Source organism: Sphingomonas carotinifaciens, from assembly GCF_009789535.1.
GTDB lineage: Bacteria > Pseudomonadota > Alphaproteobacteria > Sphingomonadales > Sphingomonadaceae > Sphingomonas > Sphingomonas carotinifaciens.
The window spans coordinates 115,344-173,014 of sequence record NZ_WSUT01000007.1 but is presented as its reverse complement, the minus strand read 5'-3'; the positions used below and the strand labels follow the sequence as shown (position 1 = coordinate 173,014).

General features: G+C 63.2%; 53 protein-coding genes (2 of these 53 cut by a window edge). 23 read left to right on the top strand and 30 right to left on the bottom strand.

Annotation, left to right across the window (positions count from 1 at the left end; genetic code table 11):
* From GQR91_RS18950 to GQR91_RS18925, 6 genes are all read right to left on the bottom strand, one after another.
* Nucleotides 1–3,257 carry the 5' portion of a hypothetical protein gene (locus GQR91_RS18950; RefSeq protein WP_149683027.1) on the bottom strand. 142 nt of this gene lie to the left of the window's left edge, so 3,257 of the gene's 3,399 nt are visible here — the first part of the coding sequence; the start codon lies at nucleotides 3,255–3,257; its stop codon lies beyond the left edge, outside the window.
* Nucleotides 3,254–4,159 carry a DUF4007 family protein gene (locus GQR91_RS18945; protein WP_149683026.1) on the bottom strand — a complete coding sequence of 302 codons (906 nt, stop codon included), beginning with the start codon at nucleotides 4,157–4,159 and terminating at the stop codon, nucleotides 3,254–3,256. The genes GQR91_RS18950 and GQR91_RS18945 overlap by 4 nt, the downstream gene beginning before the upstream one ends.
* Entirely contained in the window at nucleotides 4,156–5,286 is a 1,131-nt protein-coding gene (locus GQR91_RS18940; RefSeq protein WP_149683025.1) for a cysteine desulfurase family protein, read from the bottom strand. Before GQR91_RS18940 ends, GQR91_RS18945 begins: the two co-directional genes overlap by 4 nt.
* Before the next feature lie 182 nt (nucleotides 5,287–5,468).
* Nucleotides 5,469–6,332, bottom strand: a complete 864-nt coding sequence (locus GQR91_RS18935; protein ID WP_149683024.1) for a hypothetical protein — start codon at nucleotides 6,330–6,332, stop codon at nucleotides 5,469–5,471.
* 316 nt (nucleotides 6,333–6,648) lie between these two features.
* Nucleotides 6,649–7,326, bottom strand: coding sequence for a hypothetical protein (locus tag GQR91_RS18930; RefSeq protein WP_160146823.1), 678 nt, complete (start codon nucleotides 7,324–7,326; stop codon nucleotides 6,649–6,651).
* Nucleotides 7,323–8,138, bottom strand: a complete 816-nt coding sequence (locus GQR91_RS18925) for a hypothetical protein (protein ID WP_160146822.1) — start codon at nucleotides 8,136–8,138, stop codon at nucleotides 7,323–7,325. Before GQR91_RS18925 ends, GQR91_RS18930 begins: the two co-directional genes overlap by 4 nt.
* Before the next feature lie 61 nt (nucleotides 8,139–8,199).
* Here GQR91_RS18925 and GQR91_RS18920 point away from each other — a divergent pair, with 61 nt between their 5' ends.
* From GQR91_RS18920 to yghU, 5 genes are all read left to right on the top strand, one after another.
* Nucleotides 8,200–8,562 (top strand): hypothetical protein, encoded by a 363-nt coding sequence (locus tag GQR91_RS18920; RefSeq protein ID WP_149683021.1) that lies wholly within the window; start codon nucleotides 8,200–8,202, stop codon nucleotides 8,560–8,562.
* 50 nt (nucleotides 8,563–8,612) lie between these two features.
* Nucleotides 8,613–8,738, top strand: coding sequence for a hypothetical protein (locus GQR91_RS19845; RefSeq protein WP_260173207.1), 126 nt, complete (start codon nucleotides 8,613–8,615; stop codon nucleotides 8,736–8,738).
* Between the two features lie 197 nt (nucleotides 8,739–8,935).
* A complete protein-coding gene (locus tag GQR91_RS18915; protein ID WP_149683020.1) occupies nucleotides 8,936–9,589 on the top strand; it encodes a hypothetical protein in 654 nt (217 codons plus the stop codon).
* 281 nt (nucleotides 9,590–9,870) lie between these two features.
* Nucleotides 9,871–10,887, top strand: a complete 1,017-nt coding sequence (locus GQR91_RS18910; protein WP_149683171.1) for a histone deacetylase family protein — start codon at nucleotides 9,871–9,873, stop codon at nucleotides 10,885–10,887.
* 46 nt (nucleotides 10,888–10,933) lie between these two features.
* On the top strand, nucleotides 10,934–11,827 hold the full coding sequence (gene yghU / locus GQR91_RS18905) for a glutathione-dependent disulfide-bond oxidoreductase (protein WP_149683019.1): 894 nt from the start codon (nucleotides 10,934–10,936) through the stop codon (nucleotides 11,825–11,827).
* A 25-nt stretch (nucleotides 11,828–11,852) separates the two neighbouring features.
* On the opposite strand, the gene GQR91_RS18900 is transcribed toward yghU, so the two are convergent.
* Together GQR91_RS18900 and GQR91_RS18895 are read right to left on the bottom strand one after the other, a co-directional pair.
* The gene (locus tag GQR91_RS18900; RefSeq protein WP_260173210.1) at nucleotides 11,853–12,074 is read right to left on the bottom strand and encodes a penicillin acylase family protein; all 222 of its coding nucleotides are present in this window, start codon (nucleotides 12,072–12,074) and stop codon (nucleotides 11,853–11,855) included.
* 323 nt (nucleotides 12,075–12,397) lie between these two features.
* A complete protein-coding gene (locus tag GQR91_RS18895) occupies nucleotides 12,398–12,973 on the bottom strand; it encodes a TetR/AcrR family transcriptional regulator (RefSeq protein ID WP_160146820.1) in 576 nt (191 codons plus the stop codon).
* Between the two features lie 202 nt (nucleotides 12,974–13,175).
* On the opposite strand from GQR91_RS18895, the gene GQR91_RS18890 reads away from it, so the two are divergent.
* The 4 genes from GQR91_RS18890 to GQR91_RS18875 all read left to right on the top strand — a co-directional run bounded on the left by GQR91_RS18890 (nucleotide 13,176) and on the right by GQR91_RS18875 (nucleotide 19,433).
* Nucleotides 13,176–15,305, top strand: coding sequence for a TonB-dependent receptor (locus tag GQR91_RS18890; protein WP_235904107.1), 2,130 nt, complete (start codon nucleotides 13,176–13,178; stop codon nucleotides 15,303–15,305).
* Nucleotides 15,305–17,308, top strand: coding sequence for a S9 family peptidase (locus GQR91_RS18885; RefSeq protein ID WP_149683016.1), 2,004 nt, complete (start codon nucleotides 15,305–15,307; stop codon nucleotides 17,306–17,308). Before GQR91_RS18890 ends, GQR91_RS18885 begins: the two co-directional genes overlap by 1 nt.
* Nucleotides 17,309–17,421: 113 nt before the next feature.
* Entirely contained in the window at nucleotides 17,422–18,789 is a 1,368-nt protein-coding gene (locus GQR91_RS18880) for an MFS transporter (RefSeq protein WP_160146819.1), read from the top strand.
* The gene (locus GQR91_RS18875; RefSeq protein WP_235904106.1) at nucleotides 18,786–19,433 is read left to right on the top strand and encodes a YitT family protein; all 648 of its coding nucleotides are present in this window, start codon (nucleotides 18,786–18,788) and stop codon (nucleotides 19,431–19,433) included. Before GQR91_RS18880 ends, GQR91_RS18875 begins: the two co-directional genes overlap by 4 nt.
* Nucleotides 19,434–19,451: 18 nt before the next feature.
* Here GQR91_RS18875 and GQR91_RS18870 read toward each other — a convergent pair whose 3' ends face one another.
* Nucleotides 19,452–19,943 carry an Lrp/AsnC family transcriptional regulator gene (locus GQR91_RS18870; RefSeq protein ID WP_149683014.1) on the bottom strand — a complete coding sequence of 164 codons (492 nt, stop codon included), beginning with the start codon at nucleotides 19,941–19,943 and terminating at the stop codon, nucleotides 19,452–19,454.
* Nucleotides 19,944–20,070: 127 nt separating this feature from the next.
* On the opposite strand from GQR91_RS18870, the gene GQR91_RS18865 reads away from it, so the two are divergent.
* Together GQR91_RS18865 and GQR91_RS18860 are read left to right on the top strand one after the other, a co-directional pair.
* Nucleotides 20,071–21,186 (top strand): branched-chain amino acid aminotransferase, encoded by a 1,116-nt coding sequence (locus GQR91_RS18865; protein WP_149683168.1) that lies wholly within the window; start codon nucleotides 20,071–20,073, stop codon nucleotides 21,184–21,186.
* A gap of 58 nt (nucleotides 21,187–21,244) precedes the next feature.
* The gene (locus GQR91_RS18860) at nucleotides 21,245–21,997 is read left to right on the top strand and encodes a helix-turn-helix domain-containing protein (RefSeq protein WP_164727773.1); all 753 of its coding nucleotides are present in this window, start codon (nucleotides 21,245–21,247) and stop codon (nucleotides 21,995–21,997) included.
* Between the two features lie 89 nt (nucleotides 21,998–22,086).
* Here the strand turns inward: GQR91_RS18860 and GQR91_RS18855 are convergent, their stop codons facing one another.
* From GQR91_RS18855 to GQR91_RS18790, 14 genes are all read right to left on the bottom strand, one after another.
* Nucleotides 22,087–24,009, bottom strand: a complete 1,923-nt coding sequence (locus GQR91_RS18855) for a type IV secretory system conjugative DNA transfer family protein (RefSeq protein ID WP_149683166.1) — start codon at nucleotides 24,007–24,009, stop codon at nucleotides 22,087–22,089.
* Nucleotides 24,010–24,018: 9 nt separating this feature from the next.
* Complete coding sequence (gene virB11, locus GQR91_RS18850; protein ID WP_149683165.1) at nucleotides 24,019–25,041, bottom strand: P-type DNA transfer ATPase VirB11; 1,023 nt, start codon at nucleotides 25,039–25,041, stop codon at nucleotides 24,019–24,021.
* Between the two features lies 1 nt (nucleotide 25,042).
* Entirely contained in the window at nucleotides 25,043–26,359 is a 1,317-nt protein-coding gene (virB10, locus tag GQR91_RS18845) for a type IV secretion system protein VirB10 (protein ID WP_149683164.1), read from the bottom strand.
* Nucleotide 26,360: 1 nt separating this feature from the next.
* A complete protein-coding gene (locus GQR91_RS18840; protein ID WP_149683163.1) occupies nucleotides 26,361–27,368 on the bottom strand; it encodes a TrbG/VirB9 family P-type conjugative transfer protein in 1,008 nt (335 codons plus the stop codon).
* Nucleotide 27,369: 1 nt separating this feature from the next.
* Nucleotides 27,370–28,047: a VirB8 family type IV secretion system protein gene (locus GQR91_RS18835; protein ID WP_149683162.1), complete on the bottom strand. Its 678-nt coding sequence runs from the start codon at nucleotides 28,045–28,047 to the stop codon at nucleotides 27,370–27,372.
* 402 nt (nucleotides 28,048–28,449) lie between these two features.
* Nucleotides 28,450–29,502: a TrbL/VirB6 family protein gene (locus GQR91_RS18830; RefSeq protein ID WP_249042679.1), complete on the bottom strand. Its 1,053-nt coding sequence runs from the start codon at nucleotides 29,500–29,502 to the stop codon at nucleotides 28,450–28,452.
* A gap of 45 nt (nucleotides 29,503–29,547) precedes the next feature.
* Nucleotides 29,548–29,817, bottom strand: a complete 270-nt coding sequence (locus tag GQR91_RS18825) for a hypothetical protein (RefSeq protein WP_149683161.1) — start codon at nucleotides 29,815–29,817, stop codon at nucleotides 29,548–29,550.
* A gap of 1 nt (nucleotide 29,818) precedes the next feature.
* Nucleotides 29,819–30,544 carry a TrbJ/VirB5 family protein gene (locus GQR91_RS18820; protein ID WP_149683160.1) on the bottom strand — a complete coding sequence of 242 codons (726 nt, stop codon included), beginning with the start codon at nucleotides 30,542–30,544 and terminating at the stop codon, nucleotides 29,819–29,821.
* 1 nt (nucleotide 30,545) lies between these two features.
* Nucleotides 30,546–32,912 (bottom strand): VirB4 family type IV secretion/conjugal transfer ATPase, encoded by a 2,367-nt coding sequence (locus GQR91_RS18815; protein ID WP_149683159.1) that lies wholly within the window; start codon nucleotides 32,910–32,912, stop codon nucleotides 30,546–30,548.
* On the bottom strand, nucleotides 32,905–33,246 hold the full coding sequence (locus GQR91_RS18810; protein ID WP_149683158.1) for a VirB3 family type IV secretion system protein: 342 nt from the start codon (nucleotides 33,244–33,246) through the stop codon (nucleotides 32,905–32,907). Before GQR91_RS18810 ends, GQR91_RS18815 begins: the two co-directional genes overlap by 8 nt.
* Nucleotides 33,239–33,577: a TrbC/VirB2 family protein gene (locus GQR91_RS18805; RefSeq protein ID WP_235904129.1), complete on the bottom strand. Its 339-nt coding sequence runs from the start codon at nucleotides 33,575–33,577 to the stop codon at nucleotides 33,239–33,241. Before GQR91_RS18805 ends, GQR91_RS18810 begins: the two co-directional genes overlap by 8 nt.
* Nucleotides 33,578–33,585: 8 nt before the next feature.
* Nucleotides 33,586–34,887, bottom strand: coding sequence for an LPD7 domain-containing protein (locus tag GQR91_RS18800; RefSeq protein ID WP_149683157.1), 1,302 nt, complete (start codon nucleotides 34,885–34,887; stop codon nucleotides 33,586–33,588).
* On the bottom strand, nucleotides 34,884–35,489 hold the full coding sequence (locus GQR91_RS18795) for a lytic transglycosylase domain-containing protein (RefSeq protein ID WP_149683156.1): 606 nt from the start codon (nucleotides 35,487–35,489) through the stop codon (nucleotides 34,884–34,886). Before GQR91_RS18795 ends, GQR91_RS18800 begins: the two co-directional genes overlap by 4 nt.
* A 349-nt stretch (nucleotides 35,490–35,838) precedes the next feature.
* The gene (locus GQR91_RS18790; protein WP_211368846.1) at nucleotides 35,839–36,636 is read right to left on the bottom strand and encodes a muramidase; all 798 of its coding nucleotides are present in this window, start codon (nucleotides 36,634–36,636) and stop codon (nucleotides 35,839–35,841) included.
* A gap of 227 nt (nucleotides 36,637–36,863) precedes the next feature.
* Here GQR91_RS18790 and GQR91_RS18785 point away from each other — a divergent pair, with 227 nt between their 5' ends.
* Entirely contained in the window at nucleotides 36,864–37,454 is a 591-nt protein-coding gene (locus GQR91_RS18785; protein WP_149683154.1) for a helix-turn-helix domain-containing protein, read from the top strand.
* On the opposite strand, the gene GQR91_RS19975 is transcribed toward GQR91_RS18785, so the two are convergent.
* The 6 genes from GQR91_RS19975 to GQR91_RS18755 form a co-directional block, all read right to left on the bottom strand.
* Nucleotides 37,372–37,602, bottom strand: a complete 231-nt coding sequence (locus tag GQR91_RS19975) for a helix-turn-helix domain-containing protein (protein WP_375781611.1) — start codon at nucleotides 37,600–37,602, stop codon at nucleotides 37,372–37,374. The genes GQR91_RS18785 and GQR91_RS19975 overlap by 83 nt on opposite strands.
* Nucleotides 37,603–37,749: 147 nt before the next feature.
* Entirely contained in the window at nucleotides 37,750–37,998 is a 249-nt protein-coding gene (locus GQR91_RS18775) for a helix-turn-helix domain-containing protein (protein WP_149683152.1), read from the bottom strand.
* Nucleotides 37,999–38,271: 273 nt separating this feature from the next.
* The gene (locus GQR91_RS18770) at nucleotides 38,272–39,810 is read right to left on the bottom strand and encodes a S10 family serine carboxypeptidase-like protein (RefSeq protein ID WP_160146839.1); all 1,539 of its coding nucleotides are present in this window, start codon (nucleotides 39,808–39,810) and stop codon (nucleotides 38,272–38,274) included.
* A complete protein-coding gene (locus tag GQR91_RS18765; RefSeq protein WP_149683150.1) occupies nucleotides 39,807–41,411 on the bottom strand; it encodes a S10 family peptidase in 1,605 nt (534 codons plus the stop codon). Before GQR91_RS18765 ends, GQR91_RS18770 begins: the two co-directional genes overlap by 4 nt.
* A 171-nt stretch (nucleotides 41,412–41,582) precedes the next feature.
* Nucleotides 41,583–42,290, bottom strand: a complete 708-nt coding sequence (gene hutC / locus GQR91_RS18760) for a histidine utilization transcriptional repressor HutC (protein WP_149683149.1) — start codon at nucleotides 42,288–42,290, stop codon at nucleotides 41,583–41,585.
* The gene (locus GQR91_RS18755; RefSeq protein ID WP_235904128.1) at nucleotides 42,280–43,644 is read right to left on the bottom strand and encodes a formimidoylglutamate deiminase; all 1,365 of its coding nucleotides are present in this window, start codon (nucleotides 43,642–43,644) and stop codon (nucleotides 42,280–42,282) included. The genes hutC and GQR91_RS18755 overlap by 11 nt, the downstream gene beginning before the upstream one ends.
* A gap of 77 nt (nucleotides 43,645–43,721) precedes the next feature.
* Here GQR91_RS18755 and hutI point away from each other — a divergent pair, with 77 nt between their 5' ends.
* The 7 genes from hutI to GQR91_RS18720 are packed head-to-tail and all read left to right on the top strand — an operon-like array spanning nucleotide 43,722 to nucleotide 52,293.
* Nucleotides 43,722–44,924, top strand: a complete 1,203-nt coding sequence (hutI, locus tag GQR91_RS18750; protein WP_174236660.1) for an imidazolonepropionase — start codon at nucleotides 43,722–43,724, stop codon at nucleotides 44,922–44,924.
* Nucleotides 44,921–46,450 carry a histidine ammonia-lyase gene (gene hutH / locus GQR91_RS18745; RefSeq protein WP_149683148.1) on the top strand — a complete coding sequence of 510 codons (1,530 nt, stop codon included), beginning with the start codon at nucleotides 44,921–44,923 and terminating at the stop codon, nucleotides 46,448–46,450. Before hutI ends, hutH begins: the two co-directional genes overlap by 4 nt.
* Nucleotides 46,447–47,256: an N-formylglutamate deformylase gene (hutG, locus tag GQR91_RS18740; RefSeq protein WP_149683147.1), complete on the top strand. Its 810-nt coding sequence runs from the start codon at nucleotides 46,447–46,449 to the stop codon at nucleotides 47,254–47,256. The genes hutH and hutG overlap by 4 nt, the downstream gene beginning before the upstream one ends.
* Nucleotides 47,253–48,911 carry a urocanate hydratase gene (gene hutU, locus GQR91_RS18735; protein ID WP_149683146.1) on the top strand — a complete coding sequence of 553 codons (1,659 nt, stop codon included), beginning with the start codon at nucleotides 47,253–47,255 and terminating at the stop codon, nucleotides 48,909–48,911. The genes hutG and hutU overlap by 4 nt, the downstream gene beginning before the upstream one ends.
* A complete protein-coding gene (locus GQR91_RS18730; RefSeq protein WP_149683145.1) occupies nucleotides 48,908–49,498 on the top strand; it encodes a HutD/Ves family protein in 591 nt (196 codons plus the stop codon). The genes hutU and GQR91_RS18730 overlap by 4 nt, the downstream gene beginning before the upstream one ends.
* 48 nt (nucleotides 49,499–49,546) lie before the next feature.
* The gene (locus GQR91_RS18725) at nucleotides 49,547–50,542 is read left to right on the top strand and encodes an ornithine cyclodeaminase family protein (RefSeq protein ID WP_149683144.1); all 996 of its coding nucleotides are present in this window, start codon (nucleotides 49,547–49,549) and stop codon (nucleotides 50,540–50,542) included.
* Complete coding sequence (locus GQR91_RS18720; RefSeq protein WP_149683143.1) at nucleotides 50,539–52,293, top strand: M61 metallopeptidase family protein; 1,755 nt, start codon at nucleotides 50,539–50,541, stop codon at nucleotides 52,291–52,293. The genes GQR91_RS18725 and GQR91_RS18720 overlap by 4 nt, the downstream gene beginning before the upstream one ends.
* 41 nt (nucleotides 52,294–52,334) lie before the next feature.
* On the opposite strand, the gene GQR91_RS18715 is transcribed toward GQR91_RS18720, so the two are convergent.
* Nucleotides 52,335–53,528 carry an aminotransferase class V-fold PLP-dependent enzyme gene (locus GQR91_RS18715; RefSeq protein ID WP_249042678.1) on the bottom strand — a complete coding sequence of 398 codons (1,194 nt, stop codon included), beginning with the start codon at nucleotides 53,526–53,528 and terminating at the stop codon, nucleotides 52,335–52,337.
* 237 nt (nucleotides 53,529–53,765) lie between these two features.
* Here GQR91_RS18715 and GQR91_RS18710 point away from each other — a divergent pair, with 237 nt between their 5' ends.
* From GQR91_RS18710 to GQR91_RS18695, 4 genes are all read left to right on the top strand, one after another.
* On the top strand, nucleotides 53,766–55,226 hold the full coding sequence (locus GQR91_RS18710; RefSeq protein WP_160146837.1) for a S10 family serine carboxypeptidase-like protein: 1,461 nt from the start codon (nucleotides 53,766–53,768) through the stop codon (nucleotides 55,224–55,226).
* Between the two features lie 63 nt (nucleotides 55,227–55,289).
* Nucleotides 55,290–55,772, top strand: coding sequence for an Lrp/AsnC family transcriptional regulator (locus GQR91_RS18705; protein ID WP_149683140.1), 483 nt, complete (start codon nucleotides 55,290–55,292; stop codon nucleotides 55,770–55,772).
* A 97-nt stretch (nucleotides 55,773–55,869) separates the two neighbouring features.
* A complete protein-coding gene (locus GQR91_RS18700; protein WP_149683139.1) occupies nucleotides 55,870–57,363 on the top strand; it encodes a S10 family peptidase in 1,494 nt (497 codons plus the stop codon).
* A protein-coding gene (locus GQR91_RS18695; RefSeq protein ID WP_218570839.1) for an amidohydrolase family protein crosses the window boundary here: on the top strand, nucleotides 57,360–57,671 show its 5' end (the start). It continues 1,773 nt past the right edge of the window; 312 of the gene's 2,085 nt are visible here — the first part of the coding sequence; it begins with the start codon at nucleotides 57,360–57,362; its stop codon lies off the right edge, out of view. The genes GQR91_RS18700 and GQR91_RS18695 overlap by 4 nt, the downstream gene beginning before the upstream one ends.

Genomic DNA, 57,671 nt, shown 5'->3' with positions numbered 1-57,671 from the left:
TCTTCGGGCGACTGCTCGTTGACCCCCACGATGCTGACGTGCTCCCTTCCATCGACGTGGGTCAGTGCCAGACGGACGACACCCTTCTGCTCGGGTTCGGAGCCAAACGCTGCGGCCTCCAGCCTCAGGAAGGTGGCCGATATGTCCTCGAGCCTGCCTTGCCACGTCGCCACGTCTGGTGACAGCCAGCGAGACGGCGGCTTGCCGACGAGTGCCCCGCCCATTGCCTCGATCCAGGCGTCGTCGGACAGCACTCGGTCGGCGAGCCGCTGGACGAAGGTCCTCAGCGCCTGCGCCTTCACCCGGAACACCAGCGGGCCTGCGCGGTCGGCGACGTTCGTCCGGAGGTCGCCATCGGCACCGAGCGCCCGCCCCACCTCCGACCTCATTCTGTCGAGCAGCGAAGGGTAGCACCTCTCGAGTTCCCCGATCGCGTCGGCGAGGCGTTCCGCAAACTCCGCCGCGCGCACCGCGCCGTCCTCGCCATCGCCGTCGAATGGCTCGAGGCCGCACGCGGCCGGCAGTTCGGTGAACACCAGGTCGACCGGGCTCCTCGCGCGCATGATGGCGTCCCTTACGCGGGCCGCATTAGGGCTGACCTCGGCGGACCGCTGCGCGTGGAGGCTCAGGCCCGCCCCGAAGCGGACCAGCGGTGCCACCACGGCCATCAGTCCGTCCTCGCCGTCCACGCTGCCGAGCGTTGCCGCCAGCCTTTGGTAGACTTCGGCCCGCACCCCCTCCAAAGCCACCCACTGGATGGTGAAGTTCTCAGGCGACTTGAGTATCCGCATGAACGCCTGGGCGTCGAGCTTGGGACAGTAGGTGCCCCGTTCGAACAGCGCCATGCGGTGGCGGTCCGCGACCATGACGATGGCGAGGAGCAGCGGTGCTAGGGCGGCGCGCACGCCGAATGGGCGCGCGCTGACGCAGGAGTAGATCTCGGTCACCGCCACCCGCCCGGCGGCGGTCCTGATCTGCTCCCTCATCCGCTCCAGCGCGGGGCGCAGGCGCAGCGGATCGTCGCCCTGCTCCGGGAGGTCCACGACAAAGACGCCGTCACGCTCACGATGGACGCCGCCGAGTTTTAGGAGGGAGAGGTAGAGGGACCGTTCCGGCGGGTTCTTGTTCCCGGTGAAGCTCAGGTCCGGCTCGTGGGTCCTCTCGAACAGGGCTTCGATTAGACGCTGCCGGGCCGCCGCTCCCGCGCTCGTCAGCGCGTGCCGGTTGATGAGCTCGTTGTGGACGAGGGGCCCGGCTCCATAGAGCTCGTCGCACGTGGACGACACCAGGAGGTGCAGGGCGGGCGTGTCCGCCAGCGCCCGTCCGCCCCGGAAGACGCGCACAAACGGCGCGGGTGGGTCACCCGCGAGGCCCAGCGATCCTTCCAACCGGTCGATGAGCCGGGACTCTAGTTCCTTGATGCGACGCTCGATCTCTGCCGAGGCGAACACGTCCTCCCGCAAAATCGAGGCGTTCGCCTCGATCCAACGGTGCCTCAGAAGATCTACGACGTTTGATCTGAGCTCGGGCCGCGGCGGAAGCGTCAGGACGAGGAGCGTCGGATCCTCAGCCGTCGCCTCCTCAGCCCATGCGGCGGCGTGTGCGACCTCGTCGGCGTCGTCGCACAGGACCGCGAGAATGCGCCCGTCCGCGTCCGCTGTGAGCGTGGTGGTTGCCAGCGAGGACGCGGGCACCATGCGGATCGGGAACCGCCGTGTCACCCCCGTCTCCACCGAGTGCCTGCGCGCGAGGAGGAATGGCCGGATGGGAATGCTGCTCAGCGCCTTGCTCAGCTCGCCGCCGATCGACGCCTGGGGCAGCGCAGCGTCCGCTTCGCTCCACAGCGCGGAGAGGTCGACCCTGTGGCTGGTCCAGAGGCGGAGACCGGCGCGGCCGACCCGCTCGAAGAGCACTCCGCGCTCACGCAGCCCCGTGATCGCCCGCGCTACCGCCGCCGGCTCGACGCCGGGAGCGAGACAGGCTTGGATCGTGGTGACGTCCGCGACCATGTCGGGTGCGTCGATGAGGTTGAGAACCCCGACCGTCTTGAGGATCGCCACCTCGGTCGGATCGGATCCGGCGGATCCGTCCAGGACCGTGCGGATGCGCTCCCAGTCGCCGGCGCCGCCGCGCGCGACCAGTCGGTGCCCAAAGGAGGTGGAGACGTAGTCAAAGAAGCGGTCGAGGCCGTACAGGCCGTCTTCCGCAGCGTGTCGGTCAGCGAACGCCCTGAGGCTGTTCGGCTCGCCCGAAGCGGCGAAGCCGAAGAGCGAGCGCTCGTTCTGGCCGTAGGCGGAGAAGAACCTTGCTATCGCCGGGACGGCGGCCGGGTGGAGGGGATAGCAGGGTTCTCCACCTTCCCCCCGCGGGCCGAGCCAGCCGAGTGCCCCGGCGGCGCTCTCCGCTTCCGCGTAGGACTTGCGGACGGCGGCGGGCAGGCGACGCATGTCCGGCGAGAGCGCCGCCGACAGGAGCGCGGCGGTGTGGGAAAGCGGGTGGTCGAAGACAAGTTCGTCGTAGCGCTCTGCGACCTTCGCCCATTCCGACCGGGTCGAGACCGCGCCCTCGCGGTGGTATGACTGCAGACCCTGGTGGAGGATCATCAGCACCGCCAGCGGGCGCTCGCCCGAGCGTGCGGCGAGTTCCGCTAGCTCCTGGAGCCGGAAGATGTCCGCCTGGTCGGGGTCGATGGCCGCAGCTTCGAGGAACTTGCCCATCTCGTCGATGACGACGAGCAGCCCGTCGTAGCGTCCGCTGCGGATGAGCGCGTCGCGCAGGAGGAGTATTGCCTCGAAGGGGTCTACAGCGGTGAGCGCCCTGCGCGCCTTGGCGTCTAGAAGGTCGCGCTCCCGCTCGACCGTGTTAGCGATCGCTGCGGCCATGCCGGCATTGAGGCCGGCCTGCTTCCCTGAGAGAACCAGCGGATACATCCGCGGCATATGGCTGCCGATCGTCTTCGCGAAGCGGTCCATCGGTGCCTTCGCATCGGCGCACCGCGGATCGAGCGTTCGCAGCAGCGCCAGCGCGAGCGCGGATTTGCCCACGCCGAAATCGCCGGTGACGCGCCACGCCCGCCGCCGGGAGCCGGGGAGAAGGCCCTCGAGGATCTCCGCCGCGACACGCTTGAGCCAGGGCGTCAGCACGTAGCCGCGCATGGCGGCGGCGTCGTCGCGGTCGCGCTCGATCGCGACGGACCTGTAGAACGGTCCCGGGCTTCCCATGTAGTCGGCGATCCGGGTGGGAGCTCGGTTCCTCATGCGTAGACGCTCCCCAGCCGGGCGGCGGGATTGGGTTCGTCGCTCCGGCTGACCGCGCCGGCGTCTCCGGACGCCCGGAACGAGTATGTCGCGCCTTCGCGCTCCAGGTGAGATCGGAGCTCGTCCTCGGCGACGCGGAACGTGGCGCCCGGCGAACCCTCCGCGTAGGCGAGGTCCCTGAAGCTGAGCACACGCTCGCTGGGGTGCCGCTCAGCCCAGTAGCTCTCGATGGCGTAGTCGATCACCGCGGGTCCCACCTTGCCGGCAGGAATGCGCGCCAGCGAGTAGACCTGTTCGTCCTTGCCCGTGGCGCCGCGCCGGCGGCCGGCCGCCTGGATCAGCTTGAGGTCCACCAGTGGACCGTCGAGCACATCCTCCGGCGCCCGCATGGCGTGCGTTGGCACGTATGTGTGCAGCAGCGCGTCGATGTGCTGCATGAGGGTGATCTCGGAATGGTTGTAGCCCTCCCGGGCGCTCTCACGACGCATCTCGGAAAAGAGCTCGCCGCGCGTGAAGTCGGAACGCATCCGCCGGTGGAACACGTGACGCCATGCGAACAGCGGGGCCTGCACGCGGGAGGTCACCGACCAGTGGAGCAGCCACTGGGTCTCCGTCCGCTCGATGAACGGATCGGCTCCGTCACGTCCTAGGAGCGCGGCGCCGAACGGCTTCAGCGCCCAGCCCTCCGTCGCAGGGGCGGCAACGTCGAAGGCGTCGAGCCAGAAGCGGAGCGACCGCACCATGTTCTTGCCGAGACCCAGGGACAGGATCGCCTGCTCGTCCGAGGACAACGCGTGAGGGTCGCTCTCGATGAGCCGCACGGCCTTGGGCAGCCAGCTGAACCGGCAGGCGAATGTCTCGTGCCCGCTGAAGCGTGGCCTGATGTTTGCGTTAATGTTCACGCCTGCCTCCTGATGCCGAGATCAGCGCCCATCGCCTCTGATATGATGGCACCGGCGCGCTCGATCTCCGCTGCGTCGTTAAACTTGCCCACGCACATCCGGACGCCGCCCTCAACTACCCATTCTTCGAGCCCCATCGCCGTGAGAACGTGGGAGGGACCAGGGACACCCGACTGGCAGGCCGCTCCGGAGGAGAGTGCGACCTTGCCCCAGAGTCGGGCCACCAGGACCTCGGCCGGGATGGCGGGCGAGGATACGTGAAGGGCGCCAGCGAGGCGGGCGGTTCTATCCCCGTTGACGCGCAGGCCCGGCACACGTTCGGTGAGGATCGCCTCCAGCCGATCGCGGAGGAGGGCGATGCGCCTCTCGTCATGCTCCATCTCGTCCGCGGCCAACCCGCATGCGAGCGCCATCGCGGACGCCGCCGCGGCGTCGGGTGTGCCAAACATCGGCTCAACGAGGTCGGCGGTCGGGCGTTTGATCTTCCCAGCCAGGACGCCGACACGCCGCGGCCCGTTCATCTTGGCTCCGCTGGCGACGACGTAGTTAGCCGCCGCCGTAACCTGGGCGAGTCCGAACCGGCCGGCGGCCTGGCTGGCGTCGACGATCGTCAGCGCGCCCTGACGGTCGGCGAGACGCAGGATGTCTTCGACCGGCGTAATGTTCCCGATCTCGTTGTTGGCCGCCATGGCGCAGATCAGGTCGACGCCGCGCTGTGCCATCTCCTTCAAGCGAGGGAGGTCGGGCTGTCCTTGGGCGTCGACGGGGAAAAGTTCGAGCCGGATGCGTCCTGCGGCGGCCGCCGCCTGGAGGTGCCGCAGGAGCGAGGGGTGCTCGATCGCGGATGCGAGCACGCGCAAGCCTACTCCGCGTTGCGCGATTGCGTCTTCCAGCGCCAGCCAGAGCGCCGACGACGCGCTCGGCAGGAAGTGCGTCTCTTCGCGCGCGGCGCCCAGGAACACGCCCACGTCCTCGCGTGACTTCGTCAGCACGTTCGCGGACTGCGTCCCGCTCGCGTGCTCCGCGCTGTTGGGATTGCCGCGCAATGCGACCGCCACCTCAGCATGGTGCGCTGCCACCCTGGGATCGATTGGCGTTGAAGCCAGATTGTCTAGGTAGATCTCCATCTTACTGCATTCCCCGGCGACGTTCCTCGCGCGACCGCGTCGCGGTTAATTGCCTACACGGGGATGGGTCGGCCGTCGAGATTGAGCGGCCGCCAGAAGCGGTGGCACGAGACGATCACGAGGTAAGGTAAGCCTTCGAAAGTCGCGGAGGCTCGACATGACGGGCGCTCCTGCCCAACTCATCAGTAGACGCTGAAGCTGATCCTAGGCGTCCCAAGGGCGAGTTCTGGAGCGTCCTCGTCGTGCTCGTCCCGATCGCGGCCATGTAGCTGCATCACCACGTCGGCCGCCGGCGCCCAGCCTTCGGAAACCTGTGAAAGCTCCACGAGCGTCGCGTTGGTCTGCAGGATCATGATTTGGATCAGCAGAAGGAGCAGGCGGGTGTGATGGCGGAATTTGAGGATCGCGGGCTCCTCGTCGATCCTATACTCAGATCCCTTACCCCAATCCTCCGGATGCGGCCGCGCCAGGGAGCCGTGGGCCACGTCATTACGGAAACATCGGAGCAGTTCCGCGGCCACCGCCGCCAACGCGCCCTCCTGCAGGAGCGTCCGTAACTCCGGCGTGTCGAGGACCTTGGGCGCGAAGAACTCGATCGAAGCGAGGAGGCAGTCCTTGAGCCAGGGGAAGTGTGCGTCGCCGTGCTGACTGCGCAGCAGATCCCGACCCAGGGCACCTTTCGGCCGCCGCCCTTGGCTGGGTCCGGCCGCCAGTTCCACGGCTCCCTCGTATGCGCTCCAGCAAAGATTGAATACGACTATCCCGGCCAGATGCCGCTCCGATAGGATCGATAGCGCCTCATCGAAGTCGGCTGCGGAGCTGCACAGGTAGTTGTTGCCGGATAGGTCGGTGTCCGCCTGCAGGTTGCGCAGTGAAGCGGCTAGGTGGAGGTTCTCAGATATCGCTTCCCATCCTGCCTCGCCGCAACGGACGCGAAGCTCGTCTGCGACGAAACAGAGGCGGGTTACATGCAGCCGGAGGTTGATCAGAGGGCCGTCCGGCTTGCTGCCGTGCCAGATAGGGTCAAGAGCACTCGCTTCTTTCATCGACCGTAAGCCTCGCCGAAAGCCATGATGCCGATAAGCGCTATCGACTTCCTGCCCGATGCGTGCCGTCTTAGTGAGCTGCGGACGCACGGCATAGCGGATCGTCTGGCGGCGCCTGCTGACAAGTAGCGCCCTAACGTGACTGCAGGGCCAGGCTCAGCCGGCCCGACCCCGCTGATCATTATTCTCGGCTCAGCGTCGCCGGCTGACGGAGCTGCTGCACCGTGCATCGCCAGCCGCTTATGCAGCACTGTTTTGGAGGCCGGAACGCGCCGAAGCCGATCATCGCCAGCGCTTCACCGATCGCACTTCCCGCTCAACTCTTGCGCCGGGTGCGGGCGCTCCTCGACGTGGCCTTGCTCTTGGCTACTGCAGGGGCGGACGAGCGCTTTACTGGCGGCGGCACCCCCTCAACGGTGGTCATGGCGAGTTCGGCGGCGGCGCGCAGCTCGGACAGGTCCAGAGCACCATCGCTTCCGGGCACCACACCTCCCGCGTGCAGCATCCAGCGATCCCAATTCGCGTCGTCGCGCCAGGCGAAGCTCCCCAGCTCGCCCTTGATCTGCGGCCTTCCTCTACGTTCAAGCGCGAACGCGATCGTGATGCGGCGGCGGTGGAGACCCACTAACGTGAAGATCGAGGACTCGCCGCGGTTGTGAAAGAGGGAGAACGACTTCCCTTCCCAGATAGAGCCGAGGCTCACGCCTTGCCCCTCCTCGACGAGTTCCTGCGGCTCCGGCATCGCCCAGCTAGTCGGGATGGCCAGACCCCAGATCTCCCGCCAGAGGGTATGGAAAGCCAGCGCGAACTCCGCCCTTGTGAGTTCGGCCACAGCTCGGGCGGCGTAGTAGTCGCTGAGCTCTTTCCACTCGATCTCGGGTGGCAGGGACTCGGCGTCGACTGCCAGCAGGGCGTCCACGGCGGCGCGGGTCGCGGCGTCGGTCAGGTAGGCGACGACGCTGTTCGGGAGCACCGTGTTCTCGGCATCGCTCATGTGAACCGGTCCCAGATGTGCCGCCGGAAGGCCCGGAAGTCCTCGTCGTCGACGCCGGTCGCGAGCTCGCGCTCGAACCTGCGGAGAAAGCCGCTCCAATGGACGAACTTCCATCCGCTGTTGCGACTTAGCCGCTGTCGCGTGCTCTTCTTGGAACTGCGCGCGAGGACCACGAGTGCGCCGGTGGGGCGACCTTTGGATCGGCCCTCTACGGCCAGGCCGGCATCCCGCGCCACCGCCGCGTATGCCCCCAGCGGATTCTTCAGCCCGCTGTCGATCTTCACCTCAATCGCAGCACCAAAGGTCCTGCTTCCGGTTCGACCTGTAACGAGCAGGTCGACGCGTCCCCCTACGGCGGTCACCTCCGCGCGCGCCAGGGAGGTGTCGAACGCTGCCGGAAGCTCGACGCCGGCGCAGGGTAGTGCCCTGAGGAACGCCGCCATCCGCGCGGGTCCGCCGTCATTTAGGAAGTCCGCCATCGGCCGCGTGATCTGCGTTTCGGTCATTCGCAGCCAGGGCAAAGGCTCTACGTCGAGTGCGCTAATCTTCCCTTCCCCGGTCATGAACCGCCGTGGGGCATCCGACTCCACCCCGGCGCCCAGTAGTTCCCTTCGGCTCGAAAGCCAGGAGGCGTCCCGGGCGTCGATGCCGATCTTGTCGGCCCAGCGCCGCAGCGCATTAGCTTTCGCCGTCTCGCGCGACCGTCGGGCGAGCGCGAGCTGCTCGCGGAGGCTGGGCGCTGGGTAATCGTCGCATGGCTCACCCAGCGTGCGGGAGCCCATCCGGGCGGCCTTGTTCGCCGATTGCGACATCCGTGACTCCCAGCTCTGTACCCGCTGTAGGGCTAACTTGGATACTACGAAGGGACAACGCTTGCGAGAACAGCCCCGTCGTTCGGGACGCGTCGGGGCCGTGCGGGTGGTTGAAGGGCACGCCGCTGGCTCCACCGTTCCAAGATCTGGAAGACGTAGCGACATCGCGACGCTTGCCATCGAGTTCGAAGGTGTTTGGCGGAACCTCCTCGGAATGGACGAGGTGGAAAATGCGGTCGAATCGCTTCTCGATCAACATGAACGACTAGCAGAGGCTGAGGAGCCGGAAAGAGGCCACGAACGAAAGGATTTGGGTCTTGCCGAAGGAGAGTACGCGGCAGCTCGCCACCAAATTTCGTCATTCATCCGTGTTTACGTGTTTGATTGGCTAAAAGCAGAACCGACGTTGCTCTTCTATAGCTAGCCGAAAGCTCGCCAGTTGCCCTAACGAAATCAGGTAGAAATGCATCTCGCGTGACCGGCATGTTCAAAGGCGGCTTTGCTCTCGGTATGATGGCGAAGGATTTCGCAGTCGCTGCCGAGCTCGCCGACGCCATGGGATCGACATCGCCCACGGAGCACCTGGTGGTGTCGCTCTGAGCCGATGCGCACGACGCGCTCGAACAGGGAGCCGATCACACCGAGATCAGTCGCTACCTCGAAACGCATGATGACTCAGTACCCCCGTCCTCGCCAACTGACTTGTTGTATCCGGGCGCTATGCGGGTCGCTACCCTCTCCCCAAAAGCGTTCGGGTGCGGCAGGACGTCAGGCGTTCGCACAGGAAGGGTTCCCGGATGCAGATGCCCGCGTATATTGACTTCGACATCAATGCGCTGACCGACGAAATTACCTCGGAAATGCGGCATCGCTGTAATGTGATTGCCAACACAATCGCGGCGTCCGAGAAACTGGAACGCTACACCGCGACGGTAACCTCCTTCGTTAGGTGCATCAACGCGGATTTCTTCGCGTTTATCGAGCAGCTCGATCGAAAGCTGCGCGACCAGGATTTCGGCTCCGCCAAACTGACGATCGACGATGACCAGCCTGAGTTGGTAGGATCGCTTTTACCGTATCCCGAGTGGACCATCCGGGGCTTCGCGCTGCTTTGCGGGCGCCTCGCCATAACGCTGAACTACAAAGTGGCGGGCGAAATGGTTCGTTCCCAGGACATATCGGCCAGGGTGCTGTTTTTCCCCAACGAAGGCTATCTGGAATGGTCCGAGGATTCACTGGAAGTTTTCCGCAGCCACCGGGACAAGGCTGTCGGCAAGCCGGAGTTCGGGCAGGAATTCTTTGAGGATCTGGTCTCCCGCATAGGTATCAAGAAACGCGGCTTCGACATACGACATGGGGAAAATGGGGATATGATGCGCTTCGACCCGCAGATCCTCGTGCTGCGTAAGATATGCTTGGATCCGGCTTGGCCGGGCTGGCCGTTAGGCTAACTGACCGGCAGGTTATGAGCCGGAGCCGGCATACAGCGGAGCCGCTTGGAACGGCAGGATTGTCACAAACCTTGCCGTTCCAATCGCCGACCCAACGTTGCCGAAGACCCGATTGATCGACATGAACGAATGACCGAAGCTGGGAAGCGCCTCGGGCGCCCTGAATGGCCGGATGTGGGTCGTCACGCCGTGCCGAATGACGGCATGTAACGCGCAGGCGGCGGACCCGCGGGTGGCACGTCATGGTGCCTCTGGTCGGATTAGCGCGTTGGGCGGTGATGATGAAGATCGTGTTTGACGGGCGCCAGCTTGCGCACGCCCCAGCCCGCGAAATGCACAACGGCGACTGGACCGCGTTTCAGGAAACGCCGGCGCGTGCCGAGGCGATCCTGGCGGCGATCGGGCCGGCCGGACCTGCGCGGGACTTCGGCATGGACCCGTTGCTGGCGGTGCATGATGCCGCCTATCTCGATTTCCTGAAGATCGCACATGCCGACTGGCGGGCCGCCGGGCGCACAGGCGATGCGATCGGCTATGCGTGGCCGATTGTCGGGCGCCGTCCGATCGACCTGACCCGGATCGACGCGCGGCTCGGCCGTTACAGCTATGATGCCGTGACGCCGATCGCCGCCGGCACCTGGGATGCGGCCTATTGGTCGGCGCAGTCCGCGCTGACTGCGCTCGATGCAGTCGCCGAGGGCGCTTCCGGCGCCTTCGCCTTGTGCCGCCCGCCGGGCCATCACGCCGGCCGCGATTACTGCGGCGGCTATTGTTTCCTCAACAGCGCCGCCATCGTCGCAGCCGAAGCGCGCCGGCGGGGACTGGGTCCGGTCGCGATCCTCGACGTCGACTATCATCACGGCAACGGCACGCAGGATATATTTCTGGCCGATCCCTCGATCCTGTTCGTCTCGATCCACGCCGATCCGGTTGCCGATTATCCCTTCTACTGGGGGCACCCCGACGAGGACGGGGAAGGGGCGGGGCGGGGTGCCACGCTCAACTTGCCGCTGCCGCGGGGAACGGGCTGGGGGACCTATCGCCCCGCACTCGACCGTGCGCTGGCGGCGATCGCGGACTTCGGTACGCGGTTCCTGGTCTTGTCCTTCGGCGCGGATACCTATGCCGGCGACCCGATCTCGCACTTCGCGCTGCAGCGCGACGATTTCGCGGCACTGGCCAGACATATTGCGGCAGCGGGCCTGCCGACCGTCACCGTCATGGAAGGCGGATACGCCGCAGCCGAACTCGGGAACAATGTCGCCGCATTCCTAGCCGGCCTGTCGTCGAACGGCTGATGCGGGTCATGCCGGTGGAGCACAACAGAGATTACGGAGAAGCCTGATGAACGAGATCGTTGACTACACGCCGCCCAAGGTCTGGGCCTGGGACAAGTCAGGCGGAGGCCGCTTTTCCAGCATCAACCGCCCGATCGCCGGTGCCACGCACGAGAAGGCGCTACCGGTCGGTAAGCACCCGCTACAGCTCTATTCGCTCGCGACGCCTAACGGCGTGAAGGTGACCGTGATGCTCGAGGAGTTGCTTGCCGCCGGTCATAGGGGGGCCGAATATGATGCCTGGCTGATCAGGATCATGGAGGGGGACCAGTTCGGCAGCGGCTTCGTCGAGGTCAATCCCAATTCCAAGATCCCCGCGCTGGTCGATCGCAGTGGCGCGAACCCCATCAGGGTATTCGAGTCGGGATCGATCCTGGTCTATCTCGCCGAGAAATTCGGCGCGTTCCTCCCGACCGATGCCGCAAAGCGCGCCGAGGTCCTGTCGTGGCTATTCTGGCAGATGGGTGCCGGGCCGATGCTGGGTGGCGGCTTTGGGCATTTCTATGCCTATGCCCCCGTGAAGATCGAATATGCAATCGACCGTTTCGCGATGGAAGCGAAGCGCCAGCTCGACGTCCTGGACCGACGCCTGGGCGAGAGCGAATATGTCGGGGGCGATGCCTATTCGATCGCCGACATGGCGGTGTGGCCCTGGTACGGCGCGCTCGTGACGGGGCAGGTGTATGACGCCGGCGAGTTTCTCGAGGTGGACGCATATAAGAACGTCCTGCGCTGGACCGACCTGGTCGGCGCGCGACCGGCAGTCCGGCGTGGCCGGATGGTGAACCGGATCATGGGCGATCCCGCCAGCCAGCTCCACGAGCGCCATGATGCGGGCGACTTCGACACCAGGACGCAGGACAAGCTGGAAAGAGCGGCGGTGGAAAGCCGGACGCCGTGACGCGCTGGGGCCGCACGGACTGATGTCAGCCGCCCGGGTGGTAGCCGCGCTTGACATGTCCCTTCAGGTCTTCGGGATGGAAATATACCGGGCGCAGCCCGCGTTCTGCGTGGTGCCGAATCTGATCGGCGAAGTGCGGCGATGCCGGGTTGCCGCTCTGGCCCGCGGCCATCACGGCCATCACGGCCATCACGGTCATCGCCTTCAGCGGATCGGCGTAACGCCTCCATGAGTCAGTCCCATCCAGAACAAAAGCAAAATCTTGTCTGACGGGCTTACTCTAAAACTGCGAACCGATATGAACGAATGGCTATTTGTGGGTCGTAGCGCAGTGCGCTTGAGTGTCTGCTTGTGGGTCGTTAAAGCGCTTGTCCCAAAGAAGTCGCTCAATCATAAGCGGCATCGCACGGGCTTGCATCTTCGATAGCTTGGCGGTCACAACTCGAAAGTACATCCGTTTCAGCATTTTCGTTCAAGTATCCGATAGAACGCCTCGGCCACCAGTGCGCATTTCATACGTTGAGGAAGTGTCGTACGATGAATTTCGCGGCCTAGGAACGTAAAATTTGGCTATTGGATGCGCACGCGGCCGGCTGTAATTTCGAGGCTTCGGATCAAGGAAGTAATCCATTGGTCTCGATTAAGGCTCGGGTTCATTGCGAGCTGAGTGGAGGCGCCTACGAGAGCCTGGACGTGAATCATGGTCGTCGTTGCCAAACCAAGCGGAAGGCTGATCTCCCCGCGGTCGAACGAACGTTGTAGCTGATCTCGGATGTAGTTGTTCTGTATGTCGTGGATCGCAGCGACGCCAGCCGGCGCTTTATCCATCGTCACGATCTTCGCTGCGAATTCGAATGCGAGGCGGATGCGCCGTGCGGCGTCGGCTACGCGAGAATCATAGACGTTGGCGACATTAAATTCGACATACTCATCCCACGTCTCGCACGTTTTAAGGGGAGGCAACTCCTCGTTCCCCAAGGTGCAGGCGGCGACGACGACCTCCTCGATGGTCGCAAAGTGGGTGTAGAGCGCCCCGACGGAGACACCGGCGGCGCTGCAGATGTCCCGCTGCGATGTGTTGGCGACGCCCTTCTCTAGCAGCACGCCGAGCGCCGCCCGAGCGATCCCGTCGCGCTGCGCGCGCATGTAAGCCTCATCCCGCTTCGGCATAATACCCTCTACCCGCGACTTTGCCGTTCTGCCCTAAAAAGATGCTTGCTAAAATAAAAAACCGAGCGCACCATCTCTTTTATTGGTTTCGCACCTTCTTGATGGTGGCGGCTGCTCCATCGTTGCGACGCCATCGCATAGACGCGAGACGCGAGACGCGTCGAGGAGGGGGTAGGTAATGAAATTGATGTCCAAAACCCGGATGATGGCGTCGTGCTCGGCGAGTGTGCTCCTGCTGACCCTCGCGTCGCCCGCTTTCGCGCAGGCAGGCGCCACTCAGGCCGAGCGGAACCAACCCGTCAGTACATCGGCCGGCGCGCCGGACGACATCGTGGTCACTGCACGGAAGCGCGAGGAGCGAGCCCTGGACGTGCCGATCGCGTTGTCAGCCGTGACGGGCGAGACGCTTGAGCGGCGCGGTGCGGACAATCTCGCCGACTTCCTGCAAGAGGCGCCAGGCGTCGGCATCTACGATCAGGGCAACGGTCAGCAGAAGATCACCATCCGCGGCATCTCGACCTCGCTCGGCGCGAACGAGAACGGCTATTATCTCGACGATCTACCCTTCACCGGCGTCACCGTGCCGATCTCGCCGGACGTCCGCGCCTGGGATCTCGACCGCGTCGAGGTTCTGCGCGGGCCGCAAGGCACCCTGTTTGGCGAGGGCTCGATGGGCGGCACGGTCCGCATCCTAACGAAGGGCGCCGACCTGAACGAATGGGAAGCGAAGGGCACCTCGTTCCTGTCCTCGACCGAGGATGGCGGTACGAACCGGGGCATCAAGGGCGCGTTCAACGCCCCCATCATTCCCGGGGTGCTCGCGGTCCGTGTTGCGGGCACCGCCGAGCACTTCGATGGCTGGATCGACAATCCGACCGCCGGCACTAGCAACGTCAACAAGCAGGACTTCACCACCTTCCGTGCGAAAGCGCGTTTCGACCCCACCGACCGCCTGTCGATCACCGGTAGTTACTGGAAATATCGCGCCGATCTGCCCGGCGGCAACAACCAGGCGACCGATGAGGGCAACCAGTCTCTCGCGCTGACGCTCGGGGCGAGTACCCGATACGAGCTCTACGGCGCTACGGCACGTTACGACTTCGGCGGTGCAGCGCTGTTCTACGGGTACGCTCACAATAGCTTCGATTCGATCCAATCGGGCACGTACCTGGGCGGCACCATCACGGCTCCGATCGGCATCGACGTCGATTCCCATGAGGTTCGTCTGTCATCGAACGGCTCAGGTCGTTTGCAGTGGACGATCGGCGGCTATCTCCGCAACGCGCTCCGGCAGGATGCGACGGTTTTCGCGCTATTCGGGCTCGACAGCCGGGATCGCACCAAATCCGATGCCAAGGCTGTGTTCGGCGAGGCTACCTATGAGCTGCCTTCCCTCAACGTCGACCTGACCGCCGGCCTGCGGTACTATGAGGAGAAGCGGAGCGGAACCGAGTTCACGGGTACGGTCGGGACGGCTAAGCCTGAAGACACGTACATGAGCTGGAATCCGCGGTTCAGCGTCGCGTGGCATCCAAGCGACCGCAGCACTATCTATGCAAGCGCCGCGAAAGGCTTCCGCCCTGGCCAGCTCCAGCCACTCACTGCTGTGGCGCTGGCCGGCATCTCGGGGATCACTCTGCCCGCCACATTGAAGCAGGATTATCTCTGGACCTACGAGGTAGGCGCCAAGGCCGATCTGTTCGATCGCCTTCTCACCGTGGAGGGCGCCGTCTACTACACCGACTGGAATGACGTCACCGTCCGCTTCCCGATCGGCACCACCGGCTTCAACGGCCTTATCAACTCGAACGGCACCCACACTAAGGGCGTCGAGCTCAGCGCCGTGGTGCGCCCGTTCAGGGGCCTCAGTCTCAGCGCCAGTGGTGCCTACAACGATGCCGAATATACCGGCGCAGTCGCTGGCACGGGGATCGTCGATGGTACGCCGGTCGACGATGTCGCCAAGTTCACGGCGAATGCCTCGGCCGATTACCGGACCAACATCAGCGAAGCTGTGGCCGCCTTCGGCCGAGTGGGTTGGCAGCATAGCTCTCCGCGTACCAACCAGACCTTCTCGATCTATCGGGCGGGTGACACCATCGACCTCGTCGATGCTAGGATCGGCTTCGATCTCGCCAACCTGTCGATCGCGGCGTTCGTTGACAATCTCACCAACGAAAGGGGGGCGCTGAGCTTCCGCACGGTGACGCCGCTCACGGCGACCCTCAACGACATCATCGCCGTGCGCACGCGGCCGCGCACCATCGGCCTGGAGCTGACCGCACGCTTCGGCGGGTCGGTGCGCTGATGAACCGGCTCGCGACCTCTCGCGCTGTCCTAATGATGGGTGTGTGCGCGCTTGCGGCGCCGACCTTCGCTCAGACCGACCGGTTGAACCCGGACCGTCCAGGTACGGCCGTGCTCACGGGTACGCCGGCAAGGACGCTGACCGATCCGCGTAGCCTGACGTCGCCTGCGAAGGCGGACGCCAGGCCCGTGCCGGTCGCCGACCTCTTCTTCACCCGCTCCAGCTACTTCGCCAGCTGGCTGCCGGACGGACAGGTCCTAATGGCGCCCGACATCACCGGTCGCATAAATCTGTGGCGCGTTCCCAAGGGGGGCGGCTTTCCCCTCCAGCTCCAGCAGTCGGAGGACAAGTCCTTCTTCCCAATAGCAACGCCGGACGGGAAGACGATCGTTTACGCCTCCGACAAGGGCGGAGCTGAGATCTACGACATCTTCGCCATTCCTGCGAACGGCGGAGAGGCGGTCAACCTGACTTCGACGGCAGAGGTGACGGAGAGCGGACCGTTCGCCGTCTCAATGGACTCCAGGCTGCTCGCCTTCAATACGCGGGAGAAGACCTCCGCTACCAGTAATTTGGCGGTGATCGACCTCAGGACACGCAAGGTTCGCGTGCTGACGGACGACAAAGAGGCAGTCTACTGGTTGCCCAAGGGTTTCAGCCCCGATGGGCGTTACGTCTATGCCAATCGGATGCCGAACTCGCTGGCGAACAGCTCCGTCTGGCGTGTTGAGGTCTCTACCGGCAAGGCGAAGCAGATCGCGGGTGGAGCGCAGGCGCCATTTGAGGCGCTGACCGCGGTTTCGCCGGACGGAAAACTGCTGTCGCTCACCAGCGAGAACGCGGCAGGGTTGCGGCAAGCCGTCGTCCTCGATCTAGCCAGTGGACAGCGCGCGGCGGTGAACCCTGGGCCTTGGCCGCAGGTCGCGGGCGTGTTCTCGCCCGATGGTCGGTCGGTTGTTGCCAGCGCCAATGTGAACGGCCGCGACGAAGTCTATGTCTTCGACGTTGCCGCGAAGCGCGCAAGGCGGCTGGCGCTTCCCGATGGCCGGGTCAGCGATCCTTTCGGCCTGCTGCCGGCCTTCTCCCCCGATGGTCATCAGCTCCTGTTCCCCCATTCTTCAGGGTCGGCACCCTTCGACTACTGGACCCATGATCTAACGACCGGTCAAACGACGCGACTGACCCGTTTAAGCCTCGCGAGCATCGACCCGGACGCGCTGCCCCGCACCAGCGTCGTCAACTACAAGAGTGCAGACGGCACGGTGGTCAGCGCCATCCTCTGGATGCCGTGGAATTTGAAGCGGGACGGCTCGGCCCCGGTCGTGGTCATGCCGCATGGCGGCCCCACCTATCAGACGACCGACGAGTTCGACCGCCTCGCCACCGCTCTTTCGTCGCGGGGATACATTGTGATCGCGCCCAATCCGCGCGGCTCGACCGGCTACGGCCGCGCGTTCGAGATCGCGAACCGAAAGGACCTGGGCGGGCGCGACCTCGAGGACGAAGCCGCGGCAGCGAAGCTGCTGATCGCATCGGGCTACGCCGATCCCAAGAAGATCGGAATCACGGGCGGCTCCTACGGCGGCTTCATGACAGCGATGGCGATCGGCCGCATGCCCGACTTCTGGGCGGCGGCCGTGGCGCAGTACGGGATCGTCGATTGGAAAACGATGCGCGAACGCGCGTCGCCGGCGCTCCGTGAGTACGTAACCGCTCTGCTGGGCGATCCGGCTATTGATCCCGAAGTCTACAAGCGCACAAGTCCGATGACCTACCTGCGCGACGCTAAGGCGCCGCTCCTGGTTCTCCAGGGCACCAACGACATTCGTGTCCCCGCTTTCGAGGCGGAGCAGATGGTGAAGGTGCTGAAGGATAACGGACGCATCGTCGACGCGAAGTTCTACCCCGAGGAGGGGCACGGCTTCGTAAAGCGGGAGAACCAGATCGACGCGGCCGTGCGCACGGTGGCGTGGTTCGACAAATATCTGAAGAAGGAGCGTTAGGGTATATCGCCGTTCGTCGACGCTCTTCGACGCTCCGGATCGCCACGCCCGCGTTTTACTGCCATAACCGCAGGCGATCCATCTGCGGGTTTGGCATGCCCGAGGGGGCGCGCTTGAACGTAACGAATGAGACCGTCTGCGAGCCGGCAGCCCCTGCGCCGGGTGATGAGGCGGATACGACGCCGCCGCGTGCCTGGTTTGCACTCGGCGTCCTCCTCGCTGTCACGCTGCTCACGCTGCTCGGGCGTCAGATGCTCTCGCTTCTCGCACCCGCGATCGCGGCGGACCTCCGGCTTTCCGATCGCAACCTCGGCGTGACGCTGGGGATCGGTTTTGCCGGCGCGTCACTCCTGTGCGCTTATCCGATCGCGTGGCTCGCAGATCGTTACGACCGCCGCATCATGCTCGGAGCGTGCATCCTCGTGTGGGCGACGGGCGCGCTGGTATGTGGGTACGCCGATGGAATGTGGCAGTTGTTCGGGGCGACTGCGCTGATCGGCATTGCGGAAGCCGGTCTCGGACCGGTCGTTCTCGCGGTAATTCCCGACCTGTTCACCGGTCGACGTCGCCTTACCGCGAACCTTGTCTTCTACATGGCCGGCCTGCTCGGCGCGTCCGTCGTCTACATAATTGGCGGCGCGTTGGCTTCGGGCGTAGAGGGCGCGAAAATCGCAATGCCGGTCGGATCGAGTTCGACGGCCGCGTGGCGGCTGGCCTTCGCCATCGTTGGATGCTCCGCACCGCTGCTGATCGCGCTGCTGGCCTGCGTGCGAATGGATCGCCGCCAGCCCGTAGCGCTACAGCGACTCGGATCGCCGCTGCTCACGCACCTTGCCGTCCAACGGCGTCCCGTCGTCCTCATCGTGGGTGCCTTCCTGCTCTTCATGCTCGCCAGCAGCGGTGCGCTGATTTGGATTCCGACGGCGAGCACGCGCCTGTTTGGCGCTAGTCCGTTGGCAAATGGCGTAGGCGTCGGTGTCGGCCTTGCGCTCGGCACCCTGGCCGGCACCGGCCTGACCTCTATGCTGTTGAAGCGCACCCTACTGGCCGCGTCGGAGCCCGTCAGCGTTATCGCCGTCCGGCTGGCTTGGCGTGCCGCCCTGCCAGCCCTGCCTGCGCTCTTCGCGCTTCAATTCATCTCTCGCGCTGCCGGTGGTTTCATCCTGTTCGTCATCTTCATGGCTTCCAGCGCGGCGGTCGGATCGCTTCTCCCAACCGTGCTCCAGGACATGGTGCCGAGCGCGATGCGTGCCCGCTTCCTCGCGATCTGGACAATCGCGGCCGGCATCGTCGGCGGCATCGCCCCCGCACTGATCGGCGCTGTATCTTCGCTGCTCGGCAATACGCCGCAGGCTCTCCTTTCCGCGATCACCTGGACCGCACTACCGGCGTGGTCGATGATGGTAATCCTCTTCTATGCGGCGGAACGGCCTGTCTTGCGCCTGAGAGCGGCGGTGACCTCGGCGGAGGCGGGCTGGTGAACGAAGCTCCGCGGGCCATAGGCGTCGAACAGCAAGGCAATGTTCCCGATCTTCGACATGGCCGCTTCGAGGACGCTTATGCGCTCGCCGTGGGCTGCGTGCTGATCGCGGTCGGACTTGCCATGCTCCACGCGGCCCGCCTAGTGACGGGCGGGACGGCTGGGATCGCTCTCCTGATCTCAAGCCTAATGCCGGTCAGTCCGGGGCCGCTGTTCGCCCTCCTCAACCTGCCGTTCTTCTGGCTCGCGGCGCGTATGATGGGGGGATGGTTCACCGTCCGGACGATCGCCGTCAGCATCGGGATCGCCGGGCTGACGCTCCTTGTGGAGACGACGACGCGGATCGCCAGTGGCAATCCGGCCGTTGCCGCGATCGCGGCGGGCAACTTGATCGGGATGGGAACGCTCGCCGTCGCGCGACATGGCGCCGGTGTCGGGGGGGTAGGGGTCGTCACGCTCTGGCTGCAGAAGACGCGGCGATGGAACGCTGGACGGACGCAGATCGCGATCGACTTGACGATCCTCGCGGTATCGGCCGCCTTCCTGCCCCTCGATCGCATCCTATGGTCCGGGGTGAGTGTCGTGGCTGTCGGGACAGTCGTCTTCCTGTGGCACCGACCCGGCAGATACGCCGGCTTCTCATAGACCGAGGGGCGACGCTCGCTAGCGACGACGCGTCGGGAGGTCGGGAATCATCGGCGCGGTTCGATTGACGAAAGACTTCAAAGCGAAACTGCTCTGGACGTGTGCAACACCGCCGATACCGGTAAGCCGCTCGAGGAAGGTGCGGTAGTGCTCGAGCCCCCGCACCACAACGCGAAGGAGGAAGTCAGCACCTCCCGACATTTGATGCCCACTCATCACCTCGGGCATATTAGACACCTGCTGCTCGAACGCCCCGATCGCCTCGCTCGTCTGACGTTCGAGCGTCACCGACACGAACGCGACCATGCCGCCCATGAGAACGTCCTCGTCCAGTCGGGCGGAGTAGCCTGCAATGATCCCACGCTCTTCGAGCTGCCGTACGCGGCGAAGCGTTGGTGTAAGCGATAGGCCCACCGCCTCCGCCAAGTCGCGCCAGCTGATCCGACCGTCGTCGGCCAAGCGACGAAGGATCCGTCTGTCGATGGGGTCGAGTTTGACTTCTTGGTCCAAAGCCGCCTCATAGTCATGTTGGCATAGGTCAAATGCCCTACCGTAACGCAGATTGATAGCGCGATTTGGAAACAACGTGTCGCCGACCTCGTGTAATCTACCTGAGCAAAAAGGTGGTAGGGGACGGATTTTGTCGACGTTTCAGTTTCTCCAGAATTCGACGCCGGTCGGAGATGCCGAGCGGGCGGCTCTGCTGCGCGAACCACAGTTCGGAAGCGTCTTCACCGATCACATGGCAACGCTGCGCTGGAGCGTGGAGCGCGGCTGGCACGATGGGCGGATCGAGGCAGTCGCCCCGCTGTCCTACCATCCCGCAAATGCCGCCTTCCATTATGGTCAACAGATCTTCGAGGGCATGAAAGCGTATCGGTGCGACGGAAACGCATTGCTGTTCCGACCGGTGGAGAATGCTCGGCGCCTGGCGCGATCGGCCGAACGCATGGCGATGGTATGTCCGCCCGAAGACTTGTTCCTCGAGGCCATCGAGAGCTTGGTGAATGTCGATGCACGCTGGATTCCAGATGGAGACGGTAGCCTCTACCTGCGCCCCTTCGTCATTGCCGACGACGTCTTCCTCGGCGTCAGACCTGCCTCACGTTACCTGTTCTGCGTTATCGCGAGCCCCGTTGGATCATACTTCAAAGGCGGCGCGCAGCCGATCACCGTTTGGGTGTCGGAGACTTACAGCCGTGCAGCACGCGGTGGGACTGGCGCTGCGAAGTGCGGCGGCAACTATGCGGGCAGCCTGATCGCACAATCGGAAGCGATCGAGCAAGGCTGCGATCAGGTCGTCTTCCTCGACGCCGCGGAAGGCCGGTGGATCGAGGAGCTGGGCGGCATGAACATCTTCTTCGTTCTGGACGACGGCGAGCTGGTGACGCCACCATTGGGAACGATCCTGCCCGGTGTCACGCGGGACGCCGTCATCACCCTCGCCAGGCAGGCGGGCCGCCGCGTCACCGAACGCCCTTACTCCTTTGACCAATGGCGCTCCGACGCGGCGAGCGGCCGATTGGTCGAGACGTTCGTGTGCGGCACAGCGGCAACGATCGTGCCCGTTGGCCAAGTCCGGTTCGCCTCGGGCGATTTCATTGTGGCCGATGGGAGTTGCGGTTCGCTGACTGCGGAACTCCGCGACCTTCTGCAGGACATCCAGAGGGGCCGCGCCGACGACCCGCACGGGTGGAGGTACTCCATCAAGCTGGGAAGCGGGTGGAAGGCTCGTAACGTCGCATATGTTTGACAGCGCGAGCGCCGCAGCCGGAGGAACGGCAACGACGAGCGTGTTACGAGCGCGGTTGATGATCCTTGCCTCGGGCGCAACCTGCGATGCGATCCAGCGCCCGCACATCCAACTCTGTGGCGATAGCACGATCCTCATGACCTTCTCGGCGATCAGGACCGACGCCTTCGTCGTGGTGGAGGTGGATGGAGAGGCCGCCGATGCCTGCGGGGATGAAGTCGTGATCGCGCTGGATCGCGGGTTTGTCGCGGACATTGATGCCGACCTTCGATCGGGTAGCTGGCACCTCTGCCCGGAGCTGAGGGGGATCCTATCAGATATGCGCGTCAGGAGGCCGGCAGGTCGGCTCGATAGGCTGTATATCCAGGCGAAGGCCACTGAGCTCGCATGTCGCACGGCCGAGCTGCTTACGGCAGGCGCTCTCACACCGTCATCAGGTTCTCGAGACCTGTCTGAGTTCGACGCGAGGCGCGTAGTGCGCGCCCGGGATTTGATCCATCAGCGCTTTGCCGAGGACCTGACACTTCACGGCATCGCCCGCGCATGCGGCCTGAACCGATCGCTTTTGAGCCGAGGGTTCAGGCTGATGTTCGGGAAATCCGTAGCGCAATATCTGGCCCACACGCGGCTGGACGCGGCACGCCGGCTGCTCGTCACCTCCGATCTCGTCATCTCGTCGGTGGGCCATGCCTGCGGGTACTCAAACAACGCGGCTTTCACGCGCGCCTTCGGACGCCGGTTCGGCGTCCCGCCCTCTGTCACACGCCGTCAGGTGCACCTACCACCCTGTCCCGCTTTATCCGAGCGCTGACCGACGCTAACGAGAGTCGCTACGCTGGCCAAGCCACGACTGTGATATCGCACTGATACGGTAACGCTGGCCGTCTCAGAACCGACACGTCACGTCGGCCGGACACGTACTGAAACAAGGTGATCAAATAGCGCCTTTGTTCTCGCGTAGGGAGGAACCGCCATCGAAGCAGCAATAGCTGCGGAATCGGTCCGTATTTTGCCGTTTCCCAAATTATCGGGTAAGATTGCGTCGGCTTTCGATCGTCGATCCTGTGTTTGGGAATCTGAGCTTTTTAATAGGTCGTCACCTTCGGCAGCTTGTATGACACGCAGGCTGTTGCGAGCCACCGTTGGATCGATCCGAATTACCGGCATCGCTGGGGGCGAGATCCTCGTGCGGGCCGCCAGTCTCTTCTCCGCATAATAGCGGATCTTCCTGCCGTAAGTGGCGTGCATCCCGCGGCGGAACACAAGAAGGTCATCTTCAGGTAACATCTCTACTTCCTGGGGGAGCATCAGCGCCCGCCGTTGGTCGGAAAGCGACGTAGAGCCACCCCCGCCACCCCAAGTGCTTCTCGAGCGAGATCGGGATTTGAAGGTATAGGTGCCGAGCTGTTCGGAAATCTTCTTCGCGTCGGACAAGCCGGCCGGGCGTAGAACGAGCCGTACAGCGCAGTTGCGTTCGATGTCGGCGGCAACCTTGTCGCCATATACTCCTTGGATCTGCTCAATGGATTGAAATGCGGGCAAGAGTCTAAGGCCATAGCCCGCGACATAGCTAAAGGCGTCTGCCAGCACGGTGCATTTGCCTAGGCTGGCGAACTCATCGAGAGCAAGTAGCACCTTCACCTGGTGTCGACCTCCCTTCGGAAGCTCGCGCACGTTCAGATCGACGAGTTGTTGGAATAGCAGGCCGTATATCGGTGCGGCTCGATCGAGATCGTCGGGAGACACGCCGAGGTACAACGATATGCGCTGGTCGCGGAACTCACGGAGATCGAAATCGCTCTCGGACGTCGCCGCATCGACATACGGGTTCAGCCATGCGTTGACCTTCGCGGTGACCGACTGGCGTAGACCCGTGAAGGTGTTCGCCGAGGAGGACGTGTAGTCGCGGATCGCGGACTCACAGCCGCCGGAAAGCGGTTTGCCGGCCGCTTTTCGTTGCTCGATGATCTTGGGGAACCGTCGCTGTGCGTCACCGGCGGCAAACTGGCGGTAGACCTCTCCGAAGGTGAAGGGGAGGGCGTCCTCTCCATCGTCGGCCGTTGCGGCGATGTAGGCGGCGACCCCGAGAAACGCCGTGCGCGCGCCCTCGGCCCAGAACGAGTCGCCCGTCAGCGGATCTGGAAAGAGCATCACCGCAATCTTCTGAAGCTCGTTGATCACCTCCACCGGATCGCGACGATTGATGTAGCTGAGCGGGTTGTAACGGGCTGTCCGCCCGGAAGGATCGAGGGGATTGAACAGCACGACCCGCTGCCCCAGCTCCTTCAGGCGAAAGCCTGCTGTATGGTCCCAATTCTCCTGTTTGATGTCGAGCACCACAAGTGAATCCGGCCAGTCGAGAAGGTTCGGGATGATGACCCCGACCCCTTTGCCGGCGCGTGTCGGAGCCTCCAACAGCACATGCTCGGATCCGTCGAACCGCATCACCTTGCCGCCGAACTTGCCCAGGACAATACCCGATTTGCCGAGCAGCTTGCCCTTGCGAACCTCGCCGGGGCGCGACCAGCGCGCCTCACCATGAAGCGTCTGACGTCGAAAAAGCGACGACACAATCATGCCGGTTGTAAGCGCCAAGCCGACGCCAAAACCGATGAGGAACGGCGTGTAGACGATCGGATAGGTGCGCATCGCCCAAAGCGCCCCCGGCACCATCCGCCATTTTGTGCCAGCGTTGAGCAGATGCGCGCTCCAGAGAACGGCCACGGCACCGAGCGCGGCGCTGACCGCCAACCCGATCACCGCCAGGAAGATAATAGGGCCGGGCTGAGCCCCCTCGCTGCTGCGCACCCACTTGCCGTTCACGCACCCTCCTCAGTCGCGGGGCTTGCCCGCCGGGTCAAACCAGACCTCGGTCATCCGATAGCGGGCCGGTCGCCCCTCGCCCGGCGGCAGTCGATCCATTTGCACTACGATGTCGACGAGGGAGCGCAGCAGCGCTCGAATGTCGTGCCGATCGAGGTCGTTACCCCCTTCCGATTCTTTGACGAGAAGCGTGAGCTGTTCGAGCGCTCCCTCGGCAGTGTTGGCATGCACCGTGGTGATCGAACCAGGATGGCCGCTGTTGACGTTCCTGAGATAGAAGAAGGCGGTTTCATCCCGCAGCTCTTGAAGAAGGATGCGGTCTGGACGCATCCGCAAGGCGGACTCGAGAAGCTCCTTTGCCCCAGCTTTCTGCAGGCCCTTGCCGTCCTTGGCGTACATCATATGGACGCGATTGCGCTGCGGCACGACGAGTTCACGCGTATCCTCGATCGTGAGGATACGTTCATGCTCCGGGATCAACTTGATGAGGCCCTTGGAGAAGCTGGTTTTCCCCGAGCCCGTGGCCCCGGAGATGAGGATATTCTTCTTCGCTTCTACCGCGAGGCGAAAGAAACCCGGCCAGTCTCCAACTACGCGGCGTCTCAGCAATTCGGCATCGACCTCCTCGTGCAGCCCTTTGGCGCGCACCTCACTGAAGAGCCCCGCCCGCTCGAAGTCATCGATGTCCATCATCACGCCCGACGCCTTGCGAACCGTGATCGAGATGAAGCCCTGCTCCACGGCCGGGGGAACAACGACCTGGGCACGCTCACCGCCAGGCAGGACGGAGGAAACGATGGGATATTCCGCGCTGACGTCCTGCTTGGTGCAGCCTGCGATCAGCCGTGCGAGCGTCATCAGCGACGCGGTGTCGAGTGCGGGCTCCTCATGCCACTCCCAACCCGCACGGGTTTCGAGCCCGATCAGCCCGGGTTCGTTGATGACGAGTTCGGTGACATCGGGCCGCTCAAGATGCCGGCTGATAGGCTCCGCATTATGGGCGTAAAGCAGCGATACGGAACTTGACGCCATGTCAGCGCCTCAAGCGAACTTCGTACACTGACCGGAAGTCGAAGTCCTTGGCCACGAAGATCGCGGCGGTATCGCCTTGGTTCTTCTTTAGGATGGGTCTTACCTGCATCGTTTGCTGGAGGACCGTGTTGGCCGTGTTCCCGGGCACTTGCGTTGAATAGGTGCCTTCCCCCTGAACGGCTCGGCTTGCGATGTTGGACGCATCCTCCAGGACGGAGATCACGAGGCCGAGGCCGAAGCGGGACCAGAATTGCGTATCGACGCCCCCGGGCAAACCTGCACGACCAAGGCTGTCAGCCGCAGGTGACCCCAGATCGATCGCAACGCCCCGCGGCGTCAGCGCACGCGTCCAGAGGACGAAGAGGCGCGCCTGCCCCTGCGTGATGCCTCCGGAATATTGCCCAAGCACCTTCGTACCCTTGTCGAGCAGCACGATACGGCCGTTCTCGGAGAACACGTCATGGTTGATGACGCACGATACGAAGCCAGCCTGGGTCGAGTTGATCGCCGTCTGCAGGGTGCAAGGAATGACCGTCCCGGCGCTCAGCAGGAGACTGCGATCCGTCACCATCGTCGCACGCACGGTCTGTATCGTGGAATGGCTCAGCTGTTCGCTGAAATCCGTCGAGCCCTTTCCCGTCGGAGTAGCGGCGCCGCTCGGCTCTTCAAATCCGCTGCCGCCGAGGTTCCGGCCTGCTACCATCGACTGCCCCTCTGTGCGGTCGCTGCGGCCTTGAAGATCGTCCTGGTCCCGGCGCGCCGCCGCGCCACCCGCGTTCGCGCCCGCGTACGCTGGCGCGCCTGATCCCATCGAGCCGAACGCCATGATCGGTGAACGCCGAGAGGCATCCGCCATGAGCCGCGCTTGTTCCGCGCGTCGCTGGGCTGGTGTCTGCTGGCCGTTTGCGATCGTAGCCGGGCCGGCTGCGGCACCACCCGCTGCCACGACATTGCCGCTCGCATCGACCGCCGGTGCCGCTGGCACTATCGGTCGCCCGAAGATGTCAGTCGCAGGCGCGCCCGGTTGGCCGAGCTGATTGGCGAGCGCTGCCCGCTGCGCGTTGGGGTTAGCCATCACCTCGTCGACGCTGCGTTCGCTGGCTTTGGCAGGCGGCACGGCCGTGGTGGAACTGGTTGGCTGATGGAAGGCCCCATAGCCGATGGCGATTCCGCCGATCGCACCGATCAGGCCAATTCCGGCGCCGACCAGAGCGATATTTCCCCAGCCTCCGTTACGGGTCACCGCGGTTTCCGGTTGCTGCGCCGCGACGGGATCGGGACCCACCGTGCCGCCGCGGTCGATGATTGCTTCGGCCATGTTACTGGTCCTTCACCTTGCGCTCCACGACGTTGGAAACCGTTCCGGTCCGATCGCCACGTTCGTTGCGGGGAGGGGCCTCGTTGAAGATGCACAGCACCGTGGTGCCGCGGCGAAGCCGGAGTTGCCGATAGACCGCGTGAATGACGACAAAGTCCTCGCGGACATCATAAGGAACAATGGTTTCGGTGCCGTCCACGTCGACCGCGAAAATAGAGGGAATGTCGGCGTGCCCTGGATATCGAAGCACGGTGAATTCGCCGTTGTCGGAAATCTCGCTTGGCTGAAGCGCTGCATCTCCCTGGACGGTGTAGTTCGAGTTACGCCGCCCCTCGATCACTGCATGATCGAGAGCCGTGGTGGTAATGCCTGTTTCGATCGCCTTTGCAGCCTGTGCCTGGGCGACCTGCGCCTGGAGCGCCGTCAGTGCACGCTCTTCGCGCGGATAGCGGAAACGAACGCCGTACATGGCGCCCGCTGTCCCGAGCGAAAGGTTGAAGTGGTAGGTGCGTGCCGCCCCGCCGGCGTTGGTGACGACGATCAGGTTTGTTGGCCCGGCGCGCTCCCGTGGTTTCAGGAATACGATGTTACCGACGGGCGCGATCTGCCACGACACCGTGTCGCCCAGCGCGGCCTGGGTGATCGTTTCGCCTGGGCCGAACTGGATCTCGAGGGCGTGGCGGAAGCTGCCAACGATCGCGATGACCTGATCGGGGTCGTAGTTCACGTTGCGCAGCCGGGAGTCCTTCGACCCCGGCCGCGGCGTCTCAGAGGCGTGCGCCGAACGGGGGACCATTGATGTAGCGATCAAGCCGACCGCAGACAGGGCTACCAGGCGATGCCAGATGGCGCAGATCGCGCGCCAGAGACAGATTGTGCTACCGGATGATGTCACGTTCAGCGCGCTTGCCCGCGGCGACAGGCCAGCCTCCACCTTCTCGCGCAGCGCGGGCAGAAACGGGATGACGACGCGATCTGGTTTTTCGTGGTTCTGCGACGGATCGTTCATGTCACGCCTCCGGGTCCGAGCGATAGTTGACGACCTGGAAGCCGAGCGGATTGATATTTCGATCCTTTTCAAGCTCAGGCGCCGTCGTGTACTTGAAGGTTAGAATGGCGTTCCAGTTCTGCGCGATGGGAGCACTCTGGCCGTAGCTGATGATCTTCGAGTAGCGCACTTGAGCCACGTTCTGGCTCAGGAAGCTGATCGAGCGGATCGCAATAGAGACAAAGCCTTTATCGCCGTAGACATTGGACGGCGCGTTTCTGTTGCTCGCCTGTACTCTGCTTAGATACCGCTGCGCCTCGTTCTGGTCGCTCATCAACATGACGGCATACGCGTTTTCGCGAGCCGCATCGTTCAGCCAACCCTCGCGCAGCCGAACATATTGCGAGATGAAGTAGCGATTGACCGCGTCCTCGTAGGTGCGGGGCTGCGGCCCCTTCAACGCCGTGACGATCTGCGTCTCCCCCGATGATCGATCGACCCGGATTACATAAGGCTGCACCGTCTTGAGAGGCGCCAGCATCGCCACGGCGAACACTGCTACGACTGCAAGCAACACCGCGACTGCAGCGATCACCCATGCGAGTTTCTCTCGGCCCGCGGCCGCGCGAAAGCGATCGTACTCCCAGGTTCTTGAAGCCTCGAAATACTGCTCTCTATTCTCCGCTTTCACCGCCGGCATGGCGTCGTTTCCTTAGTCAGCATGAAGAGTAGGAGCGCGCGATGTTTCGACGGGACAATCGCGGCCCGTGCGCCGGCTGCGACTTGTCGACCGAAGGGAAAACCGGGGCTGCGGTTGGCTCCGAGCTTGGGCTTCCGGCTTCCGGTGCAACCATCGACCGCGCTCCAGATTGAGACGCCGGGACCGGGATCGGGAGCGTCGGCAGAACGCTGCCGTAGACGTTCGCCGGCCGGCGATGCTTGCCGTCGCAGACGGCAGCTTTCTTGGCAGGTGTGCCAGCACAGCCGGCAACCGCCAGCGTGCTTATCGCCACAAAGGCCAACCCTTTCATACGAACTCCAAATTTGTTGATGCCCGGTCGGGGAAGGAGCATCGGTTTGGGGGAGGAATGCATGGATCCGATCATGCTGCCCGATTGATCGAGCCGCCGCTGGCAGCGCGGTTCGCTGGGGCTGCGGCCTGGGTGGCCCGGCGGAACATCAGGCGGTTGGCCATCATGTTAGCACCCGTCATCAAGAAGCCGTGGCCGCCCGACGACGCGCCCCCAGCGATCCCCGAGGCAATAGCTGGCGACTGGAAGAAGAAGATCGAGCCGACGATGTAGATTGCCGAACAGGAGATGGTGGCCACGACCATCACGCCGGCGCTCAGCGTCAGGTACGTGTTTTCCGTCGTCACGAAGGCAGTGCCGTCACCGATCGACCCCAGGATACCGTCCATCGCCGCTTCCTGCAGGCCGGTGATGAACCTCGTCATGATCGCCATGATCACCATCAACAGAATGAAGTTGGCGGTCTGCTTGAGCCAGCCATCGAACAGCCAGCGCGAGGAATTGAAGAGGAGGCAGGCGAGGGCCAGCGGCGCCAGCGCGACACAGATCGAAACCGCCAGTTTGGCGAAGATGACGATGCAGAATCCTATCGATGCGGACAGGAAGGCGAAAACGTACAAAATCGCTATGCAGATATAGGTTACCAGCGAGCAGGTCAGCTGAATGAGCGGCGTGCGAAAGTCTGTGAGTCCCCGCGACGATTGCGCTTGCACCTTCGTATTTGCGTCCACCATCCGCTGTCCCAGCTTGCCCGTGTCGGACACATAGGTGTCGAAGGTGGTGCCCGGGTTGGTGACCGGTGTCCCGGACCCGGCTGCGATGATCTGCCCGGGCAGGTCGGTCGCGATGTTCACGACGAAGGTCGTGTACCCGACCGCACTGGCGGCCGCGAGAGCGAAGCCGACCTTTCCTGCCTGGAACACGAGCTCTCGCAACGGTGCCTGGATTGCCCCCCGAAGCACGGCAAAGCCGAGCAGCAGGAAGTAGATGGTGGCTGCCAAGGCCAGCGGCGCAGCGACAAAGCTGACCAATCCCGCCCCGAACGTCGCAACGGCACCGGCGATCGCACTTTCCACATAGCCATACATGGTCGTGAACAGCGTCATGATGTTAGGGGCGGCCATGCGGCGTCTATCCTGATGATCTCGAGCGGATGCGCGGAGTGTCGGTCACTTCCGAAGCGAATTCGCCTTGAAGAAATCGGAGTCCTTCATGCCGGCCTGTATCTGCGCGACGGAAATGGTTGCCTCCTGTGTCGTCGCGCACAGGTCGGCCTTCTCCGTGGCCGCGAGCTGACTGTATTCGCCAGTGTCGCATTTGCGCTGCCATTCGGTCAGCAGCGCACGATCGGCGACGAGCTGTTGCGCGTTGGGGACAGCGACCTTCTGCTGACAACCGCATACCGCCAGAAGCGCGCACAGGGGGACGATCTTCTTCATATTACCTCCGGATCGTGTTCGCTTGGAAAAATGCGGACTCATTGCGACCAGCCGATACCTGAGCGGCACTTGCCGCCAGGTTGGCCGCACCCGCCTGTGCCATCTGGATCGCCTGCATCTTGAGCATGTCGTTCTGCAGTTGAGCCTGTTCGACTGCGATACGAGCCTGAAGATCCATGACGTCTTTGGGGTCGCGGGCGCTCGCGAGTTGCTGCCGAAGCTGGTCCAGACCTTGCGTGCGCGCCTGCGTGACACTCAACGTATTTTCGCCGAGCGCGGCTGTTGTAGCCGCCGAGCCGGTCGAAACCCGCAACGCCTGATTGTAGGCTTCATCAGCTTCTGACGAACCCGACGCCGAGACGCGGTATCGCGCCTGAATGTTCGACGCGAGTGTGCCAAGCGGTCCCAGCCTCGACAAGTCTCCGCTCAAGAGGGTCGCCGCGTCGGTGGTCGCGCTGGGTAAAATGTTGCGGACCTGAGGCAAATTTAGGGTCGACGCGATCTCACTCATGTTGGTCAGCTTCTGCAGCGACTGGAGCTGGTTCGCTGCCGTCTCGATCTGCTGTCGACCCTGCTCGACGATCGTCAGGGTCTGGCGGGCAGTCTGCAGCGCCTGGAGATAGGTGGTCGTATCGAAAACCGGAATTCCCTGCGCCGCAGCGGGTGCTGCAACGACGGTCATCGCGGTCGACGTCGCGAGCGCGATCAGGGCATGCTTGATCCACATCTCAGCTTCTCCTCTCATTGGCGTAGAACAGCGGAAGCCAGTCGGTCGGATCGTCACCCGCGACGGCGATGGCTTCGTCCATGGCGACCAGCGTTTCCGCCCGGCCAGACAGCACTTTCAGCTCATTGGGCATGCTGCCGAGATCGAGTTTGGCGACGATCGACGTATGGCCCTGCTTCACCAGGAAGCAGCGGCTCTCTGGCGTCAAATCCTCACGGATCAGTCGATACTCCGCCTCGGTCAGCCCCAACCCGTCGCAGTAGTCGGAGCGCTTTGCGTCCGAGTTCGGCAACAGTATCTTTGTCGCCGTCTGTTCGATGATCGAGTGGGCAATGGGGGAGCGAAGCGCATCGGCCGGCGATTGCGTGCCGAACACCATGAACGCATTGCGCTTCCGAAAGGTCTTCAGTCCGTCCTGCGCGAAAGCGCGGAACGCGTCGTCCTGAAGCGCCTTCCAGAACTCGTCGATGTCGACAACGACCCGTTGGCCGTCGAGCAACTCCTGCACCCGATGAAAGAGGTAGAGCATCGTCGGGGTGCGGATCTCCGGGTTCTCCAGAAACTGCGTCATGTCGAACCCAACGAACCGGGCGGACAGCGACACCTCGTCGACCGGACCATCGAACGCCCAACCGAGCGCACTGCCCTGGCACCATCGCTCAAGCCGAGCCCCGATACCCTCCGCGTCCGCATATCCGAGCAGCTCGCGCAGCGCCCCGATCGAGCGTGCGGAAGCAGGCAGGCGCATCACGGCATCGATCCCGTCGTCGATCAGGCGCTCTTCGCCCACCGAGAGCGGGCGGTTTTCGCGGCGCACGAGAACGCGGATGAACTGCCGCAGAAAGGCGATGTTGTCCTTTGTCGGGGATAACCCCTTCAACGGCGCGAAGCCCGTCGGCTCGCCGTTCCGCAGAGTAAGATACGTGCCGCCGCAGGCGCGGACGAAGATCTCCGCGCCACGGTCCTTGTCGAAGAAGACCTGACGCGCGCCGGTCTTCTCGAGCTGCGCCTGAAGGAAGTTCTGCAGTACCGTCTTACCGGCGCCGGTCGGTCCGATGATCAGCGTGTGACCGATGTCCGAGCGGTGAAAGTTGAACCAGAAGGATGAGCCTGCGCGCGTTTTGAGCAGCGTCACCGCGTCGCCCCAGTGATTGCCGGATCGCCTCCCTGACGGGAAGGTGTAGAAGGGACTCAGCGCGGCGAAGTTGCGGCTGTTGATGACTGCTGGACGGGCTCGCATCCGGAAATTACCCGGAAGCTGCGCCCAGAAGGCGGCCTCGAGCGCAACATCCTCGCGCGCCATGACCATGCCCGTATCCGCGGCAGCCGATCGCGCGATCGAGAGCCTGTCGAGCAGCCGTTTCGGATCCTCGTCGATCACCGAGATGGACAGATGATGCTCACCCATGACGAAGCGGTTCGCCATCAGTTCGTCCTGTCCGTCGAGCAGCTCCATCGCTTGGCTGACGCCGGCATCGTCCGACGACGTCATCTGCTTATATTTTTTCGAGAAGCGTTCGCTGGCGGCCTGCTTAACGAGCGGGGCGAAGCTCTGCGTCAGCACGAACGGAAAATCGAGTTTGAGGAGGCTGTTGAACTGCCCGGTTCGCGTACTCGCGACATATTCGCGAACGCCGAACATGCCGAGATAGTGCGATTTGTGCGGTAGTCGGATCTCGGCCGCCTCGCGCCCGAACACCATGCGTGACTGGTAGAGTGCCTGACCCAGACGTCCATCGAGCAGCGGTATGCGAATACGATCACCCGTGAGGATGAAGTGCAGCACCTCCATCGGCCGGGAGAACAGGATGCCGTCATGCTCGTAGATCGACAGCCGTTCCGGCATCGCCTCAGCGAGGAGGGTCTCAAAGTCGCGGCACTTATCCGCCATGATCGTGAGCGCGCGCTGATCGAACTCAATCGGGTTCTTGCGGCGACCGAAGAACCTGGACATCTGGTCGCCGGCCATGTTGGATGGGCGCACGACAAGCGTCACATAAAACTCGTTGTGATAGAGTACCTTTTCCCGCAGCGCCTGCGAGTATCGGTCCTGCAGTCGACGGGCGAAATCCGAATGAAACTCGCCGCCCAGAACCGGGTCCGTCGCAGTCCGGACAAGATGGGTCCACAAGGCAACACGGTCGTCGCCGATCGAACGCCAAGTGATGTTGAGCTTGCTATGCCAGGTGTTGAGCTCGGCGACGTCGCTGGTCTCGAACGGGCGCCCGTCGACGCGATACATTCGCATCAGCGAGCCGTCTTCGAGCATTATCACGGTGTCGTCGACGTGCCGCGTATAGGGAATGAACTTCACGTCGTCCGCCTCGCGCAGGGCGACACGCTTATGCTTCAACTTGGTGTCAGTCATTGCCGAACTGCTTGCGCCTGACCGCCTTGCCGAGGCGAACGGGAGAATAGCTCCCCCCACCCCAGAACTTGCGATTTTTCGACAGGAAGACGGTCTGAAACCACAGTCCCCAGAGGCGGAAAGCATTGTAGTCGTAATGAACCACCATCCGGGCCGGGAAGTAGAGCGCGCCGAAAAGGGCGAGCGGGTAGAAGGGATTGTGCATGATCCCCCAGAGCACCATACAGACCATGATGATCGGCATGATCGCCTCGAGGGGCAGCCCCATGAAGACCGATGGCCTGGTCAGCGCGAGGAAGACCTTATCCTCCGCCAGCTTATCGACGTCAGCCACCCGAGCTCATCCAACCGACGATCGTGGTCGCAGAGAAGATGATACCGATGCCGATCAACACGGTGACGGCGCGTCCCCAGTCCATGCGGCCGGTCAGTTTCGCATATCCAACGGCCATGACCGCGATCACGCCCACCACGCCGGCGATCGTAACCATCCACTGTTTGATCGTGTTGAGGCCGCCCTCGATCGCGGTCCCGCTACTCTGCGCGAGTGCGGGCTGCGCGATCGCCACCAAGGCAACCGCGCCGACCAGGCCGACCACCTGCCGGGCGCGGCGATCGGACATCAGTCGGCCCATTTTCGACGTTAACTTCATGCGGGTCTCCATCGCTTGCACTACCTCTCCATGTCGGGCCGGTTTTGGACCGGCTCGATCTGACGAATAGGCGTTGATTCTCGGACCGAGACATCGAGCCCACGCCGCAGCACATCCGAGATCATCAGGCGGCTTTCGAGCGTGGCGGACGTCATCCGGCTCGCATCCCCGCCAAAAATCTCGCCGATATGAAGCTCCATGGCGGCTTGTGCCTGCCGCGCCCCTTCGAGCCGCGGGTCAGCTGCGATCCGCTCCGGCGGTCCATGCAAAAATACTTCGGCCAGCTCGTCGTCGTCGCGACGCCGATCCGGCGTAGTGTGGCTCTGAGCCTCCAAGAGAAGAGGCTCGCGCGCGACGGCCGGTCCAGGCTCACCGTCCGCTCGCTCAGCTGGCGTTCTATCGTCCCGAGCGGTTTCTAGATCTCGGAGGCTGGCAGCCGGGATGTTTGTCTCTCGGTCCGCAGCGTCGCGGTGCAAACCCGATCGCGCGAGATAGACCGCGTCCGCGATGTCGCGATCCCACTGGTCTGACTTGCTTGACGATCGCAACGCCTCCGGTTCGAAGCCTGCGCGCTGGAAAGCGGCCACCAGCGTAGGGCTTTCTAGCGCCTGATCCAACGCGGCACTCAGCGCCTCGCGATTGCTCTCGAGCCGCTCGTTCTGGACCTCCCGATCGAACGCATCCATGTCCGGACGAATTCCCTCCGCGAGAGACTTTCGGTCTTCGGTGTGTCGGCTGAGCGTCAAGAGCAGGCGGCGATCACCGTCGGACAGATCATTGCCGTCGCGTTCTACATCGTCTCCCCGGCTGCCGCTCGCGGCCGCCGCAACCGCCTCGAGCGGAGCATGGCCACCGGTCGCACCGGTTCGCTCGTCAGATGGTGTTTGGGCTTGGAGATCGCGCACATGGCCATCGGACGTCTCGCGCCGTGTCTGCGCCACGCCCTCCAGCTCGGCGAAGCTTGGTTCATAACCGCTAACGGCGAGCCCCTCGCGCGAAGCGGCCTTCCAGACTGCCTGTCGGAACTCGGGCGATCCATCGACCGCGATACGATCCCAGCCGCTATGCTGAGCGATCTTTACCAGCGCGGCGACGGTTTCGGCATCCTCGCTTCTGGCGACAATGCGATCGTTCGTGATCTCTATCGACGGGCCATCGCGGTCAACCGGTCGGAACAAACCGATGCGCTGCTCTCCATCCGCCCCATCGACGATGCGAACCTTGTATCGCGAAGCAAGAGCCGGCGGCAGTTCGAAGCCGACCGGCACAGCAGGCGTCTCGCCCGCGTTGACTTCCCGCGCGATGCTGTTCGTGGCACTCATTTGAACACCTCGATCGTACCGGATCGAAGCTGGCCGACGACCCATTCGTCCTGTCGGAGACGGGCCGCTACGGGGGCCGGGGAGGGGGGTGTAGCGACGTCTGCGCCACTGTCGGGAAGCGCCGGCGCTGTGGCGATCGAGCCCAGCTTCGCCGCGGTCGACCAGATGCGACCGACGTACCCGTTCCGAATTCCTCGGGTTAGTCTCCCGGTATTGTACAGCGAGTACGTCGCGGAGATCGCATCGATCCCGGCATAATAGCGGGATGCCGTGCCGTAACCGCTTTGCAGCATCTGGGAGGCCAGGCGAAGATTGTTGCAGGGCTCGAAAACCGCTTCGATGGTCGCGCCGAGGCGGGCGAAGTTAGCGGAATTGATCTGGGCAAGACCGACATCCACCGTGTAGCCAGCAGCGACGTAGCGGCGGACAAGGGCTACCCCTTCCGAAACGGATCGAGCGCGGACGCGCGGACCTTTATTGATGTTGATTTGCAGCGCATCGCCGCCGCTCTCAGTCACCACGAGCGGTACCATCGCTTCTGTCGCGACCTCAGGGGCACACCGCTGCGCAAGGACGATGATGGCAGGAATATCGTAGATCACTGAGGCGTCACCGACTGGTAGCGCGTGTCGAGCTGATACCGCGACGTCACGCCATCGGTCCTGGTGATCGTGACCGTATAGCCATGTTTGCTGGCACGACTTCGAATGCCAACGCCGAGGCAAGTTGGAAAAACCCCGCCTGTCGCCAGGTGCTGCCAGAGTTTGGTGATGGGAGGCACGCATGCAGGATACGTCGTTGGCGATCCTGGCGTCGCTAGACACAGGATCACCTGACATCCCCAGTCGGAGGCGCGAGCGGACTGCGGCATCGCGATCCCGATCAGTGCGGCGAGCGGAAGCGCCAAGTTGGCTGTCGCTCCGACACATCGCTTAAAACCTTGTCCCAGCATCACCCGCCTCCCTGACCTGCTTGCCACTGCGCTGTGGCGAATACGTCCCAGGTGGGAGGCGCCGCCGAGACCGACTGCGGCGTTTTCTGAGCCGCCGATCTCGGCTCGGCTGCCGCGAGCCTTTGCTTCTGTTCCATGTTGGGGACGTCGACGATCCAGTCCTCGTCGCCTTCGATCCGGCGCGGATCATCGCTGATCTGGCCGGGTTGCGCGAAAGCGACGTGCCAGTGGTTCGAGTGACCAGGATCTCCAGGACCGAGCAGTTCGACGACCTGAAGCTGATGGGATGCGAGAAGGGCGCGGATCTGCGCGCGGTCGATCGCGCCGACACCGCCTGCCGGGACGAAGTCGATCGCCTGGCCCACCTTGTGCCAGCTATACCGCGCGCCATAGGTCGCGTTCGTCGGCCGGATCGTATCGGTGATGCGCGCACCGAAGGCCTGACGGAGCAGCGCCGTGACTGACGAGACGGTAGGAGCGATCCTCCTCAAGGAAGGATCAAAAGATCCGTCGATACGCGCGAGGGCACAGGGGTCGAATGCCGAACGCGGCGTGACGCCATAGGTAGCGAAGTCGCGTCCATTGATCGCCAGCGGACCTGCCGTGAAGTCGGCTCCAAGGGCGATGAGGTCACGAACGGTCGCCTCGGCATCCGCTGCATTCTGCGGCGCATCGGTGAGATGAACGCCGCTTGTGACGACGATCGGGAAGGACGCAGGCAATGACGCGCCCGAAGCTCCAAGCATCGCTGCGCAGAGCTTTATCGCCTTCGCTGTCAGCGTCGTGGGAAGCACCATGCCTCACTGTCCATTCCAGTCCAACTAAACCATTAGACGATAATGACGCATCAGGCAATTGCCGTTTTAGGACGTGGGTGAGCATCCGTGCTCAAGGCGGCAGGCGGGCCCGCTACAGACGGTCGTGCCCATGTTGCTCGCTGTTGGCGCATGACCTAGTAAGTCGGCCTCCTGGGCAACGACGTTGCGGAAGGAGCAGCATCGTTCGGCGAGGGGAGGGCCTGGGGGTGAGTAAGACCGTCGCGTTTCTCGCGGAATGCCAAGGTTCGGCGACGATCGTCGACCAGCAGGCTGCCATGAGGCCCGATGCTCACGTCATTATCGCTGGTCGCCACAGCTTCAATAAATTCGGCGAACTGCTCTCGCGAGCCGGCATTCGGCTCGAGGCGGGTGATCGGGTTGCCGTGTACGATCTCAACTGCATCACGATCTCGACAGGCACGTTGATCCGCATCATCGGCAGACTGCTTCGCGATGGTATCGCCTTCGAGATTGTCTCGGCCGACATCGTCATCGATCCGGCACCGGGCGACAAACTGCACGCGCTGTTGCGGGCACTCGATGGTCACCATCGCTATCTGCACGGCTTGAAAACGCATCCGGAGACGGCATCGCGCGGACGCAAGCCGCTGCTCGATCCTGCGGATTTGTCGAGCATCAGGAGGCAGCTGGAAGAGGCCGGCGCCACCGCGACCAGCGTTGCAAAGGCGAGAGGCGTCTCGCGATCAACGCTCTTCAACTTCCTCGAGCGCCACGATCCCAGTCGTCGCTCGGAGCAAGGAGATCGGGGAGGGGAGCCGCCAGTGCCCGCGCGATGACGTTCATCTCACGTAGCGTGACGCAATTCTGCCGCCCGTGCAGCACGTCTTCCATACGGCTCGTTGACAATTCCGCCCGGTCAGCCAGTTCGTCGACCGACAAGCCGGACCGCTTTGCTAGACGGCCGACTCTCTTCCCAAAGCGCATCCGCAATATTGCACCATCAGTCACGCAAGCATTCTCCCGCGACGCATAGGTAACACGCTTGTCGTCGAAAGGACTTTACCGCGGCCGACAAGGGCCAACAATCGCATCTTTGGATACGATTACGACCAGATGCGGAGTATTTCTCGGCTAGCCTTTGGAAGGCCGAAGCATATCCCAGACCTCCATTCCGGCCACAGCGGCAAACTTCGCCATGACATCAAGCGTCGGGTTTGCCTGTCCTCGTTCGACCTGCGAGACATAGGCGGCGGTGCTCCCGACGCGATCCGCAAACTGCGCCTGCGTCATCCCCAGTTCGAGCCTGCGCTGCTTGAGGCGATCGCCAAAGAGCTCAGCAGCGGGCAGTTTCAGGTGATCAGCGACAATGGGTAGCGACATAGGGTATCGATATCAAAAGTTTGGTCGAGGTCCCACGATAAACGCCTTGCCTGCCTCGCTAACAAGGGGCACGTGACAGCGGCGAAAGTGAGGCGACTGATCGCGGTGGGCAAGGGCGCGGGCAGCTGATTTCCGGCCCCAATCAGCGCATTAGGTCGAGTTCGATAACAAAGATTATGTAAAATCGAAACCGGACAGGCAGGGTCGAAGCTGATTATTGATCCACGCCGTGACCACGCGCGGGTAGCTCACAACCGTGACTGATGCACGACATCATGGCGCGGTTTTGGAAACCCGATTTACAAAGTCGGCGACATCGCGCGCCAACCTCAAGCGCGAAGCTGGAACATGATACATCATGTGACCGCCCTCATAGCAATGATGCTCAAAGCGGGAGGAGAGCGAGGTTTCCAGCTTGCCCGACATGGCTAGGTTACCTTCGCACATGTTGAGGCTGTCGTAGCGACCCGCAGCGACGAATACGTGAATGCCGGCGTCCTTACGCATCGCGTTCTGTAGCCACGGCTGAGATAGCGGCGGCCCCCCACCCGACTGCATCCGTGCGACAACTTCGGGTGTGATCTTCACGTGATTATAGTCCCATCGTTCGCCCGTCGACCGCCTCGGAGGGCCAGGGGTCGGCATGTAGCCGTCCTCCAAGCCGGTGTAGGCGAGGTCGGTTCTGTAGCCGAGTTCGCCGCGAAAATAGTCAGCGAGGGTCTGAACGCGGTTCGGTACCTCCGCCTCCGCTGCCGGGTTTGAACCTTGCAATCGCATGTCGAAGGTGTTCAGCATTCTGTCGCGATTGCCTTCGAATAACCCCGACTTGTAAGCGTTGTTGGTCATCACCAGCGTTTTGCGATCGATCTGCTCCGGACGCACACCCGTAAAGCGGGCAAGCGATACGGTCACGGCGTCGCGCTGCGCGCGCGTAAGCGTCTCGACGTGTTCCAGCGCTGGCAGGTATGTTGTCCTTATCCATGCGTTGACTTGTGCCATCGTCGCGTCCTTGTTGCGCAGCAGGTCAGGCGGTAGCTTGCGCAACTCGAACGCGGTCGCCGTCCGCGCTGGCACGTACATCGCATCCTGGAACGCGGCCGACATCAGCGATCCCGGCACGCCTCCTGAGATCAGGATCGCGCCGGCTACGCGAATCCCCCTGTTCGTCAGCATCTCGGTCGTGCCGTTTACCCGCCAAGTGCCGTAGCTTTCGCCGGCAAGGAAGAGCGGTTGACGGCTAGCGGCAAAGCGCGCGCGATAGGCGCGCACGAACTCCGCCGTCTCCGCGAAATCGCCCAAGGTGGTCAGGAACTCGCGGTCGGCGTCATTCCCTGCGCGGCTGAAGCCGGTACCCACTGGATCGTAGAAGACAAGATCGGAGGTCGCCAGCAGCGTTTCTGCGTTGTCGACCATCCCACTTTCGGTGATGCGGCGCGGCCCGAACATCTCGGTGTGGAGCAGCAGCGAGTTGCTCGAAGGACCGCCGTTCCATAGTATCGTCAGCGGGCGCGAGCGGCCGTTCTGTGTAGGCACCACATAGGCGGTAAAGTAGACATAGCCGCGTACCGCGCCGGTTTCGTCGTTGCGGATGGCGAGGCGCCCGGCACGCGCGTCGTAGTTGAGCACGCCGGCCGACGTACGAACCTCGTGATGGGTGACAACGATTGCCTCATCGTCGTGAAGGAGAGGGGCGATCCTCTCGGGCGGAGTCGTACGATCCTGCGCGCCAGCAGCGCCTGCAGCTAGCGCGCTCGCCGCAAGAGCGGCACCGATCAAGGCGCTGCGACCTCTGAGGCTTTTTAGCAGCGTCACGGGCGGTCTCCTTCGCTCTTTGCGGCCGCGGCGACCGAGTGGGGACGCCCAAGCGACGCCCGGCGGATGAAATCCTTGAGGTCGGCAGCCATCTTTAGCCCGGCATCTCCGACATAGGCCATGTGTCCGGACCAATACGTCTTCTGCTCAACGCGATCGGACGGAAGCTCACGCTGCGCAATTCCGTAGGCGGCGCTACCCACCGCGCCGAACATGTCGAACCAACCCTGGATCGACATCAGCCACATGTCCGGGTTGCGCCGCATGGTGGCTGCCAGTGCCGCGCCGGCGGTGTCATCCTCACCGCCGCGCTGCGAGAAGGGGAAGTTGACGTTGATCCAGTCGATCACGACGTACTCATCGTCTACATCGATCCCTAGGTCGTCGCGAATGTAGGTTTCAAAGCCGCCGATGAACGCGGGGGCATATTGGCCCATGGCGGGATCGTCGCCAACCGGATCGTGCGCGCCCCCCATCGCTGGCAGCGTATAGCGGCCATCATACATACCGATCACTTCGTGCCGATCGGCCAGCAATGCCTTCTGAAACTCGGGCACTTCGATCTTGAGGCCCTTGGAGAGCAGATAATCAGGGTGGAGCCCCACGAAGCCTGCAGCCCTTTGCGCCAGCGCTGAGCGCTCAGGCGCGCCGAGCGTCGCCCAGCTATCGAGACCTGGCAACAGTCCGTCGTGCGCGAAGCGGCCGGCGTCGGCGATGAACTGGTCGAAGCTGCGGCCTGCGGCATTCACCCGCCCGTGGTACCAGGCAGTCGCCGCCATCGTGGTAAAGGTGGTGAGGTAGGCGTCGTTGCCCTGCGGTGTCGCCAGGCCGCCATTGCCCCCTATCATAATGACGCCGTTAATCGCGATCCCGCGCAGGGTGCCGCCAAAGACGCCACCGAACAGGCGGTTCGCCACCAGAGCGGCGCGGGTTGTCCCGTAGCTCTCACCGATCAGGAACTTGGGGCTGTTCCAGCGGTGGTTGACGCGCAACCAGTCCTGGATGAAATCCACCGTGGCCTTGGCGTCTTCCTCCCGTCCATAAAAGTCTGACGGCTTGCCCCCGCCCCAGTAGCGGCTGAAGCCGGTGCCGATCGGATCGACAAATACGAGGTCTGCAACGGCGAGCGCACTGTCCGGGTTGTCGACCAAGCGATAGGGCGGCACCTGGCTCGGCGATACGTCGCGGAACGCGATCTTGCGCGGTCCGAGCACGCCCATGTGCAGCCATAGCGACGAGGAGCCGGGACCGCCGTTGAAGATGAAGATCACCGGGCGATCAAACCCTGCACGTGGCCGCGCGACGTAGGAAAAGGAGAAGATGGAGCCAGTCGGCCGGCCAAGCGCATCCTTCAGCAGGGTGTCGGCAGCCGTTACCGTGTATTTCAGGCGGGTGCCTGCGAAGACGCCAACCCGATCGCGTACGAAGCGGCGCGGCACGATCGGGGCGCGGTCTTTGGCGGGATCCATCCGCCACACAGTCGCGGACGGCGGCAGCGGCGGCCCGCCCCCTCCCCTCGCTGCATCTTGCCCTTCTGGCGCAACCGAGGGCGGCACCTGCGCCTGCGCCTGCGTCGTGCCGATCATGGCTACCAGCGCCAAAATCGCTCGCCTTAAGAACAAGCTATGCCCCTCTCTTCACTCTGATGAGTCACATATTGGCAGGGGACCGATGCGAGAACATTGCGAAGCGCAGGACAAGCCGCACGGATGGCGCATCAAATATGCGCTTTCGTGCGAATTTACGGGAAAGTCTTGGTCGTGGAAGCGCCATCAGCTTGCAGCGCTAAACCTCGCGATCAGATTGAACCCGGCTGCCGAGAAGATCTGGCGAACGCTGGTGATTGCCTCCCCTGCCCGCCATGTCCGTCTATCAAGGCAAAGGCACGGCGCGCCAACGTCGCAAGCGAGCGCATCCGCATCCTCTCCCGCCAGCCTCGCCGCAATACGATTTTCCGCCTGTGTCCAGGGGATGTTAGCCAGGAGCCAGCTACCCGGTGGCTGGGAAGTGAAATCAACGGCGCGCGCCTCGGGCACGGCAGTTAGATTGATTATGCGGTGTTCGATCGCAAAGGGCCTGCCATCGGCCAAGTGGCGTGATGTAAGGCGAAGGAACGATCCCGGCGTCTCCCCTACGATCATCCCATCACCGTCGGGCGTGATCCGCCGATTCAATAGGTCCATGCCGTAGCGGGCGCCACGCCCCTCGATTTCCGCACGGATATCGGGGATCGCGAGTGCGGCCATATCGATCGTCTGGGGCGCAACGAATGATCCCGCACGCTTGCGGCGTTCGATGAGGCCGGCGGCAGACAGCGACGAAAGGGCTTTGCTAACCGTCATCCGCGAGCAGCCGTAGCGCTCCATGTAGTCGGCCTCGGACGGGATACGATCACCTGGTCGCAGCTGTCCCGTCATAATCGCCTTTTCGACGTCCGAACGGATACGGCCGTGCAGACTGGTCGCGCGCTTATTCCTCATCCATTAACCGTTTCAACGCCTCACCATAACGGTGCACAATTCGCTCCCGCGCATGGTGCCGTCCTCCCTCGACCACCTTTCTACCACGCCGCCAGACATGCTCAACCGCCGGGTTTCCGCTTGCAAAGATCCAACTGTCGAGGAGCGCATCGCCATTTCGATGCACAAGCGAGGGATGTGCGCGGTCGAGTTGGACGAAGTCGGCCGGCGCGCCTGGCACAATGCCGCACAGCCCCCCCCCGAGAGTCACAGCGCCGCCCTCGATTGCCGCTTCGAACAAGGACCGACCGGTTGCCGCACCAGGCTGGGCAAGGACGTTGCGCTCTCGCCGAACAAGACGTTGACCATATTCTAGCAGAGCCAGCTCGTTCGCTACTCCGATGCGAACGTTCGAGTCAGTCCCGATGCCAAACCGCCCGCCTTGCTCCAGCAGGCCCGCCGCCGGGAAAATGCCGTCGCCAAGGTTTGCCTCCGTAATCGGGCATAGGCCAACGACCGACCCGCTCGCGACGATGCGGGCCAACTCAATGTCGGTAACATGCGTTGCGTGCACGAGGCACCAGCGATCACTCACCTCTACTTCATCCAGGAGCCACTCGACTGGTCGGCGACCGCTCCATTTGATGCAGTCCTCCACCTCCTGAACCTGCTCAGCGACGTGAATATGGACCGGCGCGTGCGGACGCAGGCGAACAACGTCACGAAGCAGATCCGGCGGCACCGCGCGTAGGCTATGCGGCGCAAGACCTACTACTATGTCCGGGTGTCCCGTTGCGGCGGTTTCAATTGCCTCGAGAAGATTATTGAACGCTTCGAGCCCGTTGACGAAGCGCCGTTGGGTGACGTTAGGAATCGATCCGCCGAAGCCCGACGCCGCGTAAAGGACCGGAAGCAGCGTCAGCGCGATGCCCGTCTCTTCGGCTGCTGCGATAATGGCGGCGCTCATCTCGGCCACATTGTCGTAATATGCGCCAGACGGCTGGTGATGAAGGTAATGGAATTCACCCACTCGCACAAAGCCACCTTCCAACATCTCCATGAACGCGAGGGCGGCGATCGCGCGCATGCCTTCCGGGTCGAGACGTTGAGCGAAGCGATACATGAGATCGCGCCACGTCCAGAAGCTGTCCGACCGATCGCCGCGATGTTCGGCTAGCCCCGCCATCGCGCGCTGAAAAGCGTGACTATGGAGATTGGGGACGCCGGGCACGATCACCCCGCATCGCTCGTCCCCCACTCGGGGCGTCACATCTAGTTCGATCGACTGGATGACACCCGCTTCCACGCTAATGCGCGTTCGATTTGCCCATCCCGTCGGGAGGAGCGCCGCATCCATCCAGAAAGTCTTCGTCACGAAGCTGCTCCTCATCGCTTGCATCACGTTAAATGTATAGACATAATGGGCCGCAAGCAACGATGCGGGAGCACGTGATGCAAAACTGCGACCGGCTATGGCGCAATGCCAGGCTAGCGACGATGGCGGGAGAAGGCCTTGGCCTTATCGACGACGGATTGGTCGCTGTGCGGGATGGACGCATCGTTTTCGCTGGCACTGCTGTAGAGGCTCCGCGGCTAAGCGCTGTCGATGTGATCGACTGCGAAGGGCGGTGGATCACGCCAGGCCTGATTGACTGCCATACTCATCTGATTTTTGGCGGCGACCGTGCGCGAGAGTTCGAATTGCGCTTGGCTGGCGCCAGCTACGAAGAAATTGCACGCGCTGGCGGCGGGATCGTCTCGACGATGCACGCAACACGCGCAGCGAGCGAGGACGCGCTGGTCACTGCCGCCTTGCCGCGCCTCGACGCGCTCATCGCTGAAGGCGTGACCACCGTGGAAGTGAAGTCAGGGTACGGACTTCAATGCGAGTCGGAACTTCGAATGCTGCGCGCCGCGCGACGGCTGGGAGGCGAACGCCCCGTGCGCATCGCCACCACCTTCCTCGGCGCCCACGCGGTACCGCCTGAGCATCGCGACGACGCGGACGGCTTCATGGCCGTGGTGTGCGACGAGATGCTACCGGCAATTGCTGCCGAGGGTTTGGCGGATGCGGTGGATGCTTTCTGCGAGAGCATTGCATTCAGCCCCGCCCAGGTTGAGCGGATCTTTGCCGCCGCCGCTGCCTATGGCTTGCCAGTCAAGCTTCACGCCGAGCAGCTATCGAACCTAGGCGGCGCGTCGCTCGCCGCCCGATACGGTGCGCTGTCGGCCGATCACCTGGAATATTTGGATAATGCCGGCATCACGGCGATGGCCGCGGCAGGCACCGTCGCCACCCTCTTGCCCGGTGCCTACTATTTCATGCGGGAAACAAAGCTGCCGCCCGTTGAGGGGCTGCGCGTGGCGGGCGTGCCGATCGCATTGGCGACCGACTGCAATCCGGGCACCTCCCCGCTCACTTCGCTGCTCCTCGTGCTCAACATGGGCGCAACGCTGTTCCGACTGACGGTCGAGGAATGTCTGCTGGGTGTCACCCGCAACGCTGCCGTCGCTCTCGGCCTCGATCATGAGATCGGGACCCTCGAAGCCGGCAAGGCCTGTGACCTCGCAATCTGGGACATCGAGCAGCCTGCCGAACTTGTCTATCGCATGGGGTTCAACCCACTCCATGCCCGTATTTGGAGAGGCCGTTGACCGACCAACTACTCACCCCCGGCGAAGTCAGTCTGAAGGACTGGCGCAGCATCTGGTTCGGCGCAGGCGTTCGCCTGAACCCGTCGAGTGCTGGTCCGATCGCAGCAAGTGCGCAAGCCGTCGCTCGAATTGTCGCGCGTGGTGCGCCGGTCTACGGCATTAACACCGGTTTCGGAAAGCTTGCGACGGTGCGGATCGGTGATGACGATCTTGCGACCCTACAGCGCAATATCGTGTTGAGCCATGCTGCGGGCACCGGCAGGCCCTCCCCTGTCCCCGTCATACGACTGATGATGGCGCTGAAGCTCGCCAGTCTGGCGCAGGGCGCATCGGGCGTGAGCCCTGAAACAATAGCGCTTCTTGAGGCGATGCTCGACCGCGGTCTTACTCCGGTCGTTCCGGCACAAGGTTCCGTTGGCGCGAGCGGGGATCTGGCTCCCTTGTCCCACATGGCTGCAGCGATGATCGGCGTGGGTGAAATTCAGGTCGAGGGTCAGCGCCGCCCAGCGGCCGACGCGTTGCAAGCCGCCAGCCTTCAGCCTTTGGAGCTTGGCCCGAAGGAAGGACTGGCACTCCTAAATGGCACGCAATTTTCGACAGCCAACGCTCTAGCCGGTTTGTTCGGAGCTGAGCGCCTGTTCCAGGCGGCGCTCGTTACTGGGGCCCTCTCGACCGAGGCGGCGCGCGGATCTGACACGCCGTTTGATGGACGCATTCACGCGCTCCGGCAGCATCGTGGTCAAATCGAAAGCGCAGAAGCACTGCGTTCTCTGATGGCCGGCTCCGCCATCCGCGCGAGCCATCTGGTGGACGACGTTCGTGTCCAAGATCCTTACTGCTTACGCTGCCAGCCACAGGTCATGGGCGCGGCGCTGGATGTGCTGCGCCAGTCCGCCGCAACGCTGGAGACGGAAGCGAACGGTGTCTCCGACAACCCGCTTGTGTTCCCTGAAACCGACGAAGCACTGTCTGGTGGCAATTTCCACGCAGAGCCGGTCGCTTTTGCCGCCGACATGATCGCGCTGGCGGTGTGCGAGATTGGCTCGATTTCCGAGCGGCGGATCGCCATGCTGGTTGATCCTGCGCTGTCGGGTTTACCTGCTTTCCTGACGCCACGTCCCGGTCTCAACTCCGGATTCATGATTCCGCAGGTCACCGCCGCTGCGCTAGTCAGCGAGAACAAGCAGCGCGCGTATCCCGCTTCGGTAGATTCGATCCCCACCTCCGCCAATCAGGAGGATCACGTATCCATGGCGGCACATGGTAGCCGTCGACTGCTCGACATGGCGGATAATGCCACCGCCGTTATCGGGATCGAGTTGCTCGCCGCAGCGCAGGGATGCGACTTTCACCGCCCCCTCGTCTCGAGCGTCGCCCTCGAAGCCGCCCGTGCACACCTTCGCGCCGCAGTGCCGACGCTGGACGACGACCGGTATTTCCACCCCGACATGGAAGCAGCCACAACCATCGTCCGATCGGGCAGCCTCGTCGCGGCTGCGGGCGTCTGTCTGCCGGGGCTGGGATGAGCGATTTAATCGAGGTCCGACGCGGCGATGCTCCGCTTGTCATCGGTTTGCCGCACACAGGCACCGATATCCCTGCTGAGCTGGAAGCAGCGTTCGTTTCTTCGTGGCGGGCACGCAAGGACACCGACTGGTGGATTGACGAACTCTACGCGTTCGGCCGCGACCTGGACGTGACTTTAGTCCGCACGCGCGTGTCGCGCAGTGTGATCGACTGCAACCGCGATCCATCGGGAGTATCTCTTTACCCGGGGCAGGCGACCACGGGCCTATGTCCGGCTGAAACCTTCGATGGTGAGGCGCTCTATCATGGAGATCCGCCAACACCTGCCGAAATTGAACGCCGGCGCGGCGTCTATTTCGATCCATATCATGCCGCGCTTGCGGCAGAGCTTCGCCGGTTGCGGGAACGCCACAAAACAGTCGTGCTTTACGATGCGCACTCGATCCGCAGCCGCATTCCTCGACTGTTTGATGGGGTGCTGCCCCATTTCAATATCGGTACCGACGGCGGCGTCACCTGCGATCCAGCTCTGCGCGACGCGGTGGCCGACATATGCGCAGCTAGCGGGCTGGACATCGTTATCGATGGCCGCTTCCGCGGCGGCTGGACGACCCGGCATTACGGACGACCATGCGACGGCATTCACGCGATCCAGATGGAGTTGGCGATGCGAGGCTACCTTGCTGAGCCCGATCAGCCCGATGAAATGAACTGGCCCGCGCTGGCCCACCCGGAACCCTCCGTGGCGCCGACGCTGCGGGCCATCATCCACGCCTGCATCTCCTTTGCGAAAGGACACTCATGAGCCGCCTTGACCCCAGCCGCCGTGTCGCTGCCGCGACGGGCACCACACGCACGGCCCGAAGCTGGCTGACGGAAGCGCCGCTTCGCATGTTGATGAACAATCTTCATCCGGACGTGGCGGAGCGACCGGAGGAACTGGTCGTCTATGGCGGGATCGGCCGCGCCACGCGAGACTGGGATAGCTACGACCGCATCGTGGCCACGTTGGAGCGTCTGGAAGACGACCAGACGCTGTTGATCCAGTCGGGCAAGCCTGTGGGCGTATTTCGTACTCATCCAGATGCGCCTCGGGTGCTACTCGCTAATTCTAATCTCGTGCCGCGCTGGGCCGATTGGGAGCATTTCGATGAGCTCGATCGCAAGGGGCTCGCCATGTACGGACAGATGACGGCGGGGTCGTGGATCTACATCGGCACGCAGGGTATCGTGCAGGGCACCTACGAGACGTTCGTCGAGATGGGGCGCCAACATTATGGCGGCGACCTGTCGGGCCGCTGGCTGCTGACCGCCGGGCTCGGCGGAATGGGCGGAGCGCAGCCGCTCGCGGCGGTCATGGCCGGTGCGTCGTGTCTCGCGATCGAATGTCAGCAAAGTCGCATCGATATGCGACTGCGCACCGGCTATCTCGACCGCGCGACCGACAGCCTTGATGAGGCGATCGAGATCGTCACGACCGCGCGCAAGCCGGTCTCGGTTGGCCTGCTCGGCAATGCCGCAGAGTTGCTGCCGGAGATGCACGCACGCGGTATCCGTCCGGATCTATTGACCGATCAGACCAGTGCACATGATCCGGTGAACGGCTACCTTCCGGCAGGTTGGACGGTCGAGCGCTGGCTGGCGACGCGAGAGCAGAATCCGACGGTCGTGGCAGAAGCCGCCAAAGCGTCCATGGCACGCCATGTCGAGGCCATGCTCGCCTTCAGCCGGGACGGCGTGCCGACCACCGACTACGGAAACAATATTCGGCAAGTTGCCAAGGACCAAGGCGTTGCGGACGCCTTCGCCTTTCCCGGCTTTGTTCCAGCCTATATCCGACCGCTGTTCTGCCGAGGCGTTGGTCCGTTCCGCTGGGTGGCGCTGTCGGGAGACCCGGAGGATATCTACCGGACGGATGCCAAGGTGAAGGAGCTGCTGCCTGACGATGCGCACCTCCATCGCTGGTTGGATATGGCACGCGAGCGCATCCATTTTCAGGGGCTGCCCGCGCGCATCTGCTGGGTCGGCCTGGGCGATCGTCATCGGCTAGGGCTCGCTTTCAATGAGATGGTAGCCTCGGGTGAGCTCAAGGCGCCGGTGGTCATCGGGCGTGACCATCTCGATTCCGGTTCGGTCGCCTCACCCAACCGCGAGACCGAGGCGATGCGCGACGGATCTGATGCGGTCTCCGACTGGCCGCTGCTTAATGCGCTCCTTAACACCGCGTCGGGCGCCACCTGGGTTTCCCTGCACCACGGCGGAGGTGTTGGAATGGGCTATTCGCAGCACTCGGGCATGGTAATCGTTGCCGACGGCACGCCTGAAGCCGCACGCCGGCTGGAGCGCGTGTTGTGGAACGACCCTGCGACAGGTGTCATGCGTCACGCCGACGCAGGGTATGACATCGCGCTCAATTGCGCGCGGGAGAAGGGCCTGGATCTTCCCGGCATCTTGCGATGAAGACTCCGCGCCTCCTGCGCGCAGCCGATCGCGTCGCGCAGCCTTGGCGCAACGGTGGCGGGATCACGCGCGAAATCTGCTGTGCTCCCGCGGCCGGAGCGGGCGAAAGCTTCGACTGGCGCGTCAGCATGGCTGAGGTAACCGGATCGGGACCCTTCTCATGCTTTCCCGGCGTGGATCGCGTCCTCGTCGTCCTCGACGGCAGGCTCGATCTGGATTTCGGTCCGCAGCATGCGCCGGTAACGCTCTCCTCGAGCTGTGCACCATTTGCCTTCGCGGGTGATCAGGCAGTTGACGGCTCGGCACCTGAAGGCGTTGTCCATGATTTGAACGTGATGGTGCGAAGGGACGCCTTTGCAGCTAAAGTAGAGAGAGTCTCATCCACCGTCAATGTGCCCGAGAACGGAACGGTGTTGCTCTTTGCTGGCGAAGCAGCAACGGTCGATTGCGGTGATAGCCGATATCACCTCGGCTTGTGCGACGCGCTTCTCCTCAGCAACGGCGGGACACTGCATCTAAAGCATCGCGAGGGCGCAAACGTGCTGCTGGTCACGATCGTAGCCACCGATCAACCTGTCGCGTCCTGATGCTAGCCACCTTGTCTTCTGCCTATTGCGTGGAGCTTTGTTTTTTTCATGTCGATCCCTGACATCGCCTTCTTCGATCGAACCTATGTCCGGCGCCACCTCGGCCATTCCGCCTGTATAGGCGCGGTTCGGTCTGCGATGCGCGCACTGTCTGCCGGCCGTACCCGGCAGCTGCTTCGCACCATGCTTTCGCTAGGCGAGCGGCGGACCTTTGCCCTGATGCCGGGTGCGCTGGCCGAAGACGACTTTTTCGGCGCTAAGCTGATCTCGGTCTTCCCCAACCGTGACGATCCAGGCCGCCGCGCGCATCGCGGGCTCGTGGTCCTCTTCGAGCCCGAAGAGGGGCACCCGGTCTGCATCGCAGACGCTGAAGAGGTGACGCTGATCCGTACCGCTGCCGCGACCGCCGTCGCAACGGACGCGCTCGCCCGCGCCGATGCGACCAGGCTTACCATCTTCGGAACCGGTGCACAGGCGGCTGAGCATGTCCGGGCGCTCGCGCTCGTCCGATCGATCGAGCGCGTAGTTCTCTGGGGACGTGACGAAACCAAGGCGCAAAAGCTTGCGGCGAGCCTCGCCGCCGAAACGGGGCTAGATATCACTGTGGAGCTAGACGGCGAGCGAGCCGCCGCTCAAGCCGACATCATCTGCACGGTGAGCGGTGCGGCGCAGCCGATCCTTCATGGCCGCTGGGTCCGCCCCGGCACGCATATTAACCTGGTCGGTTCCAGCGGTCCCGGACCCGTCGAAGTCGATGACGATTTGGTCGCCGTTGGCCGATTTGTTGCAGACAGTCGGGCATCGGTCTTGGCGCAAGGCGCTGAGTTCCTCGTCGCTAAGGCAGCAGGTCGGGTCGATGACAGCCATGTCGTCGCCGAGATAGGCGAAGTCTTGAGCGGGGCGGTTGTCGGTCGGCAGAGCGCTCAAGAGATAACAGTCTACAAGTCGTTGGGACACGCCGTGCAGGATTTGGCGGCGGTTGCACTCCTTTATCGACAACGCCTGCAGCAGAGTGAAACACAGACCGGAGGGGCTTCTTCATGATTGATCATCGACGTCTTGGCACCGGGTTGCGCCGTGCCGCGCTTGCAAGCGTGACCGCGCTTGCGCTGATAGGGGCCGCACCCGCACCCGCACCCGCACCCGGTTCTGACACGGCCGCCCCGCCGCCGCTGGCGGTTACGTTGACGCCGAGCGGCGATGCTCAGGGGTTCGATCGGATGGGCGTGACCATGCGCATTCCAGCTCCCAAAACGACCGCTGGTGCCCCGCTGCTCAGAATGCCTTTGATGCTCGTCGGCCTTCAGACTGCAAGCTATCCGGCATCGGCGATCCAAGCATCGGACGACGCCGGGGAGCTGACGCTAACGCATAGTGACCAGGCGCCTGGCGCCAGCGGCACTTACCGCACCTACCTCGTGAATCGGGCCACGCGCGGCGACGTTACGGTGCGCTATGCCACCGCGCCACGAGCCGTGAACAGGGACACGCGGAATGGACCGCTTTTTGACCTGCGGGCACAAGGGGGCGGTTTGATCGGCGCAGGCGTTTACTTCTTCGCGCTACCGGTTGAGGAAAAGCCCTATCGCATCAGCCTGCACTGGGATCTGCCCCGCACCGCGGCGACGCAGCGCGGCATTTGGAGTTTTGGCGAGGGGGATCAGACGACAGTCGGCCCAGCGCAGCTTCTCGCCTTCTCGTTTTACGCCGCCGGGCCGGTGAGAAGCGCGCCGGCAGACGGCAAAGGCAATTTCGGCTTCTATTGGCTTCAGCAGCCGCCGTTCGACCCGGTTGTGATGGGGAAGAACGTCCATCGCCTGTACAATCACATGTCGCGCTTCTTTGGCGATCCGCCTGATGCCACCTATCGCGTATTCGCGCGTGGCAACCCCTATCCGTCGGGGGGCGGCACGTCTCTTAGCCGTTCGTTTATGTTCGGTTATGGCGCACAGGGCCAAACGACCGGAGATGGCACTGATATGCTGATCGCGCATGAGATGGCGCACAGCTGGCCCAGTCTCGACGGTGCAGAGGACGATCACCCGCTGACCGCCTGGTATTCGGAAGGCACGGCAGAATTCTACGCTTTGCTGCTGTCGCTTCGCGCAGGCACGATCGACCTTGATCGGTTCCTCAAGGTCGCGAATGCGCACGCGCGCGACTATTACACTAATCCGTTCCTTCATCTCACCAATGCTGCGGCCGGCAAACAGTTCTGGGCCGACGCGCGTGCGCAGCGTGTGCCATACGGCCGTGGGTTCATGTACCTCGCCAAGGTCGACGGCGAGTTGAAGGCCAAGAGCGGCGGCCGGCGGTCGCTCGATGATCTGGTGCTCGAGGTTCTTCGCCGACAACGCGCTGGAGAGAAAGTCGGGCTGGAGCAATGGATAACCATGGTCGTGCGCGAACTTGGCCCTCAGGCGCGACAGGATTATCTCGATATGGTGGCGGGTAAGACGATCGTGCCGCCGCAGGGGACGTTCGGGCCGTGCTTCCGGCTTGAAAAGACGACCGCTCGAGCGTTTGATTTGGGCTTTGACGAAATGCGGCTCGGCGTCGTCAAAGACCTTCGTGCAGGCTCGCGAGCTGCTGAGGCGGGCTTGCGCGAGGGAGATCCGATTGTTTCGCTGACGCCGATCGGGAAACTGCGCAATGATCCGGCCGCGAGAGCCGATGTTGTCGTGCGTCGGGATGGTAAGGAGATGCCGCTGCGTTTCTCGCCCTATTCCGCCCCGGTAGAGGCGTGGCAGTGGGCGCGCGTTCCGGGCATTGCGGACAGCGCCTGCAAGCTTTGATGACCGGCAGGAGGCGGGAGCCAACGCCCCCGCCTCCTGCCTCAGGCGCGTCCGAGCGTCGCGAGCAGCTTGTCGATATCATTCATGTCGTTGAAGACTGAGACGGTGGCGCGGAACCTGTTGTCGCCCACGGTCATCCGGATCTTTGCCGCGTCCAACTTCGTCTTCAACTTCTTGCGAGCATCCGGGTAGATGCAGGTCACGATCGGGGTGCGCGCCTCGGGCGGCGTATCAACTTTATAGCCGAGACGCGGCAGTTCCCGCTTCAAGCGATCGGTGAGTTCCTGAGCATGTGTCTGAATGCGCGGGACGCCCAACTTCATTATGTAATCGAGCGACCATCCAAGCGCCGCTACCCCCATGTGAGAATAAGTACCGAACGCGAAATGCCCCATGGCCGTATCCGAGAAGGAATAGTCGGCAATGTTCGAACCTGGGGGGTCGAGCGGATAGACGTGCGACTGAAAGGAGTCGATGCCGTAATAACCCGCTTGGGTTCGCTTAAGCGACGCGAGGCGATCCTTACGGGCATAAAGGAAGCCTAGTCCGAAATCGCCCATCAGCCATTTGTAACTGGAGCAGGCCGCGAAATCGACGCCGGTTGCGTGGAGGTCGATCGGGACGCAACCTGCGGCGTGGATGATGTCGGCATAGACGAGCGCCCCGTTGGCATGCGCGATTTCCGCTACCCGTCGTAGGTCGTGAGCAAATCCGTTGAAGGTTGACACGGCTGACACCGCGACGAGCTTGGTCCCTGGCGTGATGGCGCGCTCAATCTCTTCGACGCGGATGCGCCCCTGCGTCGGGCGCAGCCATGTCACCCGACAGCCCTGCTTCGCCAGCTGTTCGTACAGCGGAAACGACCCGAAAAAGTGAAGCGTGTCGGTGACAATGTGCGCTCCTTGCGCCGGCAATCCCAGAGCAGCGATGACAAGCTGCTCGCCTGCCGTGGTGCTCTGTACGTACGCGATCTCGTCCGCATCTGCACCAACCAGCGCTGCGAAGCGGGCACGAACGCCATCCTCGTCCAGCTCGTATGCTGCCGCCGTTGGATCCAGCATACGATGTCGCAAGTACCGATCCACAGCTGCTCGGGCACCGATCGACACGGGATGCGTCGAGCCTGGATCTAGATAGGTCACGTCGGCGGGGACGAACGACATCTTGTCCGGCAATGCCGCTGGCGACGTGGCCGCTGCCAATTTTGTGGCTACCGGTGCAGCAAGGCTAGCCATCAGCATGTTTCGTCGTGAGACCGTCATTCCTGTCCTCCAGTCCGACATTGTAGTTGGCATGCGTCGGCAAATGCACACTCCGTTTGCCGCTCTTCGTGTGTTTTGCGACAAGATTTAGCCGTTTGAGCCACCGTTGCGCATAGAGCAGGTCGGCAAGCGAGGATCTCGGACCGAATGAGCATGGCGACCGCTCCTCGACGAATGATAACAGGCGCTTGAATGAGACGAGGAGGAACAATGCGCAGGATCTTGCTTGCCGGGGCGGCGCTAGCCTTCCTCTCGGGCGCGGTCGAAGGGGCGGCCGAGGAGCCAGTACCGCCGCCCGTCACCACCCATCATGTTGTGACAGTCGCCGGCAGGCCTATACGCTATGCCGCCACCTTCACCGAAAAGGTCTTGCACGACGCCGCCGGTCGGCCTCAGGCGACAATCTCGGCTACCTCCTACGTCCGCACCGATGTACCCCGACAGACATCGCGCCCGGTGATCTTCGCGTTCAATGGCGGTCCTGGCGCCTCCTCGTCACCGTTGCAATTCGAGGGCTTCGGCCCGCGCCTGCGCCTGAAGGCAGCTGACGGGCGGCAGAGCATAGCCGACAATCCCGATAGCCTTATTGGCGGCGCAGATCTCGTCTTTATCGATCCGGTGGGAACGGGGCTCAGTCGAGTGTTGCCAGGCGGAAGCGGCAAGCCATATTGGAGCGTTCCCGGAGACGCCAAAGCCGTCCTCGGCATGATGCGCGCTTGGCTGCGCACCCATCGCCGCGAGCGCAGCCCGGTTATCGTTGCCGGTGAGAGCTATGGTGGAGCAAGGGCTGCTCGCATTTGCGCGGACGCTGGCGATCTCAACCTTGTCGGGTTGATACTGATCTCGCCGAGCTTCGACAGTTCGCCGGAAAAAGCAACGGCGGCTCAACGGGATGCAGCGGCGGTGGCCCTGCTGCCGACAATGGCGGTGGCTGCCGCGCAGAACGGTAGGGGCGAGTCTGGCCGACCACAGGCCGAGGTGTTCGAGGAAGCTCGCCGCTTCGCCATCGGCGAGTATTCGGCAGCTCTTGCCGCTGGCGATCGTCTGAGCTCAGCGCGGCGACGCGTCGTTGCAGACCGCGTAGCGAGCTTTCTCGGTATGAGCCCGGAAACCGTGCTCGCCGCCGGTCTACGGGTCGACCCGGAAGATTTCAGAAAAGAGCTTCGTGCGGCGGATCATCTCGTCGTCGGACTGCTCGACACCCGTGTTACAGCGCCTGTGCCGCGTAATCAGCCAGGCCGGCCCTCGCAGGCTAACGACCCGGCGCTCGGGTTAGGCGCTAGCAACGTCATTCTTTCGGACGGCATCACTCGCTACATGCACGGCGAACTGGCCGTGCCGGGTCGCCGGCCCTACGTCTCTTTAACGCTTGACGTAAATTTTCAGTGGGATTGGTCAGCAAGCGTTGCCGACCCCGCGTCTCGCGACCTGGCTGGAAATATCGCGCGGACTATGCGCGCCAAGCCGCGGCTTAAAACGATGCTGATCGGTGGATTCTATGACATGGCCGTCCCGGTGCTCGGCCCCCGTCGTCAGCTGGAACAAGCCGGTGCGCCGATGCAGAGAGTGCATTCGGCCATGCTGTGGACGGGACATTCGGTTTTCGACTCAGCCGCGGAGCGCAAGACCATGTCCCGGCTCTTTGCCCCCCTGCTCAATCGGCCTGATTGATCTACGGGCATAATTATGCCTTGATGCGGCCGTTCAGAGCAACGATTGCTGCATGGAGAGGCTATGAGCGACGAGCTGACGACGTTCGACATCAAGATTTTAGAACAGATTCAGCGCGACGCGTCGCTATCGACCGGCGAGCTTGCCGACAAAATCGGCCTCTCGCAGTCCCCGTGCTGGCGCCGCCTACAGCGGCTGAAGGATGAGGGCTACATCAGCAGGCAAGTCGCTCTTCTGGACCGAACCAAGTTCAAACAAAGCTTCGTTATTTTTGCTAGTTTGAAAATGGCTACGTTAACCGAAGAAAAGCGCGAAGACTTTCTGCGCATGATCGCAATTACCCCCGAAATCATGGAATGTCATTCGGTCTTAGGCGAAATGGACCTTCTTCTGAAGGTGCTTGCGTCGTCGCTTCAATGGTATCAAACCTTCATCTTCCGCGTCCTGTTAAAGCTGCCTGGTGTGCAGGATGTGCAATCGACTGTGACCTTAACCGAGTTAAAGTATGAGACCGCGATTCCAGTCCGCGGCAACCTTGCGTTATGATTGCAGTGAGGTCGTACCGGAAATAGGGTCAAAAGCGGCGGTAATTGCATAAAAAATCCTGGTGCCGCCAATTACGGCTGAGCGTGGGAGGACCTTTATGTCTATCGGCTCGCATATCATCTGCCTTCTGGCCGCCGGATTTAGCACCATTCAGGCAGGAACCGCAGCGGCGCAGGCGGTCAATTCGCCAGATACCTCGGCGGCGATCGTGACCCGACATAGTGGACGGTTTAACGGCCAAAAGGTGCAATATCGGGCGCTAGTCGAGACGACAGATGTGGTCGTTTCCGGCCTTGCCGGCGGAGCACGTATCGTAAGCTTCGCGTATTTGGCGGACGGTGACCGTCGCGGGCAGCGCCCGATTATATTTCTCTTCAACGGTGGCCCCATCGTACCGTCGATTTGGCTTCATATTGGTGCCTTCGGCCCCAAGCGTGTCGTCGTGCCGCCCGATCTGAGCGCACCGGCCTCCCGCTACGTTCTGTTTGACAATCCGGACTCTGTTCTGGATGTGGCGGACCTCGTTTTCATCGACCCCGCCACCACTGGTTACAGCGAGACGCTGCCTGGAACACCGCCCGGCGCATTCCACTCGGTAGACGCAGACGCGCGGCAGACGTCTGAGTTTATCGCGCGTTGGCTCAGGGATCACGGTCGTAGTTCGTCGCCCTTCTATATCCTGGGCGAGAGCTACGGTACGATCCGCGCGCCCGTCACGGCGCGGTTGTTGGCCGAACGCCCCCAGCCTCTTTTAGCAACCGGGCTTATCTTGCTTGGGCAGGCAACGAACATCGTTGAATATGTCCAGCGTAGCGGCAACATCATGAGCTTCGTCGCCTCGTTGCCGACCGAGGCAGCCGTTGCATGGCATCATGGTAGGGTCCGCAAGGAAGGTACCGACTTCGCTCGCTTCGTGCGCGAAGCCGACGACTTCGCTCAGCACGCTTATCTTGACGCGCTCAACCAGGGCAACCTTTTGCCGGAGGCGGAGCGGCAAAAAATAGCGGAAAGGCTGTCAGGCTATATTGGTATCTCGGCCGACTGGCTGATGGAACACGATCTGCGTATCACCAAGCAGCAGTTTCGCGTCGAGTTGCTGCGCGATCGCGGCCTATTGCTTGGCCAGGTCGACGCACGTTACGCAGCTCCGATCACCGATAAGGGTGCGACGGCAGATCCCGCTGGCGTCATCGACGACGGTTTCGCGACGCTTTGGCAGCGCTACCTCGAGAGTGATCTGCGAGCCGCCCGAGCGACACCGTACCGAATGATCGGCGACGTCAGCGGCGGGCTGGAGGCGTGGAATTGGGGCGGAGCGTCACCCTTCTCCGATTGGCCCTGGCCGCAGGAGATCTCCAAGATGATGCGCTTGAAGCCGGACTTTCGCGTCATGGTCGGCAACGGTTGGAGCGACATGCAAACGACGGTGGGCGCGGCCGAGCTGCTTTTGCGCCAGGCAGGCTGGCCTCGCGACCGTAGCGAGCTTCATGTCTATGATGGGGGGCACATGTTCTACACGGTCGATACCTCAGCCACAGCGGTGACTAAGGACGTGCGACGGTTCGTCAGCACCGGCGAGGCGGCGAAGTGACGCGCCTGCTCGCCTTCATCCTCGCAGGTGTCGCTACGCCGGCGTTGTCAGCCACAACCGAAAGACTATCAGTCGTTCGCAACGGCGAGACTATCGGCTCGGTGGTCGCGGTGTCGGATGGTCGGCGCGTTTCAGTGGATTACCGCGTCGATGACAATGGTCGGGGGCCCAAACATCGAGAAGACATTGTCCTTGGTCCTGACGGCATTCCCGTAAGCTGGAATATCGTCGGTACGTCGTTGATGGGCGGCCCCGTCGTGGAGCGGTTCGCTTGGGCGAACGGAACGGCGACGTGGACCAGCCAGGCG

Coding starts and splice junctions, on each gene's coding strand:
- GQR91_RS18940 (WP_149683025.1), bottom strand. CDS start 5,286: ATGGAGATCTACCTAGACAATCTGGCTTCAACGCCAATCGATCCCAGG.
- GQR91_RS18935 (WP_149683024.1), bottom strand. CDS start 6,332: ATGAAAGAAGCGAGTGCTCTTGACCCTATCTGGCACGGCAGCAAGCCG.
- GQR91_RS18930 (WP_160146823.1), bottom strand. CDS start 7,326: ATGAGCGATGCCGAGAACACGGTGCTCCCGAACAGCGTCGTCGCCTAC.
- GQR91_RS18925 (WP_160146822.1), bottom strand. CDS start 8,138: ATGTCGCAATCGGCGAACAAGGCCGCCCGGATGGGCTCCCGCACGCTG.
- GQR91_RS18915 (WP_149683020.1), top strand. CDS start 8,936: ATGCAGATGCCCGCGTATATTGACTTCGACATCAATGCGCTGACCGAC.
- GQR91_RS18910 (WP_149683171.1), top strand. CDS start 9,871: ATGAAGATCGTGTTTGACGGGCGCCAGCTTGCGCACGCCCCAGCCCGC.
- yghU (WP_149683019.1), top strand. CDS start 10,934: ATGAACGAGATCGTTGACTACACGCCGCCCAAGGTCTGGGCCTGGGAC.
- GQR91_RS18895 (WP_160146820.1), bottom strand. CDS start 12,973: ATGCGCGCGCAGCGCGACGGGATCGCTCGGGCGGCGCTCGGCGTGCTG.
- GQR91_RS18890 (WP_235904107.1), top strand. CDS start 13,176: ATGAAATTGATGTCCAAAACCCGGATGATGGCGTCGTGCTCGGCGAGT.
- GQR91_RS18885 (WP_149683016.1), top strand. CDS start 15,305: ATGAACCGGCTCGCGACCTCTCGCGCTGTCCTAATGATGGGTGTGTGC.
- GQR91_RS18860 (WP_164727773.1), top strand. CDS start 21,245: ATGATCCTTGCCTCGGGCGCAACCTGCGATGCGATCCAGCGCCCGCAC.
- virB11 (WP_149683165.1), bottom strand. CDS start 25,041: ATGGCGTCAAGTTCCGTATCGCTGCTTTACGCCCATAATGCGGAGCCT.
- virB10 (WP_149683164.1), bottom strand. CDS start 26,359: ATGGCCGAAGCAATCATCGACCGCGGCGGCACGGTGGGTCCCGATCCC.
- GQR91_RS18840 (WP_149683163.1), bottom strand. CDS start 27,368: ATGAACGATCCGTCGCAGAACCACGAAAAACCAGATCGCGTCGTCATC.
- GQR91_RS18835 (WP_149683162.1), bottom strand. CDS start 28,047: ATGCCGGCGGTGAAAGCGGAGAATAGAGAGCAGTATTTCGAGGCTTCA.
- GQR91_RS18830 (WP_249042679.1), bottom strand. CDS start 29,502: ATGGCCGCCCCTAACATCATGACGCTGTTCACGACCATGTATGGCTAT.
- GQR91_RS18825 (WP_149683161.1), bottom strand. CDS start 29,817: ATGAAGAAGATCGTCCCCCTGTGCGCGCTTCTGGCGGTATGCGGTTGT.
- GQR91_RS18820 (WP_149683160.1), bottom strand. CDS start 30,544: ATGTGGATCAAGCATGCCCTGATCGCGCTCGCGACGTCGACCGCGATG.
- GQR91_RS18815 (WP_149683159.1), bottom strand. CDS start 32,912: ATGACTGACACCAAGTTGAAGCATAAGCGTGTCGCCCTGCGCGAGGCG.
- GQR91_RS18805 (WP_235904129.1), bottom strand. CDS start 33,577: ATGGAGACCCGCATGAAGTTAACGTCGAAAATGGGCCGACTGATGTCC.
- GQR91_RS18800 (WP_149683157.1), bottom strand. CDS start 34,887: ATGAGTGCCACGAACAGCATCGCGCGGGAAGTCAACGCGGGCGAGACG.
- GQR91_RS18790 (WP_211368846.1), bottom strand. CDS start 36,636: ATGGTGCTTCCCACGACGCTGACAGCGAAGGCGATAAAGCTCTGCGCA.
- GQR91_RS19975 (WP_375781611.1), bottom strand. CDS start 37,602: ATGCGCTTTGGGAAGAGAGTCGGCCGTCTAGCAAAGCGGTCCGGCTTG.
- GQR91_RS18775 (WP_149683152.1), bottom strand. CDS start 37,998: ATGTCGCTACCCATTGTCGCTGATCACCTGAAACTGCCCGCTGCTGAG.
- hutC (WP_149683149.1), bottom strand. CDS start 42,290: ATGAGGAATAAGCGCGCGACCAGTCTGCACGGCCGTATCCGTTCGGAC.
- hutI (WP_174236660.1), top strand. CDS start 43,722: ATGCAAAACTGCGACCGGCTATGGCGCAATGCCAGGCTAGCGACGATG.
- hutG (WP_149683147.1), top strand. CDS start 46,447: ATGAGCGATTTAATCGAGGTCCGACGCGGCGATGCTCCGCTTGTCATC.
- hutU (WP_149683146.1), top strand. CDS start 47,253: ATGAGCCGCCTTGACCCCAGCCGCCGTGTCGCTGCCGCGACGGGCACC.
- GQR91_RS18730 (WP_149683145.1), top strand. CDS start 48,908: ATGAAGACTCCGCGCCTCCTGCGCGCAGCCGATCGCGTCGCGCAGCCT.
- GQR91_RS18725 (WP_149683144.1), top strand. CDS start 49,547: ATGTCGATCCCTGACATCGCCTTCTTCGATCGAACCTATGTCCGGCGC.
- GQR91_RS18720 (WP_149683143.1), top strand. CDS start 50,539: ATGATTGATCATCGACGTCTTGGCACCGGGTTGCGCCGTGCCGCGCTT.
- GQR91_RS18715 (WP_249042678.1), bottom strand. CDS start 53,528: ATGGCTAGCCTTGCTGCACCGGTAGCCACAAAATTGGCAGCGGCCACG.
- GQR91_RS18710 (WP_160146837.1), top strand. CDS start 53,766: ATGCGCAGGATCTTGCTTGCCGGGGCGGCGCTAGCCTTCCTCTCGGGC.
- GQR91_RS18705 (WP_149683140.1), top strand. CDS start 55,290: ATGAGCGACGAGCTGACGACGTTCGACATCAAGATTTTAGAACAGATT.
- GQR91_RS18700 (WP_149683139.1), top strand. CDS start 55,870: ATGTCTATCGGCTCGCATATCATCTGCCTTCTGGCCGCCGGATTTAGC.